The organism is Pseudomonas sp. MD195_PC81_125, from assembly GCF_014060985.1.
Taxonomy (GTDB): domain Bacteria; phylum Pseudomonadota; class Gammaproteobacteria; order Pseudomonadales; family Pseudomonadaceae; genus Aquipseudomonas; species Aquipseudomonas parakoreensis.
Genome location: NZ_JABULD010000036.1, coordinates 1 through 45144, shown reverse-complemented (window position 1 = coordinate 45144; position 45144 = coordinate 1). Strand labels below are relative to the sequence as shown.

29 protein-coding genes and 7 pseudogenes are annotated in these 45144 nt (G+C 57.7%); 24 read left to right on the top strand and 12 right to left on the bottom strand.

The genetic code is table 11. The features are described from left to right. Window positions 1-244: 244 nt before the first annotated feature. The 3 genes from HT737_RS02165 to HT737_RS02155 all read left to right on the top strand — a co-directional run bounded on the left by HT737_RS02165 (window position 245) and on the right by HT737_RS02155 (window position 3296). Window positions 245-1588 (top strand): OprD family outer membrane porin, encoded by a 1344-nt coding sequence (locus tag HT737_RS02165; protein WP_182401248.1) that lies wholly within the window; start codon window positions 245-247, stop codon window positions 1586-1588. A 128-nt stretch (window positions 1589-1716) separates the two neighbouring features. Beyond that, entirely contained in the window at window positions 1717-2586 is an 870-nt protein-coding gene (locus HT737_RS02160) for an oxaloacetate decarboxylase (RefSeq protein ID WP_182401246.1), read from the top strand. A 374-nt stretch (window positions 2587-2960) separates the two neighbouring features. Beyond that, window positions 2961-3296, top strand: coding sequence for a hypothetical protein (locus HT737_RS02155; protein WP_182401244.1), 336 nt, complete (start codon window positions 2961-2963; stop codon window positions 3294-3296). Between the two features lie 223 nt (window positions 3297-3519). Here the strand turns inward: HT737_RS02155 and HT737_RS02150 are convergent, their stop codons facing one another. Both HT737_RS02150 and acnA read right to left on the bottom strand, forming a co-directional pair. Beyond that, window positions 3520-4524, bottom strand: a complete 1005-nt coding sequence (locus tag HT737_RS02150) for a quinone oxidoreductase (RefSeq protein ID WP_182401242.1) — start codon at window positions 4522-4524, stop codon at window positions 3520-3522. Further along, window positions 4521-7265 carry an aconitate hydratase AcnA gene (gene acnA, locus HT737_RS02145; RefSeq protein ID WP_182401240.1) on the bottom strand — a complete coding sequence of 915 codons (2745 nt, stop codon included), beginning with the start codon at window positions 7263-7265 and terminating at the stop codon, window positions 4521-4523. Before acnA ends, HT737_RS02150 begins: the two co-directional genes overlap by 4 nt. A gap of 116 nt (window positions 7266-7381) precedes the next feature. On the opposite strand from acnA, the gene HT737_RS02140 reads away from it, so the two are divergent. From HT737_RS02140 to HT737_RS02085, 12 genes and pseudogenes are all read left to right on the top strand, one after another. Next, entirely contained in the window at window positions 7382-8242 is an 861-nt protein-coding gene (locus HT737_RS02140; RefSeq protein WP_182401238.1) for a LysR family transcriptional regulator, read from the top strand. Between the two features lie 110 nt (window positions 8243-8352). After that, window positions 8353-9198: an MBL fold metallo-hydrolase gene (locus HT737_RS02135; RefSeq protein ID WP_220459287.1), complete on the top strand. Its 846-nt coding sequence runs from the start codon at window positions 8353-8355 to the stop codon at window positions 9196-9198. A gap of 107 nt (window positions 9199-9305) precedes the next feature. Beyond that, window positions 9306-10190, top strand: a complete 885-nt coding sequence (locus HT737_RS02130; protein ID WP_374011127.1) for an alpha/beta hydrolase — start codon at window positions 9306-9308, stop codon at window positions 10188-10190. A 125-nt stretch (window positions 10191-10315) separates the two neighbouring features. Next, complete coding sequence (locus tag HT737_RS02125; protein ID WP_306287138.1) at window positions 10316-11569, top strand: PrpF domain-containing protein; 1254 nt, start codon at window positions 10316-10318, stop codon at window positions 11567-11569. Between the two features lie 202 nt (window positions 11570-11771). After that, window positions 11772-12605, top strand: a complete 834-nt coding sequence (locus HT737_RS02120) for an oxidoreductase (RefSeq protein WP_182401233.1) — start codon at window positions 11772-11774, stop codon at window positions 12603-12605. Window positions 12606-12627: 22 nt separating this feature from the next. Next, on the top strand, window positions 12628-13566 hold the full coding sequence (locus HT737_RS02115) for an AraC family transcriptional regulator (RefSeq protein WP_182401231.1): 939 nt from the start codon (window positions 12628-12630) through the stop codon (window positions 13564-13566). Window positions 13567-13737: 171 nt separating this feature from the next. Next, window positions 13738-14142, top strand: a complete 405-nt coding sequence (locus HT737_RS02110) for a RidA family protein (protein WP_182401229.1) — start codon at window positions 13738-13740, stop codon at window positions 14140-14142. A gap of 497 nt (window positions 14143-14639) precedes the next feature. Further along, window positions 14640-14981, top strand: a complete 342-nt coding sequence (locus tag HT737_RS02105; protein WP_182401227.1) for a hypothetical protein — start codon at window positions 14640-14642, stop codon at window positions 14979-14981. A 101-nt stretch (window positions 14982-15082) separates the two neighbouring features. After that, on the top strand, window positions 15083-16339 hold the full coding sequence (locus HT737_RS02100) for a TolC family protein (protein WP_182401252.1): 1257 nt from the start codon (window positions 15083-15085) through the stop codon (window positions 16337-16339). Next, on the top strand, window positions 16336-17820 hold the full coding sequence (locus HT737_RS02095) for an efflux RND transporter periplasmic adaptor subunit (protein WP_182401225.1): 1485 nt from the start codon (window positions 16336-16338) through the stop codon (window positions 17818-17820). The genes HT737_RS02100 and HT737_RS02095 overlap by 4 nt, the downstream gene beginning before the upstream one ends. Beyond that, window positions 17817-20974, top strand: a pseudogene (locus HT737_RS02090) (efflux RND transporter permease subunit). Before HT737_RS02095 ends, HT737_RS02090 begins: the two are co-directional and overlap by 4 nt. Beyond that, window positions 20971-21321 carry a copper-binding protein gene (locus HT737_RS02085; RefSeq protein ID WP_182401223.1) on the top strand — a complete coding sequence of 117 codons (351 nt, stop codon included), beginning with the start codon at window positions 20971-20973 and terminating at the stop codon, window positions 21319-21321. The pseudogene HT737_RS02090 and the gene HT737_RS02085 overlap by 4 nt, the downstream one beginning before the upstream one ends. 209 nt (window positions 21322-21530) lie before the next feature. Here HT737_RS02085 and HT737_RS02080 read toward each other — a convergent pair whose 3' ends face one another. Further along, entirely contained in the window at window positions 21531-21875 is a 345-nt protein-coding gene (locus tag HT737_RS02080) for a DoxX family protein (protein WP_374011126.1), read from the bottom strand. Between HT737_RS02080 and HT737_RS31610 the strand changes: the two genes are divergently transcribed. Next, entirely contained in the window at window positions 21858-22745 is an 888-nt protein-coding gene (locus HT737_RS31610) for a hypothetical protein (protein ID WP_306287140.1), read from the top strand. The genes HT737_RS02080 and HT737_RS31610 overlap by 18 nt on opposite strands. A gap of 111 nt (window positions 22746-22856) precedes the next feature. Here the strand turns inward: HT737_RS31610 and HT737_RS02070 are convergent, their stop codons facing one another. Together HT737_RS02070 and HT737_RS02065 are read right to left on the bottom strand one after the other, a co-directional pair. Then, complete coding sequence (locus HT737_RS02070) at window positions 22857-24677, bottom strand: TniQ family protein (RefSeq protein ID WP_182401219.1); 1821 nt, start codon at window positions 24675-24677, stop codon at window positions 22857-22859. A 14-nt stretch (window positions 24678-24691) separates the two neighbouring features. Further along, window positions 24692-25744, bottom strand: a complete 1053-nt coding sequence (locus tag HT737_RS02065) for a TniQ family protein (RefSeq protein WP_182401217.1) — start codon at window positions 25742-25744, stop codon at window positions 24692-24694. 729 nt (window positions 25745-26473) lie between these two features. Between HT737_RS02065 and HT737_RS02060 the strand changes: the two genes are divergently transcribed. The 3 genes from HT737_RS02060 to HT737_RS02050 all read left to right on the top strand — a co-directional run bounded on the left by HT737_RS02060 (window position 26474) and on the right by HT737_RS02050 (window position 30521). After that, entirely contained in the window at window positions 26474-26974 is a 501-nt protein-coding gene (locus tag HT737_RS02060; protein WP_047295156.1) for a sigma-70 family RNA polymerase sigma factor, read from the top strand. Between the two features lie 40 nt (window positions 26975-27014). Further along, window positions 27015-27998, top strand: coding sequence for a FecR family protein (locus HT737_RS02055; protein WP_095667028.1), 984 nt, complete (start codon window positions 27015-27017; stop codon window positions 27996-27998). A gap of 138 nt (window positions 27999-28136) precedes the next feature. Further along, window positions 28137-30521: a TonB-dependent receptor gene (locus HT737_RS02050; protein ID WP_182401250.1), complete on the top strand. Its 2385-nt coding sequence runs from the start codon at window positions 28137-28139 to the stop codon at window positions 30519-30521. A 117-nt stretch (window positions 30522-30638) separates the two neighbouring features. On the opposite strand, the pseudogene HT737_RS02045 reads toward HT737_RS02050, so the two are convergent. Further along, window positions 30639-31791, bottom strand: a pseudogene (locus HT737_RS02045) (MFS transporter). Between the two features lie 241 nt (window positions 31792-32032). Between HT737_RS02045 and HT737_RS02040 the strand changes: the two are divergent. After that, window positions 32033-33014, top strand: a pseudogene (locus HT737_RS02040) (diaminopimelate epimerase). Between the two features lie 178 nt (window positions 33015-33192). Here HT737_RS02040 and HT737_RS02035 read toward each other — a convergent pair. Continuing rightward, window positions 33193-33417 (bottom strand): YgdI/YgdR family lipoprotein, encoded by a 225-nt coding sequence (locus HT737_RS02035; protein WP_047294538.1) that lies wholly within the window; start codon window positions 33415-33417, stop codon window positions 33193-33195. 205 nt (window positions 33418-33622) lie between these two features. Between HT737_RS02035 and HT737_RS02030 the strand changes: the two genes are divergently transcribed. The 4 genes and pseudogenes from HT737_RS02030 to HT737_RS02015 all read left to right on the top strand — a co-directional run bounded on the left by HT737_RS02030 (window position 33623) and on the right by HT737_RS02015 (window position 40164). Further along, window positions 33623-35275 (top strand): VRR-NUC domain-containing protein, encoded by a 1653-nt coding sequence (locus HT737_RS02030; RefSeq protein ID WP_182401214.1) that lies wholly within the window; start codon window positions 33623-33625, stop codon window positions 35273-35275. After that, window positions 35272-37563 (top strand): annotated as a pseudogene (locus HT737_RS02025) (ATP-dependent DNA helicase). Before HT737_RS02030 ends, HT737_RS02025 begins: the two are co-directional and overlap by 4 nt. A gap of 76 nt (window positions 37564-37639) precedes the next feature. Beyond that, window positions 37640-39561: pseudogene (locus tag HT737_RS02020) on the top strand (PAS domain S-box protein). Between the two features lie 66 nt (window positions 39562-39627). Next, window positions 39628-40164 (top strand): hypothetical protein, encoded by a 537-nt coding sequence (locus HT737_RS02015; protein ID WP_041064140.1) that lies wholly within the window; start codon window positions 39628-39630, stop codon window positions 40162-40164. Window positions 40165-40219: 55 nt separating this feature from the next. On the opposite strand, the gene HT737_RS02010 is transcribed toward HT737_RS02015, so the two are convergent. The 5 genes and pseudogenes from HT737_RS02010 to HT737_RS01990 form a co-directional block, all read right to left on the bottom strand. Then, a complete protein-coding gene (locus HT737_RS02010; protein WP_047294696.1) occupies window positions 40220-40516 on the bottom strand; it encodes a hypothetical protein in 297 nt (98 codons plus the stop codon). Window positions 40517-40703: 187 nt separating this feature from the next. Then, window positions 40704-42047, bottom strand: coding sequence for a sodium:proton antiporter (locus HT737_RS02005; RefSeq protein WP_182401212.1), 1344 nt, complete (start codon window positions 42045-42047; stop codon window positions 40704-40706). A 36-nt stretch (window positions 42048-42083) separates the two neighbouring features. Then, complete coding sequence (locus HT737_RS02000) at window positions 42084-42695, bottom strand: Yip1 family protein (RefSeq protein WP_182401210.1); 612 nt, start codon at window positions 42693-42695, stop codon at window positions 42084-42086. Window positions 42696-42783: 88 nt separating this feature from the next. Beyond that, window positions 42784-43633, bottom strand: a pseudogene (locus tag HT737_RS01995) (glucose 1-dehydrogenase). A gap of 225 nt (window positions 43634-43858) precedes the next feature. Continuing rightward, window positions 43859-45016: pseudogene (locus tag HT737_RS01990) on the bottom strand (MalY/PatB family protein). Between the last annotated feature and the right edge of the window lie 128 nt (window positions 45017-45144).

Here is a 45144-nt window from a genome sequence, read left to right as displayed (position 1 = left end):
TTAAACTATCAGGCGCCTGACGTAAGCTATCTGGAGGTAGGGCCTGGCCACTTTGTTGCCAATTCGGCCTTTATGTAGTCCATCAACTGATGTTGCTTTAGCGTCCTTAATCCTCAAGGACTGAACTATAAAAACAATAATTCAATACACTGCCTGCGAAGTATTGAAGATATTTAAGTTTGGCAAACAAAAACAAGAATCTCCTGCTTACGACTGTCTTTACTCTTGCATGGGAAAAATATAGATGAATAAGAGCAAAGTGGCGCTCGGCTTGACCTTGGCCGCAATATATCAACACGCTTGGTCCTCCGGTTTTCTGGATGACAGCAAAGCTTCTGTCAGCTCTCGCACGCTCTATTTTGAAGGGGATCAGCGTGGGGCCAACGGAGTGGATCAGCGGCAGTCAGTAACCGGTTTGAAATTTGATTTCAGCTCTGGTTATACGCCAGGCCTGGTTGGGGTCGGGCTTGATATCCAAGGATTGCTGGGTGTGAACCTGGGCGGTGGCATTTCTCCTCACAGCTCCTCAACCAGTAATACCATTAGCCCCGTTGCTTCAGATGGCACCCCGGTTGATAACTGGAGTCGCCTGGGTGCCAATGCGAAGATCAAGCTATCCAAGACCGAGTTGAAAGCAGGCAATGCGCTGGCGCCAAACCTGCCGATCCTGGTGGCCAATGACTCACGCCTACTTCCTCAGTCCTTTCAAGGCGCCATGGCAACGTCCAAAGAGTTTGATGACGTTACTTTTACAGCAGGCCAACTCAACCGCGCAATCGGTCGAGCCTCAAGTAATTGGGGCGGCATTTCTGCGGGTGGGCGCAAGGGGGCCGATGCATTCCGTTTCGCGGGAGCGGACTGGAAGCCCACGAAGGACCTGATGCTTCAGTATTACTATGCGCAACTGGAAGACTACTACGGCCAGTCCTTTCTAGGATTGACCCATGATTTTCAGATATCACCTGAACAGTCCTTCAAAACTGATCTGCGATACTTCAACAGTCATTCTGATGGGGAAAACGGTAGTAATACCAATTACCAGTACAAAAATGGTTATAACGCTGGTGGACTTGGGGAAGTAAATAACAATACATGGTCTGCTGCTTTTACATATTCGCTTGGCGGCAACTCACTGACCCTCGGTCATCAGCGCGTCAGTGATAGCGGCGGTATGCCCTATGTTACTAACGGCAATCTGGTTGACGGTCGCGGTCGCCCGGAGGGCGAGGGAGGCGCTAGCGTCTACCTTTACACCGATATCATGATTAACAATTTTACCCGCGCGGGTGAAAACTCCAGTTTCGGTATCTATCGGTATGACTTTGCTGGCCTTGGTCTTCCAGGGCTTAAAGCTCAATGGACCTACGTCAAAGGTCACGATATCCGAGGAGTTGGCAATGGAACGACTGGACGATATAGCGAATGGGAGAGTGACTATCGGTTGGACTACACCCTCCAAAGCGGTTCACTAAAAGGACTAGGTTTTTCTCTACGTCGCGCAAACTATCGTACCGAACTCCCAACAACTACAGCGCAGGATCAGGACCAAACCCGTTTTTACATAAACTACACCTATGCGCTTTGGTGACATTTAGCTCAAAGCACTTTGCCCCTTGTACCAGCTTGGCGGGACTGAATGTTCTGGCCAAAGCTGGGCGGGGATCTGCAGCTTTTTTCATGACAGTCACCCAGACGACGTCAAGGACACGGTCGATCATGCCCAGAGTTTCCCACCAAGCATTACGCCGTTCGTTTCGCGAACTGCTGGCATCCAGTAACTGTTTCCAGACCGCTTCAGTCTTTGATCCGATGTCTGCACGCATTGCCGCCGATCTCGGATTTGAAGTGGGTATTTTGGGTGGATCAGTTGCATCTCTTCAGGTTCTAGCTGCACCAGACTTCGCACTCATTACCCTGTCTGAGTTTGTCGAACAAGCGGCCAGAATAGGTCGTGTTGCGCAGTTGCCCGTCATCGCTGACGCCGATCACGGTTACGGAAATGCACTTAATGTCATGCGCACAATTCAGGAGTTGGAGCGCGCAGGAATAGCGGCACTCACGATTGAAGACACCCTTCTTCCGGCTCAATTTGGGTGTAAATCGACAGACCTCATCAGCACTGAAGAGGGTATAGGCAAGGTGCGTGCCGCACTGGAAGCACGTGTTGACCCGGAGCTTTCGATCATTGCTCGAACCAACGCATCAGCCCTTCCAGTGCTTGAGGTCATTCGCCGAACGCACGCTTATCAACGGGCCGGCGCGGATGGCATTTGTATTGTGGGCGTACAAGATTTTGCGCACCTAGAACAGATAGCGGAGCACATCACGATTCCACTGATGTTGGTCACTTACGGAAACCCGAGACTCAACGACAACGAACGGCTAGCCCTGCTAGGAGTGCGGATCATCGTTGCAGGTCATGGCGCTTATTTCGCGTCCATCAAAGCGACCTATGACTGCCTTCGTGAACAACGCCAGCTCACTCGCAGCACATCAAACTTAAGCGCTACCGAGTTGGCCTATACCTACACGCTGCCGGAAACATATTTGAATTGGGCTAGGGACTTCATGGACGTTCAAGAGTGATGCAATTCTCTTTAGCAGCTTTTGTACCTGTTGCCGTCTATAGGTTTACTCCTGTTTGAATCCGCAAGCATGATTTGCGCGCCGTGAAGAGGTATCGCATTCATGCGGTTTGGTCACCCTTGATTGTGTATTCAGCAGTTTGCTTCCAGAGTGATCTGGAAGCTTTTTTTCTTTCCAAAAACGCCTCGCTGGGTTGAGTTCCTGTTTTTCATTGTTCTGAGTATGAAGGACGAAATTTTTTTTCGTCCTAGAAAAGAAATAACTTGTCTGCTCGTTAGCTGACTGAAAGGAATGACCACCCATTGCGGATTCACTGATTGGTGCATCCCGATGGAGGTTGCAGAAAGTGAGAGTGTTAAGTTGGAGATCTTCCAATGACTAGATCGAAAGTTGGGGAAGTCTCGCAGCAAGTCATAGCGTTGGAAACCAATGGCTGGGTTCCAAATAACCGGCGCTTACCTGTACTCATATACCTCAACGTTGTGGGAGGGCGCATCGATTTGGCCCCACGGGTCGAGGAAATTTTCAGAGCAAACGGCTGGTTACGCCAATGGCGTGACAAGGTATACGGCTATCACCATTACTACACTGAAACGCACGAGGTACTTGGCATCGCACTCTTTGCCACTCTAGTCACATACCAGAAATACCCATGGACGGCCGAACACGCCGAATCGCTGGGTAACAAGAAGCATAAATCTGGTTTTTGAAAAGCGTCATTAATTGAGCAATGTGCAGATTTCCGCCGATCATGCTTACGAAGCGTGCTGTTAAAATTCAATGCAATCGGCGGTCAGATCAAATGCAGCGCCTGGTCAAGTGCAATGCAAACGAGTGGTCAGTACCGATGTAATCAGGTGGTCAAGTGGAGTGCAATTTCTCATGTATGACCTCCAGTTTCATGAGTTTGATAACAATACCTTTGCCGGGTTTTTATTGCAGTGTGCGGTCTATCCACAACACTGATTTACCGACCTGTTGGCGACTCTCAATTCGGGCATGGACCTGCTGCACATCCTCCATGTCATAGTGGCCTTCGATGTCGATGTTCAATGCCCCTTCCAGGATTGCCGCAAACACATCGTTGGCGCGCCGTTGTACGGTGGGGCCGTCTGCCATGTGGTCGGCAAGGCGAGGGCGAGTCAGGAAAAGCGAGCCGGCTTCTCCCAGTTCAATAGGATCAAGGTCGGCCAATGAGCCGGAAACGTTGCCATAGTTAACGATCAGACCTCGAGTTCGACAGGCCCTGAAGCTGTCGCGCAGGGTGGCTTTTCCTACGGAGTCGAATACCACATCGACTCCGACCCCGTTGGTCGCCTCGCGTACGCGATCGGCAAAGTGGCCACCGTCATAATTCATCGCATGGTCCGCGCCTCGTTCGAGGGCGACCGCGCATTTTTGCGCGGTACTGCCCGTCGCGAAAATTTCGGCACCGAGCCGCTTCGCCATCTGCACCAGCAACTGACCTATGCTGCCGGACGCGGCGTGAATCAGGCAGGTGCTGCCCGTCTGCAGTCGCGCGATATCCTCGACCAGATAATGGGCGGTTGAACCCTGGAAAATTGCCGCCGCCGCCAGGTCGTAAGTAACCGCATCAGGAATTCGCGCCAGTCTCGCCGCCGGAATGCTGGCGTACTCGGCATAGGCGCCCCAGGCAATGCACCATGCGACTCGATCGCCCGGAGTAAAGTTCTCCACCCCCTCACCGACCTCAATCACTTCGCCAGCACCTTCCATGCCGAGCGTGCAGGGAAGACGGACTGGATAAGTCACCGATGTAGCGTACTTGCCTTGGCGAGTGTGCACGTCCATGAAGTTGATGCCTGCGCAGGCGACCTTCACCAGCACATGGCCAGGCGTCGCCCGGGGACGTGGCATGTCTGTGCGCATTTGCAGCACCTCGGCACCGCCATAGCTTTCGATCATGATTGCTTTCATTTCAAGTCAACTCCACTCGCGCGAGGCTCAATAAGCCGGTTCAGGACATAGGGCAAAATGCCGCCCGCAATGAAATACGCGGCTTCTGCCGGAGTATCGATCCGGGCCAGCACTGGAATTTCCACATGACGGCCATCGCTTCGATGCACTACAAGCGTCAGCTTCTGCCTCGGCTGCACGCAACCGTCCATCCCCAGGATGTCGAAGCTTTCGCTGCCATCGAGTTGCAAAGACTGAGCACTGTCGGTGGCCTCGAACTGCAAAGGCAGAACGCCCATACCGATGAGATTGCTGCGATGAATACGCTCAAAACTGCGCGCAATGACCGCGCGCACCCCTAGTAGCCGCGTGCCCTTGGCTGCCCAGTCGCGACTCGATCCTGTGCCGTATTCCTCACCGGCAAAAATCAATGCTGGTACGTTGGCAGCGAGGTATCGGCGCGATGCGTCAAAAATGCTCATCCGTTCTCCAATGGGCTGCAGTCGCGTAAATGCGCCTTCGTCCATGCCGCCATCAGGCCGCAACGGCAGCAGCAGGTTTTTCAGGCGTACATTGGCGAACGTACCTCGCACCATGACCTCAAAATGCCCGCGCCTTGCACCGTAAGTATTGAAATCCTGGGGCGCTACACCCCGCGCCGTCAGCCATTGTCCGGCAGGTGAATCCGGCGCGATGGCGCCGGCGGGGCTGATGTGATCGGTGGTGACGGAATTGCCGAAGATTGCCAGCGCGCGGGCACCACGGATAGCATTGATGGTGTTACCCGGAGAGCTGAAATAATCCGGCTCTGCCGCATAGGTTGACTCGGGCCAGTCGTAGACCAACCCTGCGCCTGCTTCGATAGCGTTCCACTGTTCCGAACCTTGTGTCACCTCGGCGTAGAGCCGCCGATAAACCGCAGGGGCTACGGCTTGCTGCGCCAATGCCTTGATCTCTTGATCGGTGGGCCACAGGTCGGCCAGGAACACCGGTTGCCCCTTCTGGTCGTTACCTAAGGCTTGGGTACTTAGGTCGATCATCGTCGTGCCTGCCAACGCAAAGGCCACGACCAAGGGCGGGCTGGCGAGGAAATTGGCGCGTAAGGTGCCGTGGATTCGTGCTTCGAAATTGCGGTTACCTGACAGCACAGCGCAGCACACTAGGTCACGGCTGTTTACCAGGTTCTCGATAACCGGTTCCAGACCCCCGATGTTACCCACGCAAGCGCCGCAGCCAAAAGCCGTGATGCTGAATCCCAATTGGCTTAATGGTTCGGCGAGGCCAACGCTGGACAGCAGGTACTCCACGACGCGTGAGCCCGGAGTGAACAGGGTTTTGACCTTGGGCTTGACGGCCAAGCCTCTGGCCACGGCGTTGCGGGCAAGCAGTCCGGCGGCCAGCATCAGTTCAGGATTGGAGGTGTTGGTGCATGACGTAATGGCAGCGACCAGTACGTCACCATGGCCGATGGTCGTGTCGTGCAATCGCGTCGGCACGGTTGGGGAAAAGGTATTCAATGCAAACCGCCGAGACAACTGGCTTGCGGATTTGCCATAACCACCGATGGCCGCATCCTCAAGCAACAGCGATACAAAACGCTCGGGAACCTCGCCAAGATCCAGGTGATCTTGCGGGCGTTTCGGCCCGCTGACACCGGCTCGGATCGCACTCAAGTCGAGGTTGAGCAGCCTGGAGTATTCGATCGATCCGGGCGCCGGTGCACCCCATAAACCTTGTTCACTGTAATAGCCTCGAATCAGCGAGATTTGCCGTTCGGTACGGCCGGTTTGGCGGTAGTAGGCTAAGGTGTTTTCGTCCACCGGGAAGTATGCACAGGTCGCACCGAATTCCGGCGCCATATTGGCAATCGTCGAGCGATCGGTGGCACTTAACGATGTTGTGCCTTCGCCAAAAAACTCCAGCAAATTGCCCACCACACGGGCTTTACGCAGGAACTGCGTGATAAACAGAACAGCGTCGGTTGCAGTCACGCCCGGACTCAGCGCGCCAGTCAGGCAGACGCCAACGACATCGGGCATCAACATATTGAGGGGTTGGCCAAGCATCGCTGCTTCGGCTTCGATACCGCCGACCCCCCAGCCCAAAATGCCGATGCCGTTGATCGTGGTGGTGTGGGAGTCGGTGCCGACTAGCGTATCGGGAAAGATCAAGCCGTCGTCTATCACTACACCTTGGGCCAGATACTCAAGATTTATTTGGTGGCAGATGCCTTTGCCCGGCGGTATGACTGTAAACGTTTCGAACGCCTGCGCTCCCCATTTGAGCAATTCATAACGTTCGCGGTTATTGATGATTTCGAGTTTCTGATTGTTTCCGACTGCCTCGGCCCCCTCGACGAAAACCGTTTGAACTGAGTGATCGACCACCAAGTGCACCGGCACCTTTGGTTCGATGGCTTTGGGATCTGCACCGCGCCGTTGCGCTTGGCTGCGCATGGCAGCCAGATCGGTCAGCAACGCGAGGCCGGTAGAGTCTTGAAGCAGCACGCGGCTGACCACGAAGGGGATCTCTTGATCACGATGGGCGCCGGGATGCCAAGCTGCCAATGCTCTGATGTGCTGTTCAAGCACACGATTGCCGTCGCAGTTACGCATGGCCGATTCCAGCAACAGTCGGATGACGTGAGGTAGACGTTGAATTCCGGTAAAACCCTGCTCAGCTAGGGCCGGGAGTGAAAAATAGCGAAACCCGGCACCGTCGGGCTGTTCCAGATAACGAATGTAAGGTTGATCGACGCTCATAACACGCTCTTGATGTTGGGCAGAATTCAGTGCCACGTAGCCATCAGGATGGTAAAACAACAAAGTCGGTACGAGTATTGCCGAATAATTAACAGTATCTGATCGGAAATAACCCGATGTTCGATTGGCAGGATCTTTATTTTTTTACCGTTCTGGCGCGAACCCAATCGCTTTCGGCGGCTGCGCGGGAACTGGAGGTCGAACACGCAACCGTTGGCCGACGAGTTGATGCATTGGAAAAAGCACTCGGCCTGAGGTTGGTCGATCGCCTTCCCAGAAGTCGTCCACTCACCGAAGAGGGGCGGGCACTAGCCGCATTGGCCGAGAGCATGAGTACCCTTGCCACTGACGTTGAGCGGCTCTCGCGAATGGCCTCAATCGATGTCGCGGGTACTGTAAAAGTCAGTGCGCCACCCTCGATTGCGACGCATTGCATCACGCCCAACATCCCGCGGCTTAGATCCCTGCATCCACGACTCAACATTGTCCTGTTACCGTCTACGAGGCTTGCCGCGCTGGACAAGGGCGAGGCGGACATTGCCATACGCACGGTGCGCCCTGAAGAGAACGCGCTAGTGCGCAGGAAAGTTGGCAAGGTCAGGTTCGGGCTTTATGCCACGCCTTCGTTCAGAACCCTAGCCGAGGAACGGTGGACGTTCATCGCCTATGACCAGGCGCGTGATCACCTCCCGCAACAGGCGTGGCTCCATCAATTGCGTGGCAACCGAAGTGTGGTATTCGCGGCCAGTGATTTAGCCTCTCAACAAATGGCGGCGCGGCTGGACGTTGGTGCGGTGGTGCTGCCTACCATCATCGGAGATCAGGATTCATCTCTTGTCAGATTACCCGTCAGCACAGAGGGGCCGACACGGGATGTCTGGCTAGTCGTTTATCCAGATCTGCGCCGGTCCCCCGCAGTGAAAGTCGTGATGGACTTCCTGGTGGGCTGTATTCAGGCAGAGCCGCAGTTGGGCTAGTTATTCATGACGTTCATGCCTCGTATCCGAAGAGTCGATTTCACCACCGAGGTGAAGCTCTATAGCATTTTTCTCCACGTTAACTGGCAATGACCTGGAGATAGAGCGGCATGCATGTATACCGTTTTGGCGAGACATCGGTGACCAGGGTCACCGAGCAACGCGGCCCTGGATTTGCCCCCGATTATTTGTACCCCGACTGGGATCCACAGGTGCTGCAACAGCATCGCGCATTGATGGAACCGGATTGCTTTGATCCGCTGTCGCAGCGTTTCATCGCGAGCATTCACACCTGGGTGGTAAAAACGGCACACCATACGATCCTGATCGATAGCTGTGCAGGCAATCACAAGGAGCGACCAGGTTTGCCACGCTTTCACCAATTGGAACTGCCGTTCCTGGAGCGCCTGGCCGAAGCCGGAGTGACACCTGAATCGGTGGACTACGTGATGTGCACGCACCTGCATGCCGACCATTGCGGATGGAACACCCGGCGGTTGGACGGACGTTGGGTGCCGACCTTCCCGAACGCGAAGTACGTATTTTCCAGGGCCGAATACGATTACTGGCACGGGCTGATCGGCCGGGAAGGATTTAACGCCAATGTATTCGAGGACAGCGTGCTGCCGGTGATCGAAAAGGGTCAGGCCCTGATCGTCGAGGGTGAAGGCTTGATCAGCGAGTGCCTGCTTATTCATCCGACGCCAGGCCACAGCGTCGGCCACCTGGCCATCGAGTTGCTGCATCGCACACAGGGAGGTCTGTTCAGTGGCGACATCATGCACCAACCACTGCAGGTCTTTCGCCCCGACTGGAACAGCTGTTTTTTGCAGCCACCCCGAGCAAGCCCGGACCTCACGTCGGTGGCTGCTGGAGCAGGCGGCCGAGCGCGGTTTGACTGTGTTCACCAGCCACTTCGCCAACAGCTCCGCCGGCCTCGTTACCCGGGCCGGTGATCACTTTGACTGGCGTTTTATCTGAACCCGTGGAGAGCCGTTTAATGTCCAGCATCACCTGTACTGAATTCATGATCCCTAGTGACACTCCCGGGATCGAACTGTTCGTGCGCAATAAGCGTCGCGCGGATATCGGCTCCTATTCCGGCGAAAAGACTGTGCTGTTCGTGGCCGGCTCCACTTACCCGGCCTCCAGCACCTTCGACTTGGCGCTCGACGGCCAGTCATGGATGGACCAACTCGCGCAAAACGGCTATGACACCTACCTGGTGGACGTGCGCGGCTATGGCCGGTCGAGTCGACCGCCGGAAATGTCGCAGCAGGCCGGGGAGAATGCGCCTGTTGTTCGCACACCCGTCGCTACGAGCGATGTCGCGACGGCTGCGGCGTTTGTGCGCCAGCGTAACGGGGTCAGCCGCATCAACCTGATCGGTTGGTCGTGGGGCACATCGCTAATGGCGCGGTATACCGCCGAGCACAACGAAGCTGTGGTCAAGTTGGTGTTGGTCGCTCCTCAATGGATTCGCGACACCCCGAGCCTGGCGGACAGTGGCGGCACGCTGGGCGCTTACCGTGTGGTGAATCGCACCGAGGCCAAGACGCGCTGGCTTAATGGCGTACCGACGGAGCGACAGGCTGCCGTGTTGCCGGAGGACTGGTTCAATACTTGGGCCGAAGCGACGTTTGGTCCAGGCGAGACACAGATTAAGGCTCCCAATGGCACCGTGCAGGACAGCCGCGAGTTCTGGTCTGTCGGGCGCTCTTTGTACGACCCCTCGCTCATTCGCGTACCGGTGTTGATCGTGCACGCCGACGGTGATCGCGACTGTCCGCTTGAAATGTCCCGCACGGTGTTCTCGAAGCTCACCAATGCGGCTTATCGGCGCTGGGTGGAGATTGGCGAGGGCACTCACAGCGCGTTCATGGAGCGCAATCGCTGGCAGTTGATCGGCGCGGTGCAAATGTTTCTCGACGAACGCCCGCCGTATTGAATCCGCTGTGCTCGCCGAGCATAAAATACCGGGGGGGCGGCGTCTTTCACCGCGCAGTGAACTGGCCTGATTACTTTGGACGCCTCCACCTCCCAGCTAATGCACTAATTGCGTAGGAGTAACATATGCATGAATCCGAAATGCCACGTGTCGATCGAGATGGTCTGCGTATTCGACTTCAATCTGGCGTAATGGAATTACCAGTGCACTACATGAGGGGTGGAACCTCGACAGGTGTGGTGATCTGGGAGCCACTGTTACCCAGCGACGATTTTCTGCGCGCAGAGCTGTTACGTCACCTGATGGGCGTTCCCCTGTCTGGCCATCAACAGAGCAATCGCCAGATAACCGGCCTCGGCCGGGGGCCGGCCACCAGTAACAAGGTGTTTTTGGCGAGAGTTGTGGATACACCAAGAGGTCGCCAGATTGTGAGCACGCTCGCTCAATTGGCCAGTGATCATAGCGATATAGACTGGAGTGTGAATTGCGGCAACATGTCATCTGCATTACCACTCTGGGCCATCGATACCGGAATGATCGAGGCGCCTTTCACTGAAGCCTTTGAGGTTGAAATCAAGAACACCAATACCGGAGTCGTCACGATTGCACGGATGTCTCGCCACGAGGACGGAAGGTTCGTGAGCGTCGAAATTCCCGGTGTCAAAGGCGCTTACCCAAGCGTTGATTTGTTTCTTCAATCCCCTGTGGGTAACAAGACGGGTGCTCTTTTGCCGACGGGCATGGTCATGGACACGGTCGCCGGCCACGACGTTTCGTGTGTCGATGTAGCCGTACCCATGGTAATCGCCGATGCGGCCAGTTTTGGAAAAACTGGCCACGAGCCGATCCAGGAGCTTGAGGCCGATACTGTTTTTATGGCGCAGTTAAGGCAAGTCTGGATTGAAGCGGGGCTCAAGATGCAGCTTCGGCGCCGTGATGGCGAGCTTATGGACCGTGCTGATCTGGAACGAAGCGAAACCATCCCCAAAGTGTGTATCGTCGGTGCCCCGCGTCACGGTGGCAATATTGCCGTTCGGTACTTTACGCCTCAAACGGGGCATGCTTCGTTGGCGGTCTCGGGAGGCTGCTGTCTTGCCGCTGCGTGTCTGCTTCCGGGGACAACCGCGCACAGAGTGGCAAAAGGTATTGTCAAACCATCGACTTCGTTTTCGGATATCGAAGTGAGCATTGAGAATCCGGCAGGAAAGCTGGATACGACGGTCAGCGCGAAACTTATCGACAGCCAGCTTGAGGTTCAGGCCGCTGCCTATCGACGCAGTACACAAATCCTGATGCGAGGGTATGTCCCGTTATATAGGGCGTCTGCCGAGCTGATCGATTCCATGGGGGCATTGGCAATGCATCCGGCGGGCTATTGAAACCTCCTCATTGCTCCCGTTGCCCATCGAAAGTTATCTCCATTCAGAATCTTGAGGTGGGGCAATGTGGCCGTAATCAACGGGGTACTTATGGCCGAGGCGTTGGCTCTGATAGAAATAGGCAACGCTCGAAGACAAACCGGCATAGGTGGTCGGGTTTTCGATAGTTACCATGCATCCTACCTACGTATTGGAATTGGCCATGAACAGCAGAAAAACGATATTCATCACGGGAGTGAGCAGTGGTTTCGGCAATGCATTGGCGAAAGAAGCGCTTGCTGCAGGCCACCGGGTTATCGGAACCGTACGGAGCGAAACCGCTTTGCAGGCCTTTCAGGCGCTCGATGTGGATGATGTTCATGGGGTGATTCTGGATGTCACCGACTTCGACGGGATCGACAGCGTCGTAGCGGCTATCGAAGAAAACCACGGACCGGTCGACGTGTTGGTCAACAACGCCGGGTACGGTCATGAGGGCATCTTCGAAGAGTCGCCGCTGGAAGAAATCCGTCGCCAATTCGACGTTAATGTGTTCGGCGCGGTAGCGGTGATCAAGGCTTTCGTGCCTTATTTTCGTAACCGTCGTGCCGGTCACATCCTTAATATCACCTCAATGGGCGGCACCATCACGATGCCGGGTATCGCGTACTACTGCGGGAGCAAATTTGCTCTCGAAGGCATCTCTGATACGCTGAGTAAAGAACTGCTGCCATTCAATATCTTTGTGACCGCAGTCGCGCCTGGCTCATTTCGCACTGACTGGGCAGGTCGTTCGATGCAGCGCACCCCACGGAGCATTGCCGACTATGACGCCAGTTTCGACCCTGTGCGTAAAGCGCGAGAAGAGAAGAGCGGCAAACAACTTGGTGATCCTCGGAAAGCTGCTTTAGCAATGTTGCAGGTTATTGCCAGCCCGACACCACCGGCCCACTTACTACTGGGCAGCGATGCTCTGGGGCTGGTACGTGACAGGCTGACTCGCGCGGCCAGTGAGATCGATCAGTGGGAAACGCTGACCCGCTCAACCGACGGTTGAGCGCCAAGCAGAGGGGCCGTCCATGACTCAGTTCGATTCAAGCACCTTGCGTATGGTGCAACTGATGGAAAAGCTCGCGCCGGTCGAAGGCTACAATCTCAGCGTGCTGGAAGACATCCGCTTTTTGCGTTCGAATCGGCCCCTAACTCGCATTCCGGTGCTTTATGACCCGGGTATCGTGATCCTGTGCCAAGGACGAAAGCGCGGTTATCTGGGAGATGACGTCTACGTTTATGACGCCCAGCATTACTTGGTGGTGTCCGTGCCAGTTCCTTTCACGATGGAGACCGACGCCAGCGAGGCGGAGCCCATGCTGGCGGTCTACATACGCCTCGACATGCAACTGGCCAGCGAATTGATGTTGCAAGTGGATGAGGCACTGGGGCCAAGTGACTCCCACCCCAAGGGTATGTATGCCTCACCGATGGATGGTTTGCTGCGTGCCTCGACGCTGCGCTTTCTCGAGGCGATGAGCATTCCAGGCGAAGCGCAAATTCTGGGGCCGTCGCTGGTGCGGGAAATCTACTACCGCATCTTGGTCGGCGAGCAGGGTGGCTCGATGCGCGTAGCACTCAATCGCCAGGGGCACTTCGGCAAGGTGACTCGCGCGATCCGCAAGATTCACAGTTGCTATCAGGAGCATATGGATGTCGAGACGCTTGCGCACGAAGCAAGCATGAGCGTGCCCAACTTCCACCTGCACTTTCGTAGGGTGACGGACTCCTCACCCATGCAGTACGTGAAGTCGACCCGCTTACACCAGGCACGTTTACTGATGCTGCGCAACACCATGAGCGCTTCAACGGCGGCGTTCAGCGTTGGCTATGAAAGCGCCTCGCAATTCAGCCGCGATTTCAAACGCTTTTTTGGCCGAACACCCCAGGCTGAGATCGAATGGATGAAGGCGACCTATGCATTGCCTGCGCTGTCCACGCCATCTATCTACGTCTCGTCACATTAGCAATGAGCTGACCCGCTCCTATGGCAATCGAAGAGCTAGATCGACCACAACCCAGCGCCGGGGCAACACTGGAAATCGAAGTGCGGGTGCGCGCATTTGTCTCGCCGCAGGTAAAAGCGTCCTATCGTTTTTGGAGGTAGAATCCGTCGATCACCTGCCCAAGAGCTCCGTATGTCTGACCGTGAAATCATCATTCCAGACACCATGAAATCCGTCGTCGAGCGCGCGGGTTACGCCCCCGCAGTCAAGGTCGGCGACACCCTGTACTGTGCAGGCCAGGTAGGCAGGACTGCTGAACTGGAAGTGATCCGGGATCCCGAGCAGCAGTTCATCAGCGCCTGGGAAAACCTGGCTCACGTGCTGGCCGCTGGAGGCTGCAGCTTCGAGGACGTTGTCGAGATGACCACTTATCATGTTGACATGTCCAAGCACATGGCGGTGTTTCGCGAGGTGAAGAACCGGGTATTCCCCAGAGGCCTTTGCGCCTGGACCTGTATCGGTGTCAGCGAACTGGCGCACCCCGGGCTGTTGGTGGAAATCAAGTGTGTAGCAGTGCGGCAAACTAGTAAAAAGTGAAGTATCTCTTTCACTTTCGATATTCTCACCAACTTTTCTTGCGCAACCCAAAGCCGACATCAGGCGATTGGTGCCGGTCGCAATGGACTGCAATCCACTTAAAATACAGCCCTCTGCGACCCGAAAATTTGGCCTACAGGTACCTCCGGTCCAAGACAACATCAACGATCAGCTGCATCGGATTTGACCATCACACTGCGTGGCCATGACCGGTAGAGAATGGCCCCATAGCAGACCTTTGAAAATGCCCCGTCGCCTGCACACTGTTCATCTTTTTAGCTCCTTTACCGACGCTGGTTGATCGTTGGAGTCGTACGAGTCACCCACATCCGAAGTTGGCCGTAATACGTCAGGAGATAGTGAGCTGGCTGACAATGTAATGTTGGCTTAATACTGAAGCGCTTATATCCCGCGCAATCAGCGCCTTGCGGAATGCAGCTAAAAGCGTGTGTTCAATTGATTGTTAGTGCCATATCTGACGGCTACACTCCAACCCCATGAAACGCTACCTGCGGCTTTGCCTCATTTTCATGATTAGCCTGGCGCTTCCCCTCAGCGGGATGGCGGGCGTACAGGCACCTACAGAACCATGCCCAATGAAGTCGATGGGCATGGCGATGATGGACGATATGGGCATGAATTGTTGCAATGATATGAAAAGCCCGACCGAGCATGGCAAGCCCTGCAAGCCTGGCCAGGAATGCAAGACAGGCGGCATGCTGCAAGTCACGATCATCAAACCTCCTGTCACCGTGTTCAGCCCCATAGTGGTTTCCTTTTTCAGTGATTCCCTGCCCGCACAAACCCCGTCCGGGGTATGGCGACCACCTCGCATTTGATTCCTGTCCAACATTGAGCCTTATTCCGCATTAGCGGAATGGACTAGCTGCGCGCATGTCTTTTTTGACGCGTGCAGTGGATGATCACAGGAATCGTAAACATGAACTGCAAGTGCTATTGCACAGGCTGGTCCCTCGTGGCCGGTCTGGCGGTAAGCGTGCTCGCATTGCCGAGCTTCGCTGCCGCATTGACACTCGATGAAGCGTTGCGGCTGGCCGAAAACAATGCACCGTCGCTGGTCGCACAGGATGCAAAGATTCAGGCCGCCAGCAGTGCGGCTATTCCAGCGGGTGAATTACCTGACCCCAAGTTGCTGGCAGGTGTGCAGAACTACCCCATTGGCGGACCGGATCGCTGGAGCATCAACGACGACTTCATGACCATGCAAATGGTCGGAGTCAGGCAAGAGATGCCCAACGGTGACAAGCGCAAAGCTCGTATCGAGGTCGCCAACGCCGCCGTTGATCGCGTTGCCGCCGAGCGTCGCGTTGCACGACTGAACGTGCGCCAATCCACAGCATTGGCCTGGATCAGCAGCTACTCGGTTGAACGCAAAGATGCGCTACTCCAGGACTTCTACAAAGAAAACCGTCTTCTGACCGCGACCGTCCGCGCCAGGATTGCCAGTGGCCGCGCTCAACCCGCCGATGCGGTGACGCCCAAGCAAGAAGCGGCTCAACTGGCGGAGCAACAGGACGATCTGGTTCGCCAGCGCGATCAGGCACGAGCGGCACTAAAACGCTGGATTGGTTCAGCCGCCAACGACAAGCCGGTGGGCCGCTTGCCTGAATGGCCTGTCGATTCCTCAAGCTACGCCCATAAACTGCAACACCACCCCGAGTTGGCAGTGTTTGCGCCGATGACCCGCGAAGCGCAAGCCAAGGTTCGTGAAGCCGAGTCGGAGAAAAAGTCAGATTGGAGTTGGGAACTGGATTATCAGCATCGCGACCGCCAGTTCGGCGACATGATCAGTGTGCAATTTTCATGGGACCTGCCGCTGTTCCCTGACACTCGCCAAAACCCCAAGATTGCGGCCAAACAGGCTGAACTCAGTCAGCTTGAGGCCGAGCGCGAAGATCTGTCACGCGAGCATACCCAACAACTGGAAAGTGAACTGGCTGACTATGAGCGCCTGAATCGCGCTGTACAGCGAAACCAAGAAAGCCTGTTGCCGCTAGCCAGGGAAAAGGTCGAACTCAGCATGGCCAGCTACCGTGCCGGCAAAGGCGATTTAAACGCCGTGATTGCCGCCCGACGTGAACTCATCGAAGCCCGAATCAAACAGGTCGACGTGGAAGAGCAGCGAGCGTTGACCAGTGCGCGTCTGTATTTTGCTTATGGGGAGTCCAGCCAATGATTCTTAAAAAATGGAATGGGGCATTGCTGGTGGGCATCTCGCTGGCATTGGGTGTTGCCGGTGGCTACTGGTTCGCTCAACAGCGTGTGAGCGCAGTAACCGTCATCGCCCCGGAGAAGGGCGCTGATTCACCGGATGAGCGCAAGGTTCTGTACTGGTATGACCCCATGTACCCGCAGCAAAAATTCGATAAGCCGGGTAAGTCTCCCTTCATGGACATGCAACTGGTTCCTCAGTACGCCGGCGGCGCGGGGGATCGTGCTTCCGTCAGTATCGATCCAGGTCTGACCCAGAATCTCGGACTGCGCTATGCGACTGTCACCCGTGGAATCCTTGATTCCAGCCTCGACGTGACCGGTGTCCTGGCGTTCAACGAACGTGATGTCGCGGTGATCCAGGCACGCACAGCTGGTTTCGTGGAACGGGTCTATGCCCATGCTCCCGGTGATGTGCTCAAGGCCAATGCGCCGTTGGCGGATATCCTGGTGCCGGAATGGGCCGCCGCCCAGACAGAGTTCCTTGCCCTCAGGCGCAACGGGGATGCTGACCTGTTGGCTGCCGCTCGCCAGCGACTGCGGCTCACAGGGATGCCGGCAACACTGATTACTCAGGTAGAGCGCAGTGGCAAAGTCCAACCGAACCTGACCCTCACCAGCCCCATCATCGGCGTGCTGCAAGAGTTGAACGTGCGTGCGGGTATGACCTTGGCGGCGGGTGAGACTCTGGCACGCGTCAATGGCTTGAGCAGTGTCTGGCTGGCCGTGGCTGTTCCAGAAGCGGATGCTGGAGCCATTACCGTGGGCCAGGCAGTCGAGGCGCGCTTGCCAGCTTTTCCAGGGGTAACACTCAGTGGCAAGGTCAGCGCGATTTTGCCCGAGACCAATCCGGACAGCCGCACCCTTCGCGTGCGGGTGGAACTGCCCAATCCGGACGGGCGCCTCAGACCGGGTTTGACCGCGCAAGTCCGCCTGAGCCGCTCGACTGAGCAAAGTGTGTTGTGGGTGCCGAGCGAGGCGGTCATTCGCACTGGCCGACGTGCCCTGGTGATGCTCGCCGAAGATGCCGGCCGCTACCGCCCGGTAGAGGTGCAACCCGGGCAGGAAAGCGATGGCAAGACGGCGATTTTGAAAGGCCTGGAAGAAGGCCAGAAGGTTGTTACGTCCGGCCAGTTTCTGCTCGATTCGGAGGCCAGTCTCAAGGGTATTGTTGCAAGCTCGCAGGAAGAGTCAGCACCCAATGCAACAGCCCCCAGTTTGCATGAGGCGGATGGGCAGATCGTCGAGATCAACGACAAAGAAGTCACGCTCGCCCATGGCCCCTTCAAGACGCTGGGCATGCCTGGTATGACGATGACGTTCCCACTCGCTAGTCCAGCGCTGATGCTGGGCCTCAAAACGGGGGATAAGGTCCGCATTGCGGTGAGCCAGACCGATGATGGTTTGCGTGTCGAGCGTCTGGATAAATCGGGGAGCCAGCCATGATTGCTGCCCTGATTCGTTGGTCGGTGGCCAACCGATTCCTGGTGCTGTTGGCGACGCTGTTTGTCACGGCTTGGGGCATTTGGTCGGTGCAGAACACGCCCATCGATGCGCTGCCGGATCTCTCCGATGTTCAAGTGATCATCCGCACCCCTTTTCCGGGACAAGCGCCGCAGATTGTTGAGAACCAGGTGACCTATCCGTTGGCCACCACCATGCTCTCAGTACCGGGAGCCAAGACTGTGCGTGGTTATTCCTTCTTCGGTGACAGCTTCGTTTACGTGCTGTTCGAAGACGGCACTGACTTGTACTGGGCTCGCTCACGGGTGTTGGAGTATCTGAGCCAAATACAAAGTCGGTTGCCGGCCAGCGCCAAGCCGGCGTTGGGACCGGATGCGACGGGCGTGGGCTGGATCTATCAGTACGCACTGGTGGATCGCAGTGGAGGACACGACCAGGCGCAGCTACGCGCACTTCAGGACTGGTTCCTCAAGTTCGAACTCAAGACCCTGCCCAACGTTGCGGAAGTGACCACCGTGGGCGGCATGGTCAAGCAGTACCAGGTGCAGCTTGATCCGCTCAAACTGGCCAGTCTCGGTATTACTCAGGCTGAGGTGACCGAAGCTATCGGCAAGGCCAATCAGGAAACGGGTGGCGCGGTGCTGGAGATGGCAGAGACCGAGTTCATCGTGCGGGCTTCCGGCTACCTGAAGTCGCTCAATGACTTCCGGTCGATCCCACTCAAATTGGGTGCGGGTGTGCCGGTGACCCTTGGCGATGTCGCCAGGATCCAGTTGGGACCGGAAATGCGGCGTGGCATTACTGAACTCGACGGCGAAGGCGAGACCGTCGGCGGCGTGGTGATTTTGCGCAGTGGCAAGAACGCTCGCGAGACCATCGCAGCGGTCAAGACTAAACTCGACGAACTGAAAAGCAGTTTGCCGGCCGGGGTGGAAATCGTCACCACCTACGACCGTAGCAAGCTGATCGACCGCGCTGTGGAAAATCTCAGCCACAAGCTGATCGAAGAGTTCATCGTCGTCGCGTTGGTGTGTGGGATCTTCCTCTGGCACCTGCGTTCATCTCTGGTGGCGATCATTTCACTGCCGGTGGGGGTGCTGATTGCCTTCATCGTCATGCGTTACCAGGGGATCAACGCCAACATCATGTCCTTGGGCGGGATTGCCATTGCCATCGGCGCGATGGTCGATGCTGCGGTGGTGATGATCGAGAACGCCCACAAGAAAATTGAGGCCTGGCACGTGGCCAATCCTGGAGAAGAACTGAAGGGTGAGCGGCATTGGCACGTGATGACCGAAGCGGCGGCAGAGGTAGGCCCGGCACTGTTCTTTTGTTTGTTGATCATCACCCTGTCATTCATTCCAGTGTTCACGCTGGAAGCTCAGGAGGGACGGCTGTTCGGCCCTTTGGCGTTCACCAAGACCTACGCCATGGCCGCAGCGGCGGGATTGTCGGTGACGCTGGTGCCGGTGTTGATGGGCTACTGGATACGGGGGCGAATCCCTGGTGAACAACAGAACCCGTTGAACCGCTGGTTGATCCGGATCTACCAGCCAGCCCTGGACGCAGTCTTGCTACGACCCAGGATCACGCTGCTGGTGGCGCTGTTGGTTTTTGTCAGCGCGCTATGGCCAATGTCTCGCTTGGGTGGCGAGTTTCTCCCCGCGTTGGACGAGGGCGACCTGCTTTATATGCCATCGGCCCTACCGGGATTGTCGGCACAGAAAACGGCGCAACTGCTGCAACAGACTGATCGCTTGATCAAAACCGTTCCAGAGGTTGAACACGTCTTCGGTAAAGCCGGGCGTGCCGAAACCGCGACAGACCCGGCACCACTGGAAATGTTCGAAACCACCATTCAGTTCAAGCCGCAGGAGCAATGGCGTCCAGGCATGACCCAGGAAAAGCTGGTGGAAGAACTGGATCGCGTGGTGCGCGTTCCCGGTTTGACCAACATCTGGATACCGCCGATTCGCAACCGTATCGATATGCTGGCTACGGGGATCAAGAGCCCCATCGGCGTGAAAGTGGCGGGCACCAACCTGACGGAGATCGATGCCGCGACTCAGGTGGTCGAGCGGGTGGCCAAAAATGTGCCTGGTGTCAGTTCGGCTCTGGCCGAGCGCCTGACCGGTGGTCGCTACATCGACGTGGACATCGATCGCAAGGCCGCCCGCCCGCTATGGGTTGAACATCGCCGATGTGCAATCCATCGTGGCCGGTGCCATAGGGGGTGAAAACGTAGGGGAGACCATTGAAGGGCTTGCGCGTTTCCCGATCAACGTACGTTATCCACGCGAGTGGCGCGACTCGCCAGGTGCCTTGGAGCAATTGCCGATCTACACCTCGTCAGGCAGCCAGATCACCCTCGGCACAGTGGCGAAGATCAGGATCACGGACGGTCCGCCGATGCTCAAGAGCGAGAACGCACGTCCTTCAGGCTGGGTGTACATCGATGTGCGAGGTCGGGACATTGCCTCGGTGGTCGCCGATCTGCGTCGGGTCGTCAATCAACAGGTCAAGTTGCAGCCAGGAATGAGCCTGAGCTACTCGGGGCAGTTCGAGTTTCTCGAAAGGGCAAACGCACGCCTGAAACTGGTGGTGCCTGCCACGTTGTTGATCATCTTCGTGCTGCTCTACCTGACGTTCGCTCGCTTCGATGAGGCCTTGCTGATCATGGCCACTCTGCCGTTTGCACTGACGGGAGGGGCGTGGTTCCTCTACCTGTTGGGGTTCAATCTGTCGGTGGCCACGGGGGTCGGTTTTATCGCGCTGGCCGGTGTTTCTGCCGAGTTTGGCGTCATCATGCTGCTCTATTTGAAGAATGCCTGGGCCGAACGTGAAGACCTTGGCGACAGCACTGAGCGCGGGTTGCTGGTAGCGATTCGTGAAGGCGCTGTGCAGCGCGTTCGCCCCAAGGCCATGACCGTCGCCGTGATCATTGCGGGTCTGTTACCCATCCTGCTGGGCAGCGGAACCGGCAGCGAGGTGATGAGCCGCATCGCCGCGCCCATGGTCGGCGGTATGGTCACGGCCCCCCTTGCTTTCCCTGTTTGTCATTCCGGCAGCCTATCGCCTGATGCGCCGCCGGCACCTGATTGCTGAACCCACTCACCACCAAGGAAAAGTCATATGAAACTGATCCGGATCGCCGTTGCAGGCACCCTCGTTACGCTGTCTCTTTCGGCCCTGGCAGAAGACATGCCGGGCATGAAAATGGACGGTATGGAAGGCATGCAGATGAAGCAAGAAACAAAGCAGACTCCAGTGGCCAATGCCGACGGAACGATCAAGGCTATCGATACGACGAAGCATACGGTGACCATCTCTCACGGCGCTGTACCAGCCGTGCAATGGCCACCGATGACTATGGCCTTCTCCGTAACGGAAGACCAACTGGCCGGGCTGGCGACCGGAGACCGCGTATCGTTTTCCTTCCGACTAGAGGGGGGGAAAGCAACGATTGTTTCCATCAAAAAATGAAATATTGATGTTGTTCGTAGCCGGCACGCATCGTCGTGCCGGTTTTAACCATTTTTACAAACAATTAGCACTTCGGAGACGAAGCGTGAATGGCGGCTTCTAGCCGAAAGCGGGTGGTCAGGAGTTGACGCGTTCTATGGTTTTGCACTCCTGCTCACCCTCGCGAGCGCTTGATTGCCGGTGGAGGGAGAGGTCGTCGTTCTTGGTTTTCAGGTCCGGCCCAGCGCGACCGAGATGCTGCCTCGGTGCAGCCAGGCAATCGTAGCCGTGATAACCAGCAACACGATGGCTGGAGCGGGATTGCCGCCGATGAAGAAGAGATGGGTCAGGACTGCAAAGACCATGGTGACGACAAGCAGCAGGCCACCGAACGCGGTGGTCACCGGAATTAGCAGGGCGATGGCACCGACGACCTCGACGAGACCAGCTGCCAACCGGAACCATTGGCCGATGCCAATCTGGTCGAAGATCCCAACCATCATTGGTACGCCTGCTAGGCAAGCGGGTCTGCCGTCTGGGCCCAGAGCGGGTATCAGATGCTCGCTTTGGAACACAAGCTTGTCGCAACGCGAGGCTCGTTTCTTGATGTGTACAGTGCTATGGCTCTGCTTGATCCTAATGCTGCCGCGCCTACAGGAAGTGGAGAAAACAAAGGACCCGCTGCCGTGCAGGTTTTATTTAACGAATTGGCTCAGCTCGAGGCGTGTGTTGATGTTGAGGGGGTTGTTGATGAGTTCAGGGCCACAGAGGTTTTCAGGCGTTTCGGTCGCCTTGATGAGATGCCCGGAAACACAGAACAGAGAGCAATGCGCGCCGACGAGATGCTCGAAGCCATTGAGAGATTTGCCGCCGTCTGTACTAGCCCTGTCGCAAGTGTAGAGGACGTGCTAGAACCAGTTCTACGCACGAACCTGTTTGAGGTTGATCGTCGTCTCATGGCGGCATATATGGACAAGTCGCCGCCGCCTCCAGCACCGGGCAGAGGCGAAGACGAGTCCAAACAGGATCGGATGCGTCGCGGTTGGTGCGCGCTGTTCGCTTGTCCTTGGAATCAGTTGCAAAAGTATCGCACTTACCTCGCCGGCAATTCGTTGCTAGCTACTCACCAGGTCGTTAAAGGCTCAGAGTTCTTGCATGTCATGGTAGTAATGGACGACAAGTTAGCTGGCAGCAATCAGATCTCCTACGACAAGATATTTGGTGGTACGGAACTCAGTAAAACAGACAGAGAAAACTTAGGAAAAGGCAAGGAAACGACTATCGACCGTACGTTGCGCCTGTTGTACGTCACTTGTAGTCGAGCCCAGGAGTCGCTGGCCCTTGTGCTTTGGTCGTCCGATCCCTCAACTGCCCTAGCCCGAATTAGAGCCAGCGGCTGGTTTGTTGATGGGGAGTATCAAGCGCTTCAATTAACAACTAGCTGAGGTCACGATGTTAGCGCCGACGCCGAATTGACCCAGTTGTCGATATTTCACTGACCCAGTCTGATTCCTCGCGAATCATTGGTGCTGAATTTGTGCAGGTTTGGAGATTGGTCAGTCTTGCCTCGGCACGTGGGTCAATTCGGTGTCGGCGTTAACACATGCAGCTTTTTGCCATACGTATTGCCGACATTTCAAAGGTGTCGAGGAGGGGCCCGCGACGGGTACCACGCCCAGCTTCTTCATGAGACTGGCCATCTCTCTTGAGGTTAAGCAGAGGGTTTTGGCAAGCTCTTTTCCCAAAATGTAGGATTGTTTGAAATTCTCGATCGCATCCAAATTGATCCGATGTGATGTAACACCGTTTTTGAGCTCAACGATCGAATTCAGCAGCCCGTACCGAATGAGGGTATAGGCGACGTCGTTCGCAATATGTAGAGTTTCGGCAGCCTGTGAAACGCTTAGCGATTGAGAGGCAGTCATATGCCTCATATGCGCGCTGAGCCAGGCCTGCCATTCATCACTTCCCAGTCGCCACTCCCCAATCACACCGGCATCCGATTTAGCTTTGAATGAAACGGACAAGGTGCCTTCCTGAATTGCTTTGAAAAGGTGAGCTACCCCTTCCCCTGACATGAAGGGATGACGGAGTGCATCACTCAAGGAGAGGGTGCTCGAACTTGATCGTCGATGTTTGATGCATGCGTTGGAGATGTCGAACGATTTTGTATCGATCCACCACGATTGTCCCGCTGCGGGTCGACCGCCTCGGAAAGAAAAACAGCCGTTTTTGCATAGCACTTTGATGGTATTGACTGGCAGCTTTAGTTGATGGGCTGCTTGCGCAATATTCAACAAGGGAGGCAGGGTAGCGGCCAGGTGCCTAGCTTGTATCAGATCGACGGCAATCGTCTTGTTGCCGCATGCAGAGATGCCTCTGTATCCGTGAAGCTCGCCTTCGGCGATCAACCTTTTTAGCAATGGAACGTTAAGGTTGAGTGCCTTTGATGCGACCTCCAAGGAAGCCAGCTGCCTTGGCTCACTGGGTAAATGGATGCCGAGATGCGAATTGCCTCGGGCGCAATCTGGGTACAACGAATGCGCTTCAAGCTCAGAACGTACAAAATCGAAGGCGGGGCTAGTAAGTCCTTCATAGATGTTCATTCTCAAACGATCTGCATGTCTCGCCGCTGAATTCCTCTTGGAGGTTGCAATACGGGCATCCAGTTTTTGAAGTAAGCAGTGAAAGGAAGCTGGCCAGTCCGACAATAGTCGGCCGGCCATCGATGTCATTTGATAAACGTTCTCTACCCGATGCAGGTTGTTGTTTCTCTTCACTATCGCATTTACAGCGTTGTATCCAAGGTCTGCTAACCACATTGCAATGCAGTGAAGGTCTAGGGTATCCAATTGGTCGACGGGGGAGCAGCCGTCGGAGTAGGTGCCCCTCAGTCGCTTTTCAAATTCACAACACAACCACACCGCCTCTTGAGAGGCGATGTGGTGCGCTGTTGTACAGTTGAAGATTGAGGCACCACAACGCAGGCATTTTTGGCATTCGATGGTTTGAAGGTTGAAAGGACTTGCGCAGTGGTGGCATCGATCCCTAAGCAAAATGTTATGTGAAGCGCATACAGTGTTCAGTGTTAGATCCCAGGGCTCCTTGATTTGTTGATGCTCCGAAAAACAGGAGGTGCAAATTTTTGGCTTTAGACAAGACCACGTTTTGTTAGTGGTTTGAGATGTCAGGTGCTCATAGGCTGATCTCCACGTTGTTGGGAGCAGTGAGTCCGGAAAAATGTTCGGCTGTGTAGAATCCCTAAGGTGCGCCACGAGATCTGTTAACTTTAAAAAGTTGGCAGCAGCAACTCGTTGCAGGAAATTCGTCAGGCTTTCGCCAGGAACAACACTCAGCTCAACTGTTAGGCCGAACATCGGTATGCTTTCCACTAATAAGATGAATGGCTCCACGATTCGCGGTTACTCAAAAAGCTCTCTACGCCGGACAGAATAAAGCGGCACCATTTTCGTTGCGTCCCAGCAGGGATCGCGCCAATAACATGAGAAATGCTGTTGTATACAGTGGCAGTCGTTTCATTGTATGACCTGAAACTTCGAGTAGAGGCTAATAACTTATGAAAGCCGTTTGGCCAGTCCAATAATGCGCTGGAAGACTTTTTACAGCGTAGATGACAAAGTTTTAGGCTTACGATTTTACGATTTAAGTCCAGGTAAGTTGTACTTGGGTGTTCTGATAGGGCAGCTAGAAACGTTAGCAATTCCAGCACGTCCAGTAACTCCATCGAAAGAACTTCATCCGGGTATAAATGGCTCTCGTTAGTAATAGGCTGTCTCGTAAATTTGGCGGCAATGATACGGCTCATTTCATGTAGCGCTTTGGAACTCTCAGTTGAGGATATTTTTGAGTAACGTGCACCACACGAGCAACGATCGTAAGCGGGGCGTGTTGCTGTCAGCGGCTTTTCACACGCTGCGCAACGGTCGATCAGCATACATTTATGCATCTCGCAGACGGAAAACGGGGCCAATGACCAGTATGCCTTTCCGTATCCTAGTTCCTCCACGCAATGAGGACACACGCGGTAGGAACTGAGCGCGAGGTGCTTGATCGGTAGCAGATGCCCCTGCAGCCTAATCGTCGATTTGCTCATCAGGGTTGGAATTGTTGGGGATAGTGCTCTCAGGTCCTGGCCGAGCGCTACGCCTAACTGCAGGTGTCGCCGAATCGACATCACCCCATTCTCCGGAAGCATGAGTGCACGCTGCAGAATGGAAATACCTGAAAGGTGATTCAACGTAGATACTCGGAAGAGTAGGCTTTCAAGGCTTTCCCACGGAAAAAGCTTGGTCTTGATCAATAAATTGATGGTAGGTGGCGCAGGTACTTCATTTGCGGCGTGCATTCTGTGCATCGCAGCAAGCTCGCGGGCCTCATTTTTTTCTCTCAATACGATTAATTTGTTGGTCGACGTGTTCAGCATTTTTATAAAGCATGGTGGCGCTCCTCGTTATTGATGATCGTTGTCAACTTTATAGAAAGGTTCATTGCGACCGATAAGGGAGCGGAAATTAAACTGAGAGGAAAAAGGGTTACGGTTGTCCTTTGCGCTACTCCAAACCTCATCGGCGAATGCCTGAGAAAGCACCTCGAGGGTAATGCCCTCTAATTTGTTTTTTATAACAATATATGCTGCGCAATCAAGTATCTTTATCAAATAGTCTATAAGGCCGTAGGAAGCGTAGTAGAACCTTTGGAGCATCTCGCTGGTAGTGAAGCTGACAGATTTAACTTTGACGATGGTCTCCAGGGTTTTGAGTAGTGAGGAGAAATTGCTCGAGGGTGAGTTGCTGATTTTGAATCTGTCAAAATCAACTGTGGCGGAAAAACGCCTGCGTAATTGTTGGTCGTTATTAGATATTCGTACTAATCCAAGTGCATTTTTTTTAGCGTGCGTGGGTATTTTTTTTAATTCTCAGTAGTTCTGAAACCTCTTTTCAGCAAGCTGCAGGAGCATGCTTACGTCTGTTTTTCTCATTCCTTCCAATGGGTTTTTCAAATAAAACAAAAAGTTAACGCGTCTGTCTGGATCATTTATTTGCCATTTTTGTCATTTTTTTTGAAAACCTACAATCGAGCGTCTCCAAGGAATGAATTGCCGGGCTTAATAGGAAGCATTACTATTCACGCCTCTTTCCCCCAGCACGCTGTCATGAACCCCATGCTGCCCCGCAGACCCGGCTTTTTCGAGCATTACGAAGAGTTGATCGGCACCTGGACCCGGCGCCTGCGCAATCGCGCGCAGGCCGAGGATCTGGCGCACGACACCTTTGTGCGGGTGCTCGAATCCGATTCGGCAGCGGTGCAGCAGCCACGGGCGTATCTGCACCAGACCGCACGCAATATCGCGGTCGACGGTTATCGGCGTGAGGATCGGCGGGAAGCCATGGAGTCGCAGGCGATCGATCACAGTGTGTCGTCAACCGGCGACCCGGAGCATTACATGCAGGCGATCCAGTTGGCCGACTCCATCGAACGGGCGCTGCAGGAACTGCCGCTCAATTGCCGGAGGATTTTCGTCTGGCAGAAGATCGAAGGGCTGACTCAGGCTGAAATCGCCGAACGCCTGGGACTGTCCAGGAACATGGTCGAAAAATATATGATTCGCACCCTGCGGCATCTGCGCGACCGTCTCGATGGCATGCAGTCATGAGCGGCCGCCGCTTTTCATCCCCAGCCCGACAGGACATTCCATGATGGATACCCGTGATTGCGCGTGCGGGCAAACAACGGTGCGCGATGAGGCGGCACGCTGGTTTGTGCGTTTGCAGGAACCGCTGATCAGTGCCGACGAGCAGCAGCGCTTCGACGCCTGGCTGAACCAGCATCCGCAGCACCGTGATGAATTCCAGTTGCTGCAAGGTCTGTGGACCGCCGCCGATCTGTTACCGGCGCCACGCCTCAAAGCGCTTGTTGAAACACCGTCAACCCGCCGCGAGCGACGTCCTTTACTGCGTTATGCCGTGGCCGCCAGCGTGTTGGCGGTGGCGCTCGGGCTCGGTCTGTTCAGTGGTTTGAATCATCCGGGCGGCTATCACGCCGAGTTCGCCACGGCGCTGGGCGAACGCAAGCATGTGGCGTTGCCGGACGGTTCAGTGATTGATCTGAACAGCCGCAGCCGTCTGCAGGTGCGTTTTGAGCAGGATCGGCGCCTCATCGAATTGAGTGAAGGTGAAGCGATGTTCAGCGTTCAGCACGACACCGCGCGACCGTTCGTGGTCGAGACCGGTAGTGGCAAGGTCACGGTCACCGGGACCCGTTTCGATGTGCGCCGCGATGCCACGCAAACCCGGGTCGCGGTGGAGCAGGGCACGGTCAAGGTGCAGGGTCGCAATGCACCGGACAATGCTTTCATCAACCTGACCGCAGGCTTCGGCACCCATGTCGACGCCGAGGGCAAAGTCGCTGCGGCCTATGCGGTCAACCCCGTCGAACTGACGGCATGGCGCAGCGGCAGACTGGTGTTCAACAACGCCAGCCTCAGCGAAGTGGTGGCGGAGGTTTCGCGTTATCGCGACAAACCGCTGAAGGTCGCCAACACGACGGTGGCCAACCTGCGCCTGACTAGCGTGTTCAAATCCGACAATACCGACGCCTTGCTCAAGGCCTTGCCAAACATCCTGCCGGTGGCCGTACGCACCTTGGCCGATGGCAGTCAGGAAATAATTTCCAAATAACATTCAGGTTTTTTTCGAGTTCATCGTCTTCCTGTTCAACTGCAACTGGTTTGCATTAACAGACGCACACTCTTGCGATCCACAGGACTACGTTCGACGTGAAAAAACACCTCAGCCCACAACAAAAAATCCCCTTGGCTGCCGCTGGCTCTCGCGCTGGCGGTCAATGCCGCCGTGCCGCTGGCCTTCGCCGCTGAAGCCATTCACATCCGTGCCCAGCCGCTGGGCCAGGCCCTGAGCGAACTCGGCCAGCAAACTTCGCTGCAGGTTTTCTTCAGCCCGGAGCTGGTTGCTGGCAAACAGGCGCCGGCGGTCGACGGCAACCTTTCTCCCGAGCAGGCGCTGCGTCAGTTGTTGCAGGGCAGCGGCCTGGAGTATCAGATCAATGAAGGCTCGGTGACCCTTGCACCGGCCGCGACCGCTGCCAGCAATGGCCCGCTGGAACTGGGTGTGACCGACATCAAAGTGGTCGGCGACTGGCTCGGTGACGCTGATGCCGCAGTGGTGCAGAACCACCCGGGTGCGCGTACGGTGATCCGCCGCGAAGCCATGGTCGAGCAGGGCGCGATGAACGTCAGTGATGTGCTCAAGCGCGTGCCCGGCGTGCAGGTGCAGGACTCCAACGGCACCGGCGGCAGCGACATCGCGCTGAACGTTGGCGTGCGTGGTCTGACTTCACGACTGTCGCCACGCTCCACGGTGTTGATCGACGGCGTGCCGGCCGCGTTCGCACCGTATGGCCAGCCGCAACTGTCGATGGCGCCGATCTCTTCCGGCAATCTCGACAGCATCGATGTGGTGCGTGGCGCCGGTTCCGTGCGTTATGGGCCGCAGAACGTCGGCGGCGTGATCAACTTCGTCACCCGCGCCATCCCGGAAAAAGCCACCGGGGAAATCGGCACCACCCTGGAAACCTCCCGTTACGGCGGCTGGAAACACATCGACACGGCGTTCCTCGGCGGCACCGCCGACAATGGCATGGGTGTGGCGTTGTTGTATTCCGGGGTCAACGGCAACGGTTACCGCGAGCGCAACAACGGTAACGACATCGACGATGTGCTGCTCAAGACGCACTGGGCGCCGACCGATCAGGACGATTTCAGCCTCAACTTCCATTACTACGACGCCAGCGCCGACATGCCCGGCGGTCTGACGCAGAAACAGTACGACGACAAGCCGTACGACTCGGTGCGCGATTACGACAACTTCAGCGGTCGGCGCAAGGACGTATCGTTCAAGTGGATTCGCCAGATCGACGAGCGTACCCAGGCAGAAATCCTGACCTATTACACCGACAGTTTTCGCGGCAGCACCATCGCCGCCCGCGACCAGAGAACCCTCAGCTCGTACCCGCGTTCCTACTACACCCTCGGTGTCGAACCGCGTGTGTCGCGGGTGTTTGATGTCGGCCCGACCACTCAGGAAGTCAGCGTCGGTTATCGCTACCTGAAAGAGGCGATGCACGAGCAGTCGAGCCGTCTGGCGCTGGTCAACAATCAGCCGGTGGTCACCCCGACCTCCGATGGCCATGTGTTCCAGGATCGTACCGGTGGCACCGAAGCCAACTCGGTGTACGTCGACAACAAGATCGACGTTGGCAACTGGACCATCACCCCGGGCATTCGCTTCGAACACATCAGCACCGACTGGCACGACCGCGCCGTGCTCGACACCGCAGGCAAGCGCGTGCCGGAGAAAAACCGCAGCATCGAAAGCAACGAACCGCTGCCGGCACTGAGCGTGATGTATCACCTGTCGGATGCATGGAAACTGTTCGCCAACTACGAAACCTCGTTTGGCAGCCTGCAGTATTTCCAGCTCGGCCAGGGCGGCTCGGGTGACCAGACCGCCAACGGCTTGGAGCCGGAAAAGGCCAAGACCTACGAGATCGGCACACGCTACAACGATGACGTGTGGGGCGGGGAAGTGACGCTGTTCTACATCGACTTCGATGACGAACTGCAATACATCAGCAACGATGTCGGCTGGACCAACCTCGGCGCGACCAAGCATCAGGGCATCGAAGCGTCGGTGCATTACGACATGGCCGCGCTCGATCCACGCCTTGACGGGCTGACCGCCAACGCCGGTTTCACTTACACCCGCGCGACCTACGAGGGTGAGATTCCGGGCTTCAAGGGCCGTGATCTGCCGTTCTATTCGCGGCAGGTGGCGACCGTGGGGCTGCGTTACGACGTCAACCGCTGGACCTACAACATCGACGGTTTCGCCCAGTCCAAACAGCGCGCCCCTGGCACCGGCATGAACGCCGACGGCAGCTTCAACGGCAATTACATCACCGAAGGCTCGGCAGACGGGCAGTACGGCGATATTCCCGGCTACATGACGTGGAACGTGCGCGGCGGGTATGACTTCGGGCCGCAGGTGTCGAACCTGAAGCTCGGCGCCGGGGTGAAAAACGTCTTCGACAAGCAGTATTTCACCCGTTCCAGCGACAACAACTCGGGGATGTATGTCGGTGCGCCACGGACATTCTTTGTACAGGCCAGTGTCGGTTTCTGATAACGCCTGACCCTGTGGCGAGGGAGCTTGCTCCCGCTGGACTGCGCAGCAGGCCCGATTTTTTCGGGGCGCTCCGCAACCCGGCGGGAGCAAGCTCCCTCGCCACAATGATGGGGTTCAGACCTTGAGGACTTTGCCGCCGATGGCGACGGCCACCAACAGCAGCGCCATCAACCCGAAGGCAAAACTCAGACTGCTGGCATGCGCGACAAAGCCGATCACCGCCGGTCCCGCCAGAATCCCTGCGTAGCCCAGGGTGGTAATGGCTGGCACCGCGATGCTCTCCGGCATCACCGTCTGCTTGCCCACCGCCGTGTACAGCACGGGCACGATGTTCGAACAACCCGCACCCACCAGTGCGTAACCGACCAATGCCGCTTCCCAGTTCGGCGCGAATGTCGCGAGAAACAGACCTGCAGCTGCCAACAGACCACCAAACAGAATGATCCGCGTTGCACCGACAGTCCGCACGATCCGGTCACCCATCAAACGTCCGGCCGTCATGGTCAATGCAAACGCCGCATAACCCAATCCCGCGTACGCCGTGTCGATCCCGCGCTCCTGCGCAAGAAACACCGCACTCCAGTCCAGCGCCGCGCCTTCGGTGAGGAACACGATGAAGCACATGCCGCCGATGAACAGCACAATGCCGTGGGGAATGGCGAAGGCGGGTCCCGAGCTTTCACTGCCGTACGGCAACATGTGCGGTACACACTTGAACAGCGCGCCGGCCAACACCGCTACCACTACCAGCATCGCTGCCAGCGGCGTCAGACCGAGGCCGAGCAGGGCACTGACCCCCCGCTGCGCCGACAATCCCGCCAAGGCTGAACAGGCCATGAAAGCCCGACATCATGTGCTTGCCGCTGGCCCTTTCGACGATCACCGCTTGCAGGTTGACGGTCGAATCCACCGTGCCCAGACCGGCACCGAACATGAACAGCGTGGCGATCAGCGCCGGAACCGACGATACCGTCGCCAGCAACGGCAGCGCCGCGCAGATCAGCAGGGTGCCGCCGGTGGCGACTTTGCGGCAGCCGAAGCGCGTGGCGAGAATCCCCGCCAGCGGCATTGCGAGAATCGAGCCGACGCCGAGGCACAACAGCAGCAGGCCCAACGTGCCTTCGTCGAGCCCGGCGCGGGCCTTGGCGTACGGCACCAATGGCGCCCACGCGGCAATGCCCAGGCCGGCGATGAAGAAAGCGATGCGCGTCGACATCTGCTGCAGGCGTCCGGGGACGAAAGTGTCTTGGGGGTTGAGGCTGGTCATATCGATCCTTGGCAAAAAACCGTCGCGTCCCCCCGAATGACAGTCATCGCGCGGCGAGGTTCGATCGCAGGTCTCGGGGCGGGGCAGCCGACATCCTAACCTGTAGGCATGAGACTGTTCGCGATAGCGGTGGATCAGGCAATGAACAGGGCGCCTGACAGCCCGTTATCGCGAGCAGGCTCACGCCTACAGGGGATCGCGGTTTAAAGTGAGTGCTTCCACAAGACGAACAGGGGCGGTGATGACGCAGTTCTACGATGCGCGGGGCAATATATACGGGGTGATTTCGCCGCAGGCACTTCGTGAGTCGGGGATCGATTTGCCGATGGGAGCCGCGCAGTGTGCGGTGTCGAGACCGTCCTGGAGTCAGGCGGCCATTGCCCTGTGTTGCGACTGGCCCGAGGGCCAGCGTCCGGTGGGGAGCAAGTCGCACCGCAGCGACGGTCTGTTGATCGGCCCGTTCCAGTCAGCGCCGCCGTTCGACGTGCTGATCGTCAACACTGACGGCACCTTGGCCGAGCGCAGTGGCAATGGCCTGACAATTTTTTTCCCAGTCGTTGCTGGAGCAAGGGCTGATGCCGCCGGAAGGGGCGTCGCTGCGAGTGCATCACGACAAGGGTGTTGCCGTGGAAACCTCGGTGAAACCGGCCGTAGTCGAAGGCGTGAACGGTTTCTGGCTGGACCTTGGTCAACCGGGCTTCGGGCCTTCAGCGGTGGGTGCGCAGCAGGTTGAAAAGTGCATGTTCAATGGTCATGAGGTGAGCCACGTAGCACCGTTGGCACAACTCGATTCCGCGTGGCAGCACAGTCAGTTCGTGCGCATCGGCAATCCGCATTGCGTAACGTTGTTGACCGACATCGCCGAATTGCCGAACAACTCACAAATGCGCCAATCGCCATGGGCCGAAGGCCTGACCCGAATCGCCTACGCGATGCCGACGGGCGCCGGCCAGCCATGCCCGGCGGGCGTCAATCTGCAATGGGCCGCGCTTGAGTCAGCGCAGCGCATCGTCGCCCGAGTGTTCGAGCGTGGTGAAGGACCGACGGCGTCTTCCGGTACCAGCGCCAGTGCAGTGGCCTGTGCCGCATGGGCAGTGGGTTGGGTGGCGAGTGGTGAGGTGCACGTCGTCATGCCGGGCGGGACGGCGCCGGTGTTGCTTGAAGAAGAGCGGGGCGAATTGATGCGGGTCAGGTTGTTTGGCACGGCTCGCTTGATCGGTTGAAGCGGTGATTGCCTTCGCTGGCAAGCCAGCTCCCACAGGGCAATGCATAGCCATGCAGGATCGTGAGCATTCTGTAGGAGCTGCCGGCAGGCTGCGATCTTTTTGATCTTTGTTTTTTTAAAGAGCAAAGRTCAAAAAGATCGCAGCCTTCGGCAGCTCCTACAGGTAAAGCGGGGTGTCAGTCTTCCTTGCGTACGGTCGCGACTTCGTCGGAACGGACTTTCACCTTGGTCCCGGAAATATCCTCGAACTCATAGAACCCGTCCTTGTTCTTGGTTTTCGGCATGTCCTTGGTCAAATACTGAGTGCCGTTCTGCAAGGTCACCACGGTCGGAGTCGAGCAGCCGGCCAATGCCAGAAAGGCTGCTACCGCCAGGGGAAGACCCAGAGTCTTGATGTTCATACCCACCTCAAATACCTCATTCCATATGAATTGACCGTATCCGGTCTCTAACGCGGTTGGTGCCATCGAACCGGGAAAAGTTCGACAGCACCCTGAAAAAATTCCGATTGTCGCTGCCATTGATCTTTTTCCGTTTGCACGCGACCGGCCAGAGCTGGTATCTGTACGCATAACCAGTACTCGCTCGCCATGGCCCTGAATTCCCGTGACTGCCAACCCACTCGACGATCCGTTCTATTACCTCAACAACTTCCGGCAAGTGCTTGATTGGCTTGGGCTTCGCTATGCCGATGTGATGAGCGAATCCGAGCATGGCTTCATCCGCGACTTCAAGATCCTGCCGCGCGCTTCGCAGGGGCTGCTGGTGCGCATGGTCATGCGCAAGGGCGTGCATTTCCGCCTCGGCAAACTCAACTACCCGGAAATCGGCGACATCAGCGACGCCGCGCAGCCATTGTTGAGTCACGGCTGGCTCGACGATCAGGCTCTGTTGAGCGTGGCCGAGGTGTTCGACGTGTTGCTCAAGGCTGAACTGCTGCAGGCGTTCGGCCAGTTCATCGAACAGCCCAAGGGTCGCAAGGACGACTGGCTGCCGGTGCTGGCCGGGCAATTCAGCCAATCACGCAGCCTTTGCGAATGGGCGCCGACGCTCGGCGACCGCTTGCTCAGCCTGACCATCATGGACCTGTGCGACCGTCTGCGTCTGATGTTCTTCGGCAACCTGTACCAGGACTGGTCGGAATTCGTCCTTGCCGACCTCGGCATCTTTACCTACGAAAAAGTCGAGTTCTGCGCCGACTCCCGTGGCCTGCGCAGCCGCGAAGACGTGGACGCCTGCCTGTTCCTGCATCAGTGCCAGCAACGCTTTGAAGCGGGTGAGCCGTTGGAAGCCATTGTCGAGCAGGTCAGCGCACTGCAATTCGACAACCCGTGGCTGCAACGGCGGCGCGGCAAGGTGCTGTTCCAGATCGGCCAGTATTGCGAACGCATCACTGAGTTCGCCCTGGCGCTGAGCATTTACCGCGATTGCGCCTATCCCGGCGCCCGTCAGCGAATGATCCGCGTGCTGGAGCGCTGCGGCGAATACGCACTGGCGCTTGAGCTTGCGACGCTTGCCGAACAGGCGCCGGAAAGCGCCGCCGAACAGCAGAGCCTGCAACGGATGCTGCCACGGCTGCGGCGCAAACTCGGCGGGCCACCGCTCAAGCGGGCAACGCCACGCCCGGTCGAGCGCCTTGATCTGCAACTGCCGCGCACTGATCCGGGATTGTCAGTGGAGTTCTACGTGCAGGCGCATCTGCACGAAGACAGCGGCCCGGTGCATTACGTCGAAAACAGTCTGATCAACTCGCTGTTCGGCCTGTTGTGCTGGCCGGCGATTTTCGCACCGTTGCCGGGGGCGTTCTTTCATCCGTTCCAGCGCGGGCCGGTGGATCTGCTCAATGAAGATTTTCAGCAACGCCGCGCCGAACTGTTCCAGGCCTGCCTCGACCAGCTCGACGACGGCCGTTACGCCGCAACCATTCGTGAGCGCTTCGTCGCCAAATGGGGCGTGCAGTCACCGTTCGTGTTCTGGGGCGCGTTGAACGAGCAACTGCTGGAGCAGGCACTGGCGTGTTTGCCGCCCCAGCACCTCAAACACTGGTTCAATCGCCTGCTGCTCGACATCAAGGCCAACCGCACAGGCATGCCCGACCTGATCCAGTTCTGGCCGCAGCACAAGACCTACCGGATGATCGAAGTCAAAGGCCCGGGTGACCGCCTGCAGGACAACCAGCTGCGCTGGCTGGAGTTCTGCCACCAACACCAGATGCCGGTCGCCGTGTGCTACGTGCAATGGGCGGAGCAGAGCGCTTGAGCTACAGCATTGCCGTCCGCGCGCTGTGCGAGTTCACCGCCAAGACCGGCGACCTCGACCTGCGTTTTACCCCTTCGCCGACAGCGCTCGAAGGCATGCTCGGGCACCGTACCGTGGCTTCGCGGCGCAGCGATAAATACCAAAGCGAGGTGGCGCTGGAAGGCGAGTTTCTGCAATTGAAAGTCAGGGGCAGGGCGGACGGCTACGACCCGGCGCAGAACTGCCTGGAAGAAGTCAAAACCTATCGCGGCGACCTCAGCAAGCAACCGGCCAACCACCGCCAGTTGCATTGGGCGCAGGCGAAAATCTACGGCTGGCTGATGTGCCGCAAGCTTGAACTTGAACAGATCAACCTGGCGCTGGTGTATTTCGACATCGTCAGCGAAAAGGAAACCTGTCTGGTCGAGTCCTTCAGTGCGCCAGTCTTGCAGGACTTTTTCGAACAGCAATGCCGGTTGTTCCTGAACTGGGCCGAGCAGGAAATGGCCCATCGCGAGGCGCGCAATCTGGCCGCGCAGCAATTGGCCTTTCCCCATGCCGACTTTCGCCCCGGCCAACGGCATCTGGCCGAATCGGTGTTCAAGGCGGTCAGCACCGGCCGTTGTCTGATGGCCCAGGCGCCCACCGGGATCGGCAAGACCCTCGGCACGTTGTTCCCTCTGCTCAAGGCGCTGGCGCCGCAGCAACTGGACAAGGTGTTCTTCCTGACCGCGAAGACCCCGGGGCGCAAACTGGCGCTGGATGCCAGTCAGGTGTTGTTCGATCAATCGCAAAACCTGCCGCTGCGTGTGCTGGAGATGGTCGCCCGGGACAAGGCCTGCGAATACCCGGACAAAGCCTGTCACGGTGAATCCTGCCCGTTGGCCCAGGGCTTCTATGATCGACTGCCCGCCGCCCGGCAAGCGGCCAGCCGGATCAATCTGCTCGATCAGGCGGCGATGCGCGAAGTGGCCCGACAGCACACGGTTTGCCCGTATTACCTGAGCCAGGAGATGGCGCGCTGGGCCGACGTGGTGGTAGCGGACTACAACTATTACTTCGATTTCAGTGCGCTGCTGTTCGGTCTGGCCCAGCTCAACCAGTGGAAAGTCGCGGTGCTGGCCGATGAAGCGCACAACCTGGTCGAACGCGGGCGCTCGATGTACAGCGCCAGTCTCGATCAGGCCGCGCTGGCCAGCGTACGCAAGTCCGCCCCCGAAGCCTTGAAGAAATCCCTGCAACGGGTCAACCGCGAGTGGAACGCGCTGCATCAGCCGCAACTGGCGCCGTATCAAGCTACGACAAAGCCCCGGAGAAACTGCTGCAAGCCGTGTCCCTGTGCAGCGCGGCCATTGGCGATTACCTCAATGATCATCCGCAGGGGCTCGACAGCGCGCTGCAAACCTTCTATTTCGACCTGCTGCAGTTTGGCCGGGTCGCAGAGCTGTTCGACGAGCATTACCTGTTCGACATCAGCAAGCGCGACCTCGAGCGTAAACGACCGCTGTCGCAACTGTGCCTGCGCAACGTGGTGCCGGCGGCGTTCCTCGGCCCGCGCCTGAAAGCGGCGCGCAGCAGCGTGCTGTTCTCGGCGACACTGAGCCCGCGACGCTATTACGCTGATCTGCTCGGCACGCCCGCCGACACGGTCTGGATCGATGTCGAATCGCCGTTCAGCGCCGAACAACTGCAGGTGCAGATCGTCAGTCGTATTTCCACGCGCTTCAATCATCGGCAGGCGTCGCTGGAACCGATCGTCGAGCTGATTGCCCGTCAGTTCAGTGAACGCCCGGGCAATTACCTGGCGTTCTTCAGCAGCTTCGATTACCTGCAACAGGTACTGACGCTGCTTGCCGAGCGCCATCCGCAGATCAAGCTGTGGCAGCAGTCCCGGGGCATGGCCGAAGGGCAACGACAGGCCTTTCTCGATCAGTTCACCGCCGAGAGCCAGGGTATCGGCTTCGCCGTGTTGGGCGGTGCGTTCGGCGAGGGCATTGATCTGCCGGGGGCACGGCTGATCGGCGCGTTCATTGCGACTCTGGGGCTGGCGCAGCTCAACCCGGTCAACGAACAGTTGAAACGACGCATGGCGGGCGATTTTCGGTGCCGGTTACGACTACACCTATCTGTATCCGGGCGTGCAGAAAGTGGTGCAGGCTGCCGGGCGGGTGATCCGTACGCGTGAGGATCGCGGCGTGGTGATGCTGATCGATGACCGCTTCGCCGAACCCCGGATCCAGCAACTGCTGCCACGCTGGTGGTCGCTCGGCACAGACTCCTGCGCAACGAGTACTTTGATCACGTCGTGAATTGACGCGCGTTTGCACCTTCCCATGGCGCCGGATTGCCGCATACTTGCGCTAATGAAAACCAGCGGTGAACCTGATGAGTGACAACCCGAGCAAAACTGCCGCGATCGAGGAGATGCGTTTCCGTCTGTTGATCGATGCGGTGGTCGATTATGCGATTTACATGATCGATCCGGACGGCATCATCACCAGCTGGAACACGGGCGCCAAACGCTTCAAGGGCTACGAGAAGCAAGAAATCATCGGCGAGCATTTCTCGCGTTTCTACACCGAGCAGGACCGCGCGGCAGGCTTGCCGCAACGGGCGCTGGATACCGCAATCCGCGAGGGCCGATTCGAAGGCGAAGGCTGGCGCGTTCGCAAGGACGGTACGCATTTCTGGTGCCATGTGGTGATCGACCCGATCATCGATCCGGACGGCACGCTGCTGGCTTCGCCAAGATCACCCGCGACCTGACCGACCGCAAAATGGCCGAAGAAACCCTCAAGCAAAGCGAGCAGCAGTTCCGTCTGCTGGTGCAGGGCGTCACGGACTACGCGCTTTACATGCTCAGTCCGGACGGTCGGGTATCCAACTGGAATCAGGGCGCCCAGCGGATCAAGGGCTATCGACCGGAAGAAATCATCGGCGAGCATTTCTCGGTCTTCTACACCGCTGAGGACCGCGAGCGCGGCGAGCCGCAACGGGCGCTGGAAATCGCGGCGCGGGAAGGGCGTTTCGAAAACAAAAGCTGGCGAGTGCGCAAGGACGGCAGCCGATTCTTCGCCCATGTGGTGGTGGATGCCATTCGTGGCGAGACCGGGACATTGCTCGGCTTCGCGAAAATTACCCGTGACGTGACCGAGGTCCATGAATCGCAGCAGGCGCTGGAGAAAACCCGCGAGGCATTGCTGCAGGCGCAGAAGATGCAGGCCATCGGTCAGCTCAGCGGCGGCATTGCCCACGACTTCAACAACCTGCTGACCGTGATCCTCGGCAACCTGGAGATTGTGCGCAAGCGTGTGGGTGACGACCCGAAAATCAATCGCCTGCTGGAAAATGCCGCACAAGGTGCGCTGCGCGGCGTCTCACTGACCCAACGCATGCTGGCCTTTGCCCGGCGTCAGGAACTCAAGACCGAACCGGTCGACATTGTGCACCTTGTGCAAGGCATTACCGGGCTGTTGCGCAGTTCGCTGGGGCCGGGGATCAGTATCGATACCTCACTGCCCGCGGGACTGGAACCGGTACTGGCCGATGCCAATCAACTGGAACTGGCGGTGCTCAATCTGGCAACCAATGCCCGCGACGCCATGCCCGATGGCGGCAGCGTGGTGATCAGCGCCCGGGCGGAAGTCGTCCTTGAACCGAGCGATTCGACCCTGGCGGCGGGACGTTATGTGTGCCTGAGTCTGCGCGACACCGGCGAAGGCATGGACGAGCACACGCTGGCCTCGGCCCGGGATCCGTTTTTTACCACCAAAGGCCTGGGCAAAGGCACCGGGCTGGGGCTGTCGATGGTGCACGGATTCATTGAGCAGCTCGGTGGCCGTTTCATCCTCAAGAGCGAAAAGGGACAAGGCACGACAGCCGAACTCTGGTTACCGGTCGCGGCGGAAGGCGCACAGGCCCCACGGGTGCAGCCAGGCAGCGAAGCCATCACGGTGCCACGCCTGAGCGTGCTGGTCGTGGACGACGATTCGCTGGTGTTGACCAGCACCACGCTGTTGCTCGAGGACCTTGGCCATCGTGTGGTCAGCGCGACTTCCGGTGCCAGGGCGCTGGCGTTGTTCGAGCAGGGCGAAGTCATCGATCTGATGATCACCGACATGGCCATGCCGCAGATGAGCGGCGCGCAATTGGCGCACGCAGTGCGTCTGCTCAAACCGGACCTGCCGATTGTCCTCGCGACCGGTTACGCCGAACGTCTGGAGGGTTTTGCCGCGCAATTGCCGCGTCTGCCCAAGCCGTTCACCCAGCTGAACCTGATGGAAATCATTGCCCGGTCGATGAAGTGAATCCGCCTGAACTTGTCCGGGGCAGGGGCCTTCTAACAGGTTTCCCCGCCCCGGAGCGCGCGTCCCTTGCCTCGCATACTGACTCAGCCCAGCGCTGAAGAGCACCTGACCGAACACGATGCCAAGATGTTCGGCTCACCCAAGGAACGGCTGGATTTCTATCGCAAGGAAATCCAGTACGAAACCAGCATTCTGGCCAACCGCACCGATGCCTATCTGGCCGCGCAGTCGTTTCTGGTGATCGCGTTTGCTTCGTGCATGTCCAACCTCAACCCCGAGTGGGGCAAATTGTTCACGCTGGTGGTGCCGCCATTCCTGGCGCTGCTCGGGCTGCTCAGCTCGCTCAATGCGTGGCCGGGAATTCGTGCCGCATACGACATCATTGACCACTGGCATTACAAACAGAGCGAGTTGTTGCGCAGCGAACCGATCATGGGCATGGCTTACGACGAGTCGCCACTGTTCAGCGAGATGGAGTCCAGCCATAAGGGCTATCGCAAATCGCTGTTGTTTTCGGTGCGCACGCCGTGGATTTTCGCCACGTTCTGGATCCTGCTGGGCGCTTATGCGGTGTTCATTCAGGTGACCAACCCCGGGGGTTGAGCGCCGCCCAAAGAAAAAAGCCCGGACTTCGCAGCCGGGCTTTTTCTTGTGCGCTTTATTCGACGGTTTCAAGCTGCCGACGCAATGCCTGCGAGTGATGCGGGGACATCGGAATTGGCGGAAAGTCCTCGTTGAGGACACACAAGTGATCGATGGCTTCTGCGAACTTCGCATCGGCTTTGCGGCGCATTGCTCGATAGTGCTCAAACTGCTCAAGGTCGAGATTGTCCGCCTCAAGCAGCTCGTAAGCGGCGCGGTTGAGGGCGTGGGCATCTTCGAACAGTTGACGATTGCGTTCCAGGGCCAAAGCCCTGCAAGCCTTGATTTGTGCCGGATTCGAGCATTCTTTCATGACCGTGACCTTGTTATCCAAAGATTCCTCTTCATGGGCTGCAAGCCGCAGGGGAACCGAACCTGCCGGACCTCGCCGAGTGCATCCAGCGAGGGGTTATGGTTGTGACTGCCGGAATCTGGAGAGGGATCCATTTATTTTCAGAAAAAACTTCGATGAATTTCCCAAGATAATCCCACCGGAAAAATCAGTTTTTTCGTTTCTGCCGTTGCTCGTAGCGCGCCAGCAACGGCTGCGTGCTGATGCCATGCAGCAAAATGCTCAGTGCCACCACCGACAAGGTGATGTGGGTGCACAACGTCGCGACTGAAGGACTCAGACCATGGTTCAAGGCATAAAACAGATAAAACAGACTGCCGATTCCGCGAATGCCGAACCAGCCGATCAACAGGCGCTGACCACCGTCGAGCAAGTTACCCCATGGCATCAGCGCGACGCAGAGCGGACGTACCACGCAGAACAGCACCGCGCCAATAACTAACGCCCGCCAGTCCCAATAGGGCACCAGCACCACGCCGAGCAGCGTTACCAGAAACACTTCCATGGCCCGTTCCACCAGGCTGCCGAACGAGAGCATGTCGCCCATCATGATGCCGGCGGCGACCTGACTGCTTTCCAGTTGTTCGGTGTCACCGTGCACCGCGTTCTGCGGTTCGATGTTCTGATGGCCCACCACCGGTTGCACCAGATGTTCGGCCGGCGGTTGGCTCGCGCCGGTGGATTTGACTTCCTCCTGGCGCAAGCCGAGGCCGGCAGCGAACACCGACAGAAAACCATAACCGCCAATCGCCTCTGCGCCGACGTAAGCCAGAGCAATCAGCGACAGCGCCAGGTAATCATTCGGGCTCAGGGTGCTGTCGTCGTTACGAATGCGCAGCGACAGGGTCAACCGACCGATGCCGCGACCCATCCAGTAACCGCTCAGCAGTCCGACCGGCACCGCCCAAAGCAAATCATGCAGCAGCCAATCTGCCAGTGCGCCGGGTTGCGCGTCGGCCTGCAACAACAGCAAACCGAGCATCACGAACGGAAACGCGATGCCGTCATTGAGCCCGGCTTCGCCAGACAGGCCAAAGCGCACGCTGTCAACATCCCGTGCATCGTTGACCTGCACCAGCGCTGCCAGCACCGGATCGGTCGGCGCCAGCATCGCCCCGATCAGCAGCGACGGGCCCCACGACAGTTGCAGGCCCCAATGCAGCAATACGCTGACCCCGGCGATGGTCAGCACCATCACCGGGCCGGCCAGCCCAAACGCAATTCGCCAACGCTTGTCGCGCAGTGGCAGGCGCAGCTTGAGGCCGCAGACAAACAGCGAAAACAGCACCGCCACTTCCGTGAGGTGTTCCATCCACACCGAGGCGTTTTCCAGTGACAGTTTCAGCAGGTCCAGACCGCTGGGGCCGATGCCGATCCCCAACAACAGGCACACGGCCGAAGTGGTGACCGGCATCCAGCGCAGGTACGACGAGGTCAGCGCCAAGGTCAGCAACACGGCACCCAGTACCGCGACCCAGATGGCAAAGCTCATCTTTGTTCGTCCAATGACGATAGCGTTGGCACCCGGTTAACCAACGGTCGTTCGCAGGTACTCGGGCGAGAGCACGTTGAACCACAGCAGAATCATCGACACCAGAATGGTCACCATCACCAGCAGGCCGACGCCCCAGACGCAAGCCGAGTACAGCAGGCCCTGTTCCTTGCGTTCATGCATAAACGTCGGCAAGCCAACGAACAGCAAGAACGTCGAATACACCGAAGCGGCCCCCAGTACCAGAATCGCCAGCCAGCGACTCGGATAGAGGCCGGCGATCCCAGCGACGAAGAACGGTGTCACGGTATAGGCGGCAAAGCCGATGCACTGGTTAAACGTGGGGCGCGCGTCGAACGTACGCGACATCCAGCGGATGAACCCGCCGATGACGGCGACCCCGGCGACAATCGCCACATACAGCAGAATGCTCAGTTGCAGTGCACTGGCGGTGCTCAAGCGTACTGTCTCGCCAGCTGCCAGACTCCAGCCGACATAGGTGGTGCCGAGGAACAGACACACGGCGGGAATCAGCGCCAATAGCAACAGATGCGCCAGATAGTGACGGGGATGGGCCTCTTCCTCGCGGCGGATGTCGGTCCAGGCGAAGTTGGGCTGGGTGAAGAGTTTGATAAGAGGGGCGGACATGACGACCTCCTGATCCTGCGGACCGGTTGGGGCTGTTACAGGTATGGAGGGACGTCATGCCGCCAGGTTCAGTTTTTTCTTGCGCCGCTCAGAGCATCGGCTTGCCGCCGGTCACGCCATAGCGCTGCCCGGTGATGTAGCTGGCTTCATCCGAGGCCAGCAGCACGTAAATCGGCGCCACTTCCACCGGCTGCCCCGGTCGGCCAAGCGGGGTGTTGCCACCGAAGTTCTGCACTTCTTCATCGGGCATGGTCGAGACGATCAGCGGCGTCCAGATTGGTCCGGGGGCCACGCAGTTCACGCGGATTTGTTTCGGCCCGAGGATCTGCGCCAGACCGCCGGTGAAGTTGGCAATCGCGCCTTTGGTGGTGGCGTAGGCCAGCAGTGTGGGTTTGGGCATGTCCGAGTTGATCGAGCTGGTGTTGATGATTGAAGCGCCGGGGCGCATGTGTTTGATCGCCGCCTGGCACAGGCGGAAAATCGCGGTGATGTTGACGTCGAAGGTCATCACCCATTCGTCATCGGGGATTTCTTCGAAGGTTTCGTGGGTCATCTGGAACGCGGCGTTGTTGACCAGAATGTCGATGCGCCCGAAGCGCTCAACGGTCTTGTCCACCAGTTCCTGGCAATGGGCCTTGTGCGCGAGGTCGCCGGACAACAGCAGACACTGGCGGCCCGCCTGTTCGACCCAGCGCGCAGTCTCTTTGGCATCTTCATGCTCATTCAGATAAGCCACGACCACGTCAGCGCCTTCACGGGCAAAGGCAATCGCCACCGCACGGCCGATGCCGCTGTCGGCGCCGGTGATCAGCGCAATCTTGCCGGCGAGCCGCCCGGAACCGACGTAGGTCTGCTCGCCACAATCGGGGTAGGGCTGCATGTTGCTTTGCGAGCGGCACGGCTTGAGCTTGTTTGGGGAAGGGTGGTTTTGGGTTAATCGGTCATCACAAATCTCCGAGGTTCTCAGGGCGGGTATGGGCGGTTGACCCGGACGGTTTGCCGTGAGTTCGATCGGATTTGCGCTGGATTTTTTTGGCGATGACAATGCAAAACCCTGTGGGAGCGAGCTTGCTCGCGAAGGCAGAGTGTCAGCCGACATCAATGTTGACTGAACCACCGCATTCGCGAGCAAGCTCGCTCCCACAGGGGGATCTACTGTGGATTCAGGTATTGCGCTGGGTCAGGGCATGCTCCATGCGGCGGATGCCTTCTTCGAGCAACGACCGCGGGCAGCCGAAGTTCAGGCGCACGAACTGTTGGTGCTGATCACCGAAATCCAGTCCGGCGCTGAGGCCGACTTTGGCCTGTTCGAGGAAAAACTGCTGCGGGTTGTCCAGGTCCAGCGCCGAGCAATCGAGCCACGCCAGATAGGTCCCTTGCGGCACATTGAGGGTCACGCCCGGCAAGCGGCTGCGCACCGCATCCACCAGCCAGTCACGATTGGCCTGCAGATAGGTTTTCAGTTCGGCCAGCCACGGCGCACCTTYGCTGTAGGCGACGCGGGTGGCGTTCCATGCCCAGCGGGTTGACGCTGTCGACCATGCCGCAACGGGCGTGGTTGACGCGCTCGCGCAGGGCGGCGTCCTGGATGATCATGAACGAGGTCTTGAGGCCGGCAATGTTGTAGGCCTTGCTGGCCGACATCAGGGTGATGGTGCGCTTGGCGATTTCCGGGCTCAGGGAGGCGGTCGGAACGTGCACGCGGCCGTCGAAGCACAGCTCGGCGTGGATCTCGTCGGAGATGATCCAGGCGTCATGCGCCAGGCAGATGTCGGCGATATCCGTCAGCTCTTGGGCGCTGAACACCTTGCCGATCGGGTTGTGCGGGTTGCTCAGGAGCAGCGCACCGCCATTGGCCAGGGACTGACTCAACGCATCCAGCGGAGTGGCGTAGGTACCCCCCGGCCTGGGCGACGAATTCCAGCTCGACCTTGTTCAGCCCCCCAATGCCCCGGCGCGTGACGCAACGGCGGATAGTTCGGCACTTGCACCACGACGTTCTGCTGCGGCTGCACGAGGGCTTTCAAAGCCATGTTGAAACCGGATTCAACGCCCGGCAGAAAGATCAGCTCCTGCGGTTTGACCTGCCAGGCGAACTTGTTCCACAGGTCGGCGACGATGGCTTCACGCAGGTTGTCCTGCGCCACGCTGTAGCCCACCAGCGGGTGCAACAGGCGTTGCTGCAATGCCTCGATGATCACCGGCGGCGCGGCGAAATCCATATCCGCGACCCACATCGGCAAGACATCGGCCGGGTAGCGGCTCCACTTGGTGCTGCCGGTATTGTGGCGGTCGAATACCTGATCAAAATCGAAAGTCATGCGCGGTCTCGTGAAGGCGGGGTTGGTTCTGGGCGCCATTCTAAGCCCAACGCGACCCCTGTGGGAGCTGGCTTGCCAGCGATGGCGTCGTCACTGTCGCTATTAGTGTTGACTGATCCACTGCTTTC

Coding starts and splice junctions, on each gene's coding strand:
- HT737_RS02165 (WP_182401248.1), top strand. CDS start 245: ATGAATAAGAGCAAAGTGGCGCTCGGCTTGACCTTGGCCGCAATATAT.
- HT737_RS02160 (WP_182401246.1), top strand. CDS start 1,717: ATGCCCAGAGTTTCCCACCAAGCATTACGCCGTTCGTTTCGCGAACTG.
- HT737_RS02155 (WP_182401244.1), top strand. CDS start 2,961: ATGACTAGATCGAAAGTTGGGGAAGTCTCGCAGCAAGTCATAGCGTTG.
- HT737_RS02150 (WP_182401242.1), bottom strand. CDS start 4,524: ATGAAAGCAATCATGATCGAAAGCTATGGCGGTGCCGAGGTGCTGCAA.
- acnA (WP_182401240.1), bottom strand. CDS start 7,265: ATGAGCGTCGATCAACCTTACATTCGTTATCTGGAACAGCCCGACGGT.
- HT737_RS02140 (WP_182401238.1), top strand. CDS start 7,382: ATGTTCGATTGGCAGGATCTTTATTTTTTTACCGTTCTGGCGCGAACC.
- HT737_RS02135 (WP_220459287.1), top strand. CDS start 8,353: ATGCATGTATACCGTTTTGGCGAGACATCGGTGACCAGGGTCACCGAG.
- HT737_RS02125 (WP_306287138.1), top strand. CDS start 10,316: ATGCATGAATCCGAAATGCCACGTGTCGATCGAGATGGTCTGCGTATT.
- HT737_RS02120 (WP_182401233.1), top strand. CDS start 11,772: ATGAACAGCAGAAAAACGATATTCATCACGGGAGTGAGCAGTGGTTTC.
- HT737_RS02115 (WP_182401231.1), top strand. CDS start 12,628: ATGACTCAGTTCGATTCAAGCACCTTGCGTATGGTGCAACTGATGGAA.
- HT737_RS02110 (WP_182401229.1), top strand. CDS start 13,738: ATGTCTGACCGTGAAATCATCATTCCAGACACCATGAAATCCGTCGTC.
- HT737_RS02105 (WP_182401227.1), top strand. CDS start 14,640: ATGAAACGCTACCTGCGGCTTTGCCTCATTTTCATGATTAGCCTGGCG.
- HT737_RS02100 (WP_182401252.1), top strand. CDS start 15,083: ATGAACTGCAAGTGCTATTGCACAGGCTGGTCCCTCGTGGCCGGTCTG.
- HT737_RS02095 (WP_182401225.1), top strand. CDS start 16,336: ATGATTCTTAAAAAATGGAATGGGGCATTGCTGGTGGGCATCTCGCTG.
- HT737_RS02085 (WP_182401223.1), top strand. CDS start 20,971: ATGAAACTGATCCGGATCGCCGTTGCAGGCACCCTCGTTACGCTGTCT.
- HT737_RS31610 (WP_306287140.1), top strand. CDS start 21,858: ATGCTCGCTTTGGAACACAAGCTTGTCGCAACGCGAGGCTCGTTTCTT.
- HT737_RS02070 (WP_182401219.1), bottom strand. CDS start 24,677: ATGTTCGGCCTAACAGTTGAGCTGAGTGTTGTTCCTGGCGAAAGCCTG.
- HT737_RS02065 (WP_182401217.1), bottom strand. CDS start 25,744: ATGCTGAACACGTCGACCAACAAATTAATCGTATTGAGAGAAAAAAAT.
- HT737_RS02060 (WP_047295156.1), top strand. CDS start 26,474: ATGAACCCCATGCTGCCCCGCAGACCCGGCTTTTTCGAGCATTACGAA.
- HT737_RS02055 (WP_095667028.1), top strand. CDS start 27,015: ATGATGGATACCCGTGATTGCGCGTGCGGGCAAACAACGGTGCGCGAT.
- HT737_RS02035 (WP_047294538.1), bottom strand. CDS start 33,417: ATGAACATCAAGACTCTGGGTCTTCCCCTGGCGGTAGCAGCCTTTCTG.
- HT737_RS02010 (WP_047294696.1), bottom strand. CDS start 40,516: ATGAAAGAATGCTCGAATCCGGCACAAATCAAGGCTTGCAGGGCTTTG.
- HT737_RS02005 (WP_182401212.1), bottom strand. CDS start 42,047: ATGAGCTTTGCCATCTGGGTCGCGGTACTGGGTGCCGTGTTGCTGACC.
- HT737_RS02000 (WP_182401210.1), bottom strand. CDS start 42,695: ATGTCCGCCCCTCTTATCAAACTCTTCACCCAGCCCAACTTCGCCTGG.